The 57,671-nt window shown below is 48.3% G+C and carries 54 protein-coding genes (2 of these 54 only partly in view); 30 read left to right on the top strand and 24 right to left on the bottom strand.

The features are described from left to right. Window positions 1–638, bottom strand: the 5' portion of a protein-coding gene (locus HGH91_RS02965; protein WP_168736959.1) for an SGNH/GDSL hydrolase family protein. 118 nt of this gene lie to the left of the window's left edge; only the first 638 of its 756 coding nucleotides appear in the window; it begins with the start codon at window positions 636–638; its stop codon lies beyond the left edge, outside the window. A 64-nt stretch (window positions 639–702) separates the two neighbouring features. Beyond that, entirely contained in the window at window positions 703–2,061 is a 1,359-nt protein-coding gene (locus tag HGH91_RS02960; RefSeq protein WP_168736958.1) for an acyl-CoA dehydrogenase family protein, read from the bottom strand. 354 nt (window positions 2,062–2,415) lie between these two features. Between HGH91_RS02960 and HGH91_RS02955 the strand changes: the two genes are divergently transcribed. Next, window positions 2,416–2,970: an RNA polymerase sigma-70 factor gene (locus HGH91_RS02955; RefSeq protein ID WP_168736957.1), complete on the top strand. Its 555-nt coding sequence runs from the start codon at window positions 2,416–2,418 to the stop codon at window positions 2,968–2,970. Window positions 2,971–3,026: 56 nt separating this feature from the next. Beyond that, window positions 3,027–4,004 carry a FecR family protein gene (locus tag HGH91_RS02950; RefSeq protein ID WP_168736956.1) on the top strand — a complete coding sequence of 326 codons (978 nt, stop codon included), beginning with the start codon at window positions 3,027–3,029 and terminating at the stop codon, window positions 4,002–4,004. 22 nt (window positions 4,005–4,026) lie between these two features. Here the strand turns inward: HGH91_RS02950 and HGH91_RS02945 are convergent, their stop codons facing one another. Next, window positions 4,027–4,206 (bottom strand): hypothetical protein, encoded by a 180-nt coding sequence (locus tag HGH91_RS02945; RefSeq protein ID WP_168736955.1) that lies wholly within the window; start codon window positions 4,204–4,206, stop codon window positions 4,027–4,029. 18 nt (window positions 4,207–4,224) lie between these two features. Between HGH91_RS02945 and HGH91_RS02940 the strand changes: the two genes are divergently transcribed. Both HGH91_RS02940 and HGH91_RS02935 read left to right on the top strand, forming a co-directional pair. Further along, window positions 4,225–6,642, top strand: a complete 2,418-nt coding sequence (locus HGH91_RS02940; protein ID WP_168736954.1) for a carboxypeptidase-like regulatory domain-containing protein — start codon at window positions 4,225–4,227, stop codon at window positions 6,640–6,642. 2 nt (window positions 6,643–6,644) lie between these two features. Next, window positions 6,645–7,676, top strand: a complete 1,032-nt coding sequence (locus HGH91_RS02935) for a DUF4249 family protein (RefSeq protein ID WP_168736953.1) — start codon at window positions 6,645–6,647, stop codon at window positions 7,674–7,676. Between the two features lie 63 nt (window positions 7,677–7,739). Here the strand turns inward: HGH91_RS02935 and HGH91_RS02930 are convergent, their stop codons facing one another. Both HGH91_RS02930 and HGH91_RS02925 read right to left on the bottom strand, forming a co-directional pair. Beyond that, window positions 7,740–9,596 carry a M1 family metallopeptidase gene (locus HGH91_RS02930; protein ID WP_168736952.1) on the bottom strand — a complete coding sequence of 619 codons (1,857 nt, stop codon included), beginning with the start codon at window positions 9,594–9,596 and terminating at the stop codon, window positions 7,740–7,742. 64 nt (window positions 9,597–9,660) lie between these two features. Beyond that, complete coding sequence (locus tag HGH91_RS02925) at window positions 9,661–10,032, bottom strand: hypothetical protein (protein ID WP_168736951.1); 372 nt, start codon at window positions 10,030–10,032, stop codon at window positions 9,661–9,663. Between the two features lie 313 nt (window positions 10,033–10,345). On the opposite strand from HGH91_RS02925, the gene HGH91_RS02920 reads away from it, so the two are divergent. Together HGH91_RS02920 and HGH91_RS02915 are read left to right on the top strand one after the other, a co-directional pair. After that, window positions 10,346–11,419: a ParM/StbA family protein gene (locus HGH91_RS02920; protein WP_168736950.1), complete on the top strand. Its 1,074-nt coding sequence runs from the start codon at window positions 10,346–10,348 to the stop codon at window positions 11,417–11,419. 75 nt (window positions 11,420–11,494) lie between these two features. After that, window positions 11,495–11,902 (top strand): polymer-forming cytoskeletal protein, encoded by a 408-nt coding sequence (locus tag HGH91_RS02915; protein ID WP_168736949.1) that lies wholly within the window; start codon window positions 11,495–11,497, stop codon window positions 11,900–11,902. A gap of 88 nt (window positions 11,903–11,990) precedes the next feature. On the opposite strand, the gene HGH91_RS02910 is transcribed toward HGH91_RS02915, so the two are convergent. Continuing rightward, window positions 11,991–12,221, bottom strand: a complete 231-nt coding sequence (locus HGH91_RS02910) for a DUF3820 family protein (RefSeq protein ID WP_211092181.1) — start codon at window positions 12,219–12,221, stop codon at window positions 11,991–11,993. Window positions 12,222–12,321: 100 nt separating this feature from the next. Beyond that, a complete protein-coding gene (locus HGH91_RS02905) occupies window positions 12,322–12,966 on the bottom strand; it encodes a DUF4136 domain-containing protein (RefSeq protein WP_168736948.1) in 645 nt (214 codons plus the stop codon). 211 nt (window positions 12,967–13,177) lie between these two features. On the opposite strand from HGH91_RS02905, the gene HGH91_RS02900 reads away from it, so the two are divergent. Next, window positions 13,178–13,567: a hypothetical protein gene (locus tag HGH91_RS02900; RefSeq protein ID WP_168736947.1), complete on the top strand. Its 390-nt coding sequence runs from the start codon at window positions 13,178–13,180 to the stop codon at window positions 13,565–13,567. Between the two features lie 78 nt (window positions 13,568–13,645). Next, window positions 13,646–14,119: an Lrp/AsnC ligand binding domain-containing protein gene (locus HGH91_RS02895; RefSeq protein WP_145666780.1), complete on the top strand. Its 474-nt coding sequence runs from the start codon at window positions 13,646–13,648 to the stop codon at window positions 14,117–14,119. A 75-nt stretch (window positions 14,120–14,194) separates the two neighbouring features. Here the strand turns inward: HGH91_RS02895 and HGH91_RS02890 are convergent, their stop codons facing one another. Next, window positions 14,195–15,385: a class I SAM-dependent RNA methyltransferase gene (locus tag HGH91_RS02890; protein ID WP_168736946.1), complete on the bottom strand. Its 1,191-nt coding sequence runs from the start codon at window positions 15,383–15,385 to the stop codon at window positions 14,195–14,197. 78 nt (window positions 15,386–15,463) lie between these two features. On the opposite strand from HGH91_RS02890, the gene HGH91_RS02885 reads away from it, so the two are divergent. Then, on the top strand, window positions 15,464–16,495 hold the full coding sequence (locus tag HGH91_RS02885; protein ID WP_168736945.1) for a sialidase family protein: 1,032 nt from the start codon (window positions 15,464–15,466) through the stop codon (window positions 16,493–16,495). Window positions 16,496–16,498: 3 nt separating this feature from the next. On the opposite strand, the gene map is transcribed toward HGH91_RS02885, so the two are convergent. From map to HGH91_RS02865, 4 genes are all read right to left on the bottom strand, one after another. Beyond that, window positions 16,499–17,263 (bottom strand): type I methionyl aminopeptidase, encoded by a 765-nt coding sequence (map, locus tag HGH91_RS02880; RefSeq protein WP_168736944.1) that lies wholly within the window; start codon window positions 17,261–17,263, stop codon window positions 16,499–16,501. A gap of 117 nt (window positions 17,264–17,380) precedes the next feature. Next, window positions 17,381–17,917, bottom strand: a complete 537-nt coding sequence (locus tag HGH91_RS02875) for an RNA 2'-phosphotransferase (RefSeq protein WP_211092180.1) — start codon at window positions 17,915–17,917, stop codon at window positions 17,381–17,383. Window positions 17,918–17,919: 2 nt separating this feature from the next. After that, entirely contained in the window at window positions 17,920–18,465 is a 546-nt protein-coding gene (locus tag HGH91_RS02870; protein ID WP_168736943.1) for an NADAR family protein, read from the bottom strand. Further along, window positions 18,455–19,318, bottom strand: a complete 864-nt coding sequence (locus HGH91_RS02865) for a TIGR02452 family protein (RefSeq protein WP_168736942.1) — start codon at window positions 19,316–19,318, stop codon at window positions 18,455–18,457. Before HGH91_RS02865 ends, HGH91_RS02870 begins: the two co-directional genes overlap by 11 nt. A 478-nt stretch (window positions 19,319–19,796) precedes the next feature. Here HGH91_RS02865 and HGH91_RS02860 point away from each other — a divergent pair, with 478 nt between their 5' ends. From HGH91_RS02860 to HGH91_RS02835, 6 genes are all read left to right on the top strand, one after another. Continuing rightward, window positions 19,797–20,222, top strand: coding sequence for an organic hydroperoxide resistance protein (locus HGH91_RS02860; RefSeq protein WP_168736941.1), 426 nt, complete (start codon window positions 19,797–19,799; stop codon window positions 20,220–20,222). 10 nt (window positions 20,223–20,232) lie between these two features. Next, entirely contained in the window at window positions 20,233–20,910 is a 678-nt protein-coding gene (locus HGH91_RS02855) for a type 1 glutamine amidotransferase domain-containing protein (protein WP_168736940.1), read from the top strand. Window positions 20,911–20,934: 24 nt separating this feature from the next. Then, window positions 20,935–21,363 (top strand): MarR family winged helix-turn-helix transcriptional regulator, encoded by a 429-nt coding sequence (locus HGH91_RS02850; RefSeq protein WP_168736939.1) that lies wholly within the window; start codon window positions 20,935–20,937, stop codon window positions 21,361–21,363. A gap of 109 nt (window positions 21,364–21,472) precedes the next feature. Next, window positions 21,473–22,831 carry a Gfo/Idh/MocA family oxidoreductase gene (locus HGH91_RS02845; RefSeq protein WP_168736938.1) on the top strand — a complete coding sequence of 453 codons (1,359 nt, stop codon included), beginning with the start codon at window positions 21,473–21,475 and terminating at the stop codon, window positions 22,829–22,831. A gap of 105 nt (window positions 22,832–22,936) precedes the next feature. After that, on the top strand, window positions 22,937–23,356 hold the full coding sequence (locus HGH91_RS02840) for an SRPBCC family protein (protein ID WP_168736937.1): 420 nt from the start codon (window positions 22,937–22,939) through the stop codon (window positions 23,354–23,356). A gap of 23 nt (window positions 23,357–23,379) precedes the next feature. Continuing rightward, window positions 23,380–23,832, top strand: a complete 453-nt coding sequence (locus HGH91_RS02835) for a MarR family winged helix-turn-helix transcriptional regulator (RefSeq protein ID WP_168736936.1) — start codon at window positions 23,380–23,382, stop codon at window positions 23,830–23,832. 82 nt (window positions 23,833–23,914) lie between these two features. Here HGH91_RS02835 and HGH91_RS02830 read toward each other — a convergent pair whose 3' ends face one another. The 6 genes from HGH91_RS02830 to rhaT form a co-directional block, all read right to left on the bottom strand. After that, window positions 23,915–25,696, bottom strand: a complete 1,782-nt coding sequence (locus HGH91_RS02830; protein ID WP_211092179.1) for an alpha-L-rhamnosidase C-terminal domain-containing protein — start codon at window positions 25,694–25,696, stop codon at window positions 23,915–23,917. A gap of 103 nt (window positions 25,697–25,799) precedes the next feature. After that, window positions 25,800–26,735, bottom strand: coding sequence for an alpha/beta hydrolase (locus HGH91_RS02825; RefSeq protein ID WP_168736935.1), 936 nt, complete (start codon window positions 26,733–26,735; stop codon window positions 25,800–25,802). 35 nt (window positions 26,736–26,770) lie between these two features. After that, window positions 26,771–28,168, bottom strand: coding sequence for an FGGY-family carbohydrate kinase (locus HGH91_RS02820; RefSeq protein WP_168736934.1), 1,398 nt, complete (start codon window positions 28,166–28,168; stop codon window positions 26,771–26,773). Window positions 28,169–28,182: 14 nt separating this feature from the next. Beyond that, window positions 28,183–29,457: a sugar isomerase gene (locus tag HGH91_RS02815; protein ID WP_168736933.1), complete on the bottom strand. Its 1,275-nt coding sequence runs from the start codon at window positions 29,455–29,457 to the stop codon at window positions 28,183–28,185. A gap of 35 nt (window positions 29,458–29,492) precedes the next feature. After that, the gene (locus HGH91_RS02810; protein WP_168736932.1) at window positions 29,493–31,619 is read right to left on the bottom strand and encodes a bifunctional aldolase/short-chain dehydrogenase; all 2,127 of its coding nucleotides are present in this window, start codon (window positions 31,617–31,619) and stop codon (window positions 29,493–29,495) included. Between the two features lie 42 nt (window positions 31,620–31,661). Next, a complete protein-coding gene (rhaT, locus tag HGH91_RS02805) occupies window positions 31,662–32,717 on the bottom strand; it encodes an L-rhamnose/proton symporter RhaT (RefSeq protein WP_168736931.1) in 1,056 nt (351 codons plus the stop codon). Window positions 32,718–32,897: 180 nt separating this feature from the next. Between rhaT and HGH91_RS02800 the strand changes: the two genes are divergently transcribed. Next, a complete protein-coding gene (locus HGH91_RS02800) occupies window positions 32,898–33,929 on the top strand; it encodes a GntR family transcriptional regulator (protein ID WP_168736930.1) in 1,032 nt (343 codons plus the stop codon). 137 nt (window positions 33,930–34,066) lie between these two features. Beyond that, on the top strand, window positions 34,067–36,421 hold the full coding sequence (locus HGH91_RS02795; RefSeq protein ID WP_168736929.1) for an ABC transporter permease: 2,355 nt from the start codon (window positions 34,067–34,069) through the stop codon (window positions 36,419–36,421). 5 nt (window positions 36,422–36,426) lie between these two features. On the opposite strand, the gene HGH91_RS02790 is transcribed toward HGH91_RS02795, so the two are convergent. Together HGH91_RS02790 and HGH91_RS02785 are read right to left on the bottom strand one after the other, a co-directional pair. Continuing rightward, on the bottom strand, window positions 36,427–36,945 hold the full coding sequence (locus tag HGH91_RS02790; protein ID WP_168736928.1) for a 3'-5' exoribonuclease domain-containing protein: 519 nt from the start codon (window positions 36,943–36,945) through the stop codon (window positions 36,427–36,429). Between the two features lie 342 nt (window positions 36,946–37,287). After that, entirely contained in the window at window positions 37,288–38,043 is a 756-nt protein-coding gene (locus tag HGH91_RS02785) for an SGNH/GDSL hydrolase family protein (protein WP_247651639.1), read from the bottom strand. A gap of 243 nt (window positions 38,044–38,286) precedes the next feature. Between HGH91_RS02785 and HGH91_RS02780 the strand changes: the two genes are divergently transcribed. The 9 genes from HGH91_RS02780 (at window position 38,287) to HGH91_RS02740 (ending at window position 51,781) form a co-directional block, all read left to right on the top strand. Next, entirely contained in the window at window positions 38,287–41,409 is a 3,123-nt protein-coding gene (locus HGH91_RS02780; protein WP_168736927.1) for a SusC/RagA family TonB-linked outer membrane protein, read from the top strand. Window positions 41,410–41,433: 24 nt separating this feature from the next. Continuing rightward, window positions 41,434–42,915 (top strand): RagB/SusD family nutrient uptake outer membrane protein, encoded by a 1,482-nt coding sequence (locus tag HGH91_RS02775; RefSeq protein ID WP_168736926.1) that lies wholly within the window; start codon window positions 41,434–41,436, stop codon window positions 42,913–42,915. Window positions 42,916–43,021: 106 nt separating this feature from the next. After that, window positions 43,022–45,724 (top strand): c-type cytochrome, encoded by a 2,703-nt coding sequence (locus HGH91_RS02770; RefSeq protein ID WP_168736925.1) that lies wholly within the window; start codon window positions 43,022–43,024, stop codon window positions 45,722–45,724. A gap of 11 nt (window positions 45,725–45,735) precedes the next feature. Further along, on the top strand, window positions 45,736–46,797 hold the full coding sequence (locus HGH91_RS02765) for an aldose 1-epimerase family protein (RefSeq protein WP_168736924.1): 1,062 nt from the start codon (window positions 45,736–45,738) through the stop codon (window positions 46,795–46,797). A gap of 10 nt (window positions 46,798–46,807) precedes the next feature. Next, entirely contained in the window at window positions 46,808–48,019 is a 1,212-nt protein-coding gene (locus HGH91_RS02760) for a hypothetical protein (RefSeq protein WP_168736923.1), read from the top strand. A gap of 23 nt (window positions 48,020–48,042) precedes the next feature. Next, window positions 48,043–49,083, top strand: coding sequence for a sugar phosphate isomerase/epimerase family protein (locus HGH91_RS02755; RefSeq protein ID WP_168736922.1), 1,041 nt, complete (start codon window positions 48,043–48,045; stop codon window positions 49,081–49,083). A 28-nt stretch (window positions 49,084–49,111) separates the two neighbouring features. Further along, a complete protein-coding gene (locus HGH91_RS02750) occupies window positions 49,112–50,263 on the top strand; it encodes a Gfo/Idh/MocA family protein (RefSeq protein ID WP_168736921.1) in 1,152 nt (383 codons plus the stop codon). A gap of 70 nt (window positions 50,264–50,333) precedes the next feature. Next, window positions 50,334–51,095 carry a DUF1080 domain-containing protein gene (locus HGH91_RS02745; RefSeq protein WP_168736920.1) on the top strand — a complete coding sequence of 254 codons (762 nt, stop codon included), beginning with the start codon at window positions 50,334–50,336 and terminating at the stop codon, window positions 51,093–51,095. A 158-nt stretch (window positions 51,096–51,253) separates the two neighbouring features. Then, window positions 51,254–51,781 (top strand): 5' nucleotidase, NT5C type, encoded by a 528-nt coding sequence (locus HGH91_RS02740; protein ID WP_168736919.1) that lies wholly within the window; start codon window positions 51,254–51,256, stop codon window positions 51,779–51,781. Between the two features lie 3 nt (window positions 51,782–51,784). On the opposite strand, the gene HGH91_RS02735 is transcribed toward HGH91_RS02740, so the two are convergent. Genes HGH91_RS02735 through HGH91_RS02725 form a run of 3 tightly spaced genes read right to left on the bottom strand, consistent with a single transcriptional unit; the run spans window position 51,785 to window position 54,802 of the window. Further along, complete coding sequence (locus tag HGH91_RS02735; protein ID WP_168736918.1) at window positions 51,785–52,465, bottom strand: ABC transporter ATP-binding protein; 681 nt, start codon at window positions 52,463–52,465, stop codon at window positions 51,785–51,787. A 1-nt stretch (window position 52,466) separates the two neighbouring features. Further along, complete coding sequence (locus tag HGH91_RS02730; RefSeq protein WP_168736917.1) at window positions 52,467–53,726, bottom strand: ABC transporter permease; 1,260 nt, start codon at window positions 53,724–53,726, stop codon at window positions 52,467–52,469. Next, entirely contained in the window at window positions 53,723–54,802 is a 1,080-nt protein-coding gene (locus HGH91_RS02725) for an efflux RND transporter periplasmic adaptor subunit (RefSeq protein ID WP_168736916.1), read from the bottom strand. Before HGH91_RS02725 ends, HGH91_RS02730 begins: the two co-directional genes overlap by 4 nt. A gap of 133 nt (window positions 54,803–54,935) precedes the next feature. On the opposite strand from HGH91_RS02725, the gene HGH91_RS02720 reads away from it, so the two are divergent. The 3 genes from HGH91_RS02720 (at window position 54,936) to HGH91_RS02710 (ending at window position 56,604) form a co-directional block, all read left to right on the top strand. Continuing rightward, window positions 54,936–55,484, top strand: a complete 549-nt coding sequence (locus HGH91_RS02720; RefSeq protein ID WP_168736915.1) for a pyridoxamine 5'-phosphate oxidase family protein — start codon at window positions 54,936–54,938, stop codon at window positions 55,482–55,484. Window positions 55,485–55,630: 146 nt separating this feature from the next. Next, complete coding sequence (locus tag HGH91_RS02715) at window positions 55,631–56,134, top strand: GNAT family N-acetyltransferase (RefSeq protein WP_168736914.1); 504 nt, start codon at window positions 55,631–55,633, stop codon at window positions 56,132–56,134. Further along, window positions 56,134–56,604 carry a MarR family winged helix-turn-helix transcriptional regulator gene (locus tag HGH91_RS02710; protein WP_168736913.1) on the top strand — a complete coding sequence of 157 codons (471 nt, stop codon included), beginning with the start codon at window positions 56,134–56,136 and terminating at the stop codon, window positions 56,602–56,604. The genes HGH91_RS02715 and HGH91_RS02710 overlap by 1 nt, the downstream gene beginning before the upstream one ends. A gap of 1 nt (window position 56,605) precedes the next feature. Here the strand turns inward: HGH91_RS02710 and HGH91_RS02705 are convergent, their stop codons facing one another. Then, window positions 56,606–57,217, bottom strand: a complete 612-nt coding sequence (locus HGH91_RS02705; RefSeq protein ID WP_168736912.1) for a hypothetical protein — start codon at window positions 57,215–57,217, stop codon at window positions 56,606–56,608. Window positions 57,218–57,422: 205 nt separating this feature from the next. On the opposite strand from HGH91_RS02705, the gene HGH91_RS02700 reads away from it, so the two are divergent. Further along, a protein-coding gene (locus tag HGH91_RS02700; protein ID WP_168736911.1) for a hypothetical protein crosses the window boundary here: on the top strand, window positions 57,423–57,671 show its 5' portion. 168 nt of this gene lie beyond the right edge of the window; only the first 249 of its 417 coding nucleotides appear in the window; its start codon is at window positions 57,423–57,425; its stop codon lies beyond the right edge, outside the window.

Here is a 57,671-nt window from a genome sequence, read left to right as displayed (position 1 = left end):
GCCTGGTAGGGAATAAAAATGGCCTGATGCTTATCGGCTATTTCCTTCGCTGCAGCGCGGTATTCATCGAAAGCCGGGTACCATTTGTCGTCTACGGCGCTGACGCCTTTCACGGCAAAAGGCTCGCCGATGATCAGTTGTACGTCGGGCAGCTGCTGCCTGGTACGCTCCAGTAGCTTATTGTAATCGTCGCGATAGGTTTGAACTGTACCCTTATAATTATTGTTGAGCGTATGCCAATAATCGTTCACTCCTACGAGGATACTGAGCACATCGGGTTTTATTGCGAAACAGTCGCTATCCCAGCGTTCCGCCAGCTGGAAAACCTTATTTCCGCTGATGCCCTTATTATAAATTTTCAGGTTCTTGTCGGCGTTCTTGCGCAACAGCCCTGATGCTGCCATGAGGGCGTATCCGCTTCCTAATGCAGCGCTGTTGTTGGGTTCATTTTTATCTCTTTTTCGGCCGGCATCTGTGATAGAATCGCCCTGGAAAAGGATGATGCCTTCCTTTTTCAGCCCGATCTTTTTACTTTTTTCAACAGCAACGGCAGCGGTAACAATGTTGGGAATGCTAATAGTAGCCATACTTCCCAGCGAAACATTCCGGAGGAAGTTGCGGCGGTTAAATAAATTCATAATAGCAGTTCATTGAGTGAATAACGTGGTTTGTGGCGTTAAACTATAAAAAAGAATTCATATTTTATACGAATGCACTGGAGCCAGTAATCGCCCTTCCTACGATGAGGGAATTGATTTCCTTAGTACCCTCATAGGAATAAATAGCTTCCGCATCGGCTACAAAGCGGGCCACATTGTATTCCAGGAGAATGCCATTCCCTCCCATCACTTCACGGGCACGGCTTACTACATCACGGGTGCGGAGGGTACAGAACACCTTTGCCAGGGAAGCATGTTCATCCCGTAACTGGCCTGCATCCTGTATTTCAGAGAGACGGTACACCATGGTTTGCATGGCGGTGAGGTTAGACAACATTTCTACCAGGTGTCCCTGTATCAGTTGAAAAGCGGCGATGGGTTTTCCAAACTGTTTACGGGTACGGGTATACGCCAATGCGTTTTCATAGGCGCCGCGGGCGCAGCCCACTGCCTCCCAGGCCACGCCGGCGCGGGTCATTTGCAGTACTTTGGCGGTGTCTTTGAAAGAATTGGCCAGCTGGAGCCGGTCGGTCTCGGCCACCTGGCAATCTTTCAGCGTTATCAGCCCGTTCTGTACAATACGTAGCGCCATTTTATCATGTATTTTCTCTACGCTGAAACCGGGCGTATCTTTTCTCAACAAAAAACCTTTCACCTGGTTATCATCTACATCCCGGGCCCAGATAACGATTACGTCTGCAAAGGTGGCGTTGCCGATCCATTTTTTTTGCCCGTTCAGTACCCAGGTGTCCCCGCTCCGTTTAGCCGTTGTAGTGAGCCCTCCGGCGGCGGCGGAACCAACTTCCGGTTCAGTTAAACCGAAAGCGCCAATGATATTCAGCTGCTGCATGCCCGGCAGCCATTCCTGTTTCTGCGCTTCGGAACCCAGCATATAAATAGATCCCATAGCCAGCCCGCTCTGAACACCGAAGAAGGTAGCGATCGACGCATCTACGCGGGCCATTTCCATGGCAATGATACCCTCCATCAGGAAAGAGCGGTTCGGGCAGCCATAACCATTATAGGTAACACCACAGATATTCAGCTCACGGAATTTGGGAATGATTTCAAAAGGGAATTCGGCCTTCAGCCAGTATTCATTAACGATTGGCTGAATTTCCTTCTCCATGAATGCCCTTACTTTCAGCTGTAATGCCCGGTCTTCTTCATTCAGTCTGCCGGCGAGGTTGTAGAAGTCGCCGTCGATGGGCGGGAGTTCTTTCTTCTTACCGCTGCCGCCAAGTATTTTCATCAGGCCCTGTAACTGCTGATCGTTCATATGGGCTACCGATTCCATTACTTTGGGCAGGTCAACTTTTTCCGACAAGCGGGCCAGCATACCCAGGTCGATATGCTTCAACAGCAGGTAGGCATTTTTCAGTTTGGAGAAGGTTCCGGACATAGTACATGGTTTTGTATAAAAATACAAAATGTGCCGGGGACTAATTTACAAGTCCGTGCAATGGATTGCAAAAAATTTCAAAACAGCATCAGGAGAAGATAATATTATACAGGGAGAAGATAAAAAAGGGCTGCATAAGCGCCTATGCAACCCTGGTTTTAAAACACAACTAAAAAAAATTTCCTACAGACATATAGGCATAGGTGTTAGCTATACAACGCAGATAGAAGTAATTCCCTCTATCTCCGATTAAAAAAAAGTGCATTAAAAATCAGGGGAGCAAATATGTTTGTTTTCGAAAAGATAGTTACTTTCGCAGCGATCATTCACGCATATAAAATATCTGAAGGTTAAATGCTTACATCACCTTCTTACCAGGCTTACAAAGCGTTATTCGATTCACAATATAATGACTTATGTAACTACGCATTTAGTTTTCTGAAAGATGATGCTGCAGCAGAAGATGTAGTACAGGAGACATTTATCAGGCTTTGGGAAAAACATCGTGAGCTGATAAATATACCTAACATAAAGGCATACTTATTCCGGGCTGTCCGCAATAATTCTATTTCTGTACTACGCAGGCAAACCACAGAAGAAGCGGGCAACAAGGGATTTGAATGGATAATGGAGCACGCAGAAGATCCGGATGCCAGGGAGGTAGAAAATTCCAGGCCGTACTACGAACAACTGATATACGAAGCTATTGCCAATCTCCCACCACAATGTAAAGAGGTATTTACTTGTTGCCGGCTCCAGGGGATGACTCATCAGCAAACGGCCACTAAGCTGGGACTTTCCGCCAAAACTGTAGAAAATTATATGGGGCGGGCACTCAAATTACTAAGAAAATACCTGCAGCAATACGGATTACCGGCTGCCATTTTCTTTTTGTTAAAATTATTTTAACCTTTATAGAGGGATCGTCACACCCGAGCGTTATTTAAGTAGAGCACACCGTAACTATGGAGCATTTAGATACTTACCTACATGAACTTATAGCTAAGAAGTTATCCGGTCAATGTACTGAGGCAGAATCTGCAACTTTACAGGAATGGCTGGATAAGTCCCCCGAAAACCGGGCAGAATACGAAATTCTCGCCAAAATCTGGGGTGACAGCCCATCCGCTGCCATACCACCCCGTCAATATAATACTGCAGCTGCCTGGGAAAAGACCAACCAGGTTATTCAATCCAATACATCCAAAGTAAAATACCTGTATACTAAATATGCTGCTGCGGCCGCTATTTTAATTTTGCTCACTGTAGGGGCCTGGTGGCTGGAAAGCCGGTCTGGCTTGAAAAAACATGAGCTGGCCGCCAACGACGGCAGGATAAAAAGCCTGGAGTTACCTGATAAATCTACGGTTACCCTCCGCCAGGGCGCCCGCATCCGTTATATTAATGGCTATCATAATAATCAGCGGATCGTGGAACTGGAAGGAGAAGCTTTTTTTGAAATAGCCAGCGATCCATCCCACCCCTTCCTGGTAAAAACGCCTAACCAATCGGTGGTGGAGGTACTGGGTACTTCCTTTACCGTACAAACCGGGAAGGACAGCACAACGGTGGTAGTAGCATCCGGTAATGTAAAGCTGGGCGTGGAAGGTGATACCGCGTCCCTGGTGCTGGCCAGCGGCCAAAAAGGGACCTGGGGAAATGGACAATTATATGCCCGCAACAACAACAATCCCAACTTTATTGCCTGGAAAACAGGGATTTTGCAATTTAATGATCAGTCACTTCTTGAAATATTGCCACAATTAGCCGATTTTTACGCAAAAGATATCAGGATTGATGAAAAATACAGGGAAACGGCCGCGCAGCAAAAAGCTACGATAACGTTCCAGCATCAGTCCTGTGATGATGTTTTGCATGAATTACAACTATTGCTTGGGTTTAAATACCAACAGGAAGGCGACACTATCGTCATCAGCCAGTAGCTTATTAAACCAGTTTTTATATCTATGTTGTGCCGCTCTGCTGTTGCTGCCCGCCAGTCAATTGCGGGCGCAGACCGGAGGAAGTGATATTCTCGCGCGTCCCTATATCCCGCCATCCAAACAGGGCACCATCCTTTTTTATATACAGGATATCCAGAAAAGTACGGGGGTTAGTGTATCCTATAGTTCCAGCTTTCTTCATCTAAATAAAAAAGTTCAGTTGGCAGGAACCGAACGTACCACTGGCGCGGTATTAACAACCATCCTGCAGGGAACGGGCATACAGGCGGCCGCCCTGAACGGCAAAATATTCCTGCTCAGGGAAAGTTCCCAAACCCAGTACTACACCATCAGCGGCTTCGTAAAAGAAACGAATAGTAATGAGGCCATCATCGGCGCCTCTGTGTACGATCCGGTTACCAAAAAAGGTACGGAAACCAACTCTTATGGCTTTTACAGCCTGCAGGTACCGGATACCTGCCAGGGGGTGGTATTCTCACATATCAGTTACAAGCCCATATTTCAGCACCTGCCCCCTCCCGACGAGGGACAGCTGGACGTTCACCTGGAAACCAGGGGCATGCTGCAAACAGTGGTGGTTAACGGGGAAAAAGAGGAAGTCAACTCCCAGCCCGGGTTTATTAACATGCCCGTGGGCTATGTGTCCAATTTCCCGGCGTTACTGGGCGAAAAAGATGTGCTCAAGTCACTGCAGCTATACCCCGGCGCCAGCAGCTCCCTGGAAAGTAGCAGTAACCTGCTGATCAGGGGTGGCGCAGCAGATCAGAACCTGTACCTGCTCGACGGCGTGCCCCTCTATCATACCGGCCACCTGTTTGGCCTCTTTTCTATTTTCAATGGCGATGCGGTAAAAGACGTATCTCTTTACAAAGATGCTTTCCCGGCACGATATGGCGGGCGCCTGTCTTCCGTGGTAGATATCCGCACCAAGGATGGTAATATGAAAGAGTGGCATGGCAGTGTTACCGCCAGCCCCGTTTCCGCCAGCGCCTTACTGGAAGGACCTATTGTAAAAGATAAAAGCTCTGTATTACTGTCTGTCAGAAGATCCCTGGTAGATGCGTTGTACGGACAAACCTATCTCAAAGACTATGGCAAATATTATCTGTATGATGTCAACTTTAAACTCAACCAGGTCATCAACAATAAAAACCGGTTGTATGTGAGCTTTTATAAGGGACAGGATAAGATGTTTATCCAGAGTACCAACCCGGTGATACAGCTATTTGACGATTACAATTTTGACTGGAGCAATATTACGGCGGCCGTAAAATGGACCCGGGTAGTAAATCCCAGGGTGTTCTCCAATACCACCGCTACCTATAGCCGGTTTTACAACCTCTTTACCCAAAACTCTATTATTCCGCTTACGATCAACGACTCCCTGTTTGTAAAGGGTAAGGGCGTTTCGCGGATCCGGGATATTGCCGTGAGAAATGAAACAGAATATAATGTCAGCAACCGGCAACATATTTCGCTGGGAGGAGGTTATACATATCACAACTTTGCACCTACGGCCTATCATACCAATATTTCGGCAGGAGAAGCCGCAGTGCGGAAGGCGCCCATTTACTATATGTCGGAGGTAACGGCCTATGCAGAAGATGAGCTCAGCTTATTTAATGATAAGCTGATTGTGCGGCCTGGCCTGCATTTCGGGGCATTGATACAATCCTCGTCGTTTTATGCCAGCGCCCAGCCCCGGATCATGGTACGCTGGCAGCTGCCCCAGTCGCAATTCCTGCAGCTATCATTTGCTAAAATGACGCAGTTCGTGCATCAACTGACCACGCCTGTGATTAACCTGCCTACCGACCTGTGGGTACCCAGCACCGACAATATTAAACCAGAGCATGCTTTTTCCTATAGCCTCTCTTACCAACGGCAATGGAGCCATGACTGGCGGTTTAATGTAAACCTATACTATAAGCAACTGAAAGATATCGTTACCACCAACACCGTATTGAATATATTTGACAACTCTGATCTGTGGGAAAAGAAAGTGATTGCGGGTAATGGCTATAATTACGGGAGCGAAATTTTGCTGGAAAAAACACAGGGAAAACTCACCGGCGTATTTTCCTATACCCTTTCCTGGGCATGGCGGCAATTCGACCGCCTGAACGGAGGCAAAATGTTTCCCTACAAAGAAGATCGCCGGCACAATCTTTCCCTGGCGGTTAAATACCGGATCAATGAGAAATGGAACCTTTCCGCATCCTGGAAGTTTGCCAGTGGCGCGCCTTTCACGCTGCCAACGCAAATATTCCCGGACTTCGACTGGGCACGCAATATACAGGGATACCTGGATGAACGCTACTCTCCTTTTTCTACCTTCCAGGTCAACTACCTGCCTTACATAGCGCGATTAAATAACTATCGCCTCAACTCAGTACATCATCTCGACCTGGGCGCCAATCTTTTCCTGGGCAGTAAGCGGCGGTTCAAACATGTGATTTCAGGCGGTATTTACAATATCTACAACCGCAGCAATCCATTTATTGTGAGCTTTGATCAATTTTCTTACTTCGCATATGATAACGTGTACCCGTTACAGTTATATCAATATAGCCTGTTCAGGACGTTACCTTATCTGAGTTATACTTTCAAATTTTAATCATGAGATATCTCTTCTTCATATTACCCATGGCAGCCTGGTTGTTATTGACCGGATGCGAACGGCAGTTACCCCTGCCAGATAACCATGCCGCGCCGCGGGCGGTGGTATACAGTGAGCTGGTAGCCGGAGAGGTACCACAGGTGCTGGTAGGCAAAAGCAAGCCCGTAGCACCGGGTGTAGACAATGGATTTATACTGGTAAACAATGCTAAGGTAACGCTCATGGACAAAGGCGGACAAGTACTGGAGGAGTTGCCTTATGTGCCTGATACCACGCGTCCTATGAGTCTTTACCAGGGCAAGACGAAGCTGCTGGGCGGCAAAACGTATACCATGAAGGTAGAGGTTCCGGGACTACGACCTATTACTGTGCAGCCCCCTCCCACCATTCCTCCTCCGTTTAAGCTGGAGTTACTGGATACGGTGCGGACTTTGCTGAACGGGCGGCCCGTATTACGTTTTCATTTCACCGTTTATCCTTTGCCTGGCGTAAAGCAATACCTGGTAATGGAGGCGCTGAAACAAAGTGTAACGCTGGATACATCCTTTACCTGGCAGGGCGTGAGATACCGGAAAAGCGAAAATGAGGCGCTCTATAACCAGGTAAAAGATAAGCCAGGCATTAATATGAAAAAAGACAGCATCTTCCTGAATGACTTTCTGCGCATTCCCTGCTATACCCAGGATGAAAATGCAGACAATAACCAGGTTGGCGGATTGAATGAAAACTATAACAGCATCTTATTTACACAATCGGGGAAACCACTGACCACTTATTTTTATATCAATGCTACCGCGCTGAGTTCCAGCCCGGCAGAAGCCATTGCACCGGTGGGCCGGGTACAGGTATATGTAAAATCTGTTTCGAAAGAATACTATGATTTTCTGCTGACCTACGAAAAAGTAAAACGCAATCCCGGGTTAAACAGCCTTATTCAGGCCATACAACTCCGCAGTAATACGCAGGGAGGCCTTGGCATAGTGGGAGGCGTGAATCAGAAGCTCTACTCCCTGTATTATGATACGTTGTAAAAGATAGCTTATCAACGGCAAGGGGCCATGGTGTTGAAACCATGGCCCCTTGCCGTTGATGAATTATTTCAGCTCATACACGTTATCTGCTTTATTGATATCCGCTATCCAGGTACTTCCCAGGGTTACTTTTTTTATTTTTTTGGGAGAAGAAAATGTCAACGAAACTGTTTTGTTCCCCTTTTCCCAACAGGCAATGCTCCGGTGCAGCTTCAGGGTACTATTGTCTTCCAGCAGCACTGTCACATCTACCGGCACAGGTTTGGTGCCTTTCGATACTATCTCCACTACACCTTGTTTCCCTTTTTGCAACACTTTACCGATGGCCAGGTCGGGGTATCCATTATCAAAGAACCAGCTTTTCCAAAACCAGTTCATATTTCTGCCAGCGCCAGTGTTCATGCAATTAAAGAAGTCGTACGGCTGCGGATGTTTTCCGTGCCATTGTTCAATATAATAATGCAGTGCTTTCAGGAAAAGGCTATCACCCAGCATATCCTTCACATACAGGTATCCCAGTGCCGGCTTGGGATAGGAATTGGTTACATAAGCTTCCGTAAGTTGATTAGAAGGCGTGATAATGGGCAGATCAGCCGCTTTACCGGCAACGTAGTTATACGGCGCCATCCCATAATCGTCGATAATGGTGCTGTCGATGCAGGGTGAAATGATCCACTCCCCGATGGTAGCCCATCCTTCATCCATCCAGGCATACAGCGTTTCGTTGGTACCCATATAGAAAGGGAACATAGTATGAAATACTTCGTGGTCGGTCAGTTCAATGGCCTGCGCCTTATCGGTGAGCGGATTATCGTTTACCATCATGGGATATTCCATCTGATCGAGTCCATTAAACACCGTTTCATGGTTGTAAGGGAAAGGCCATTGGGGAAAGTAATGGCTCATTTTATCGACCGTTATGCGGGCATAGCGCACTACATCGAAGAAATCGGCGTGATTGGGATTAAACGCCACATCAACGCGGGTACGTCGTTTGGTTTGGTCATCTACCTGAACGCTGGTAGCATTCCAGCAATAGTGGTTACTGAGGGCAAACGCAAAATCAGGCACATTGGTAGCTTCGAAGCGCCAGGTGTTGGTATTGCGTTTAGGGCTGATATTGCCCACGCGGATATCGCTGGTATCTATCACCGCTACAATATCATTGCTCTTTTCGGCGGCAGCAATACGTTGCACATATTTATCAGCATATACTTCGCTGGGATTTTTGAGATCGCCGGTAGCCCACACCTGGTAGGCGCCGGGAACGGTAATGGCTACACGGAAATCGCTGAAGTCGTTATAAAACTCCAGCATGCCCATATAACTGATCATATCCCAGCCATTGATATCATCGTATACGGCTACACGTGGAAAGAAATAGGCAATAAAATAGGCGCCGGTATCGATGGAACCTGTGCGGATATGGGTATTTTCGTTCAGGATATAAGAGAAATCAAGATCAAATTTCACCGACTGCCCGGGATACAGTGCCGGGATATTCACGGGCATGTTAGTCCCTTTGGTGGGCGTTATCACGGGATTATCCTTTCCATTGATCTTCATATTTTTAATCACCACGCCATCCATCAGGTCATCTGCCGACACGGGCATATTTCTCACAGCTCCTTTCTGGAAGAGGTTGGGAAACAATTTAAAATTAGCGGAGTAAAGCGTATCCGGGCTGTTGTTGGTATATTGGATTGTTTCGGTGCCGGCTACCCGGTTGGTAGCTGGGTCGAAGTTGACCTGTATATCGTACCCCGCTTTATTCTGCCAGTATTTACTTCCGGGGGCGCCGCTATGACTGCGGGTTTGCCGGTCGTACGCCTTTTTGAATCCAAGTGGCATGTACAATGGGGTTTGCGCTATCACCTGGCTGGTGGCGGCCAGGAGTAAAAAAATGAAAACTTTCCTCATAAACAATTTAAAGCAGTAGCACCAAATGTAGGGAATAAACAGGAAACTGAGCCGCTGCCCCGGATCAATTTATATGGCCCGGCTGCCCGTGATGGGCAGTATCGGTGGGTAATGCAGGTGCCTGGGTAGAGTCGGCCCGAAGCGGTGCAGCCGTACTGTCCTTTATTGCGCTGGTGCTGTCTTTTCCGTGTCCGCCTTCACCCGGCAACGGAATGGTAGGGGCTGAACTCCTGCGCTTAGACGAGTACCCTGATGCCGTTCCTCGTTGTTGCATATCCTTCATTGTTTTTTTATCAAAGAGGTAACGGGGATGTTTTTCCGGCCGGAGCCCCCGGTCGAACTGCGCCTCTGCCCCTACTGCCGGCGCCTGGTAGATTTTTTGCGAGGAGTGACAGGAAAGTAATAACAAGACGGGCAACCATAGCAGCAGTTTCATATCAGCAGATTTGTGTAGTGGTAACCTTAGCTATCACTGCATTTTAATACAGTATACAGGTATGGGATGGGGACAGCTTAAAAACGTTGAAAAGCCGGGTTTTAGTATCCATTGATGCACGGAATGATACTGTCATCAGTACATACGAAATCTACGGGTATTTTGAAATTCGGAGATGCTGTATTAAATTTATCGTAAATTCACTGGTTGTCACCCCCTTATCCTAATATTTTATATCTTTAATTACTATTTCAATCCCGATGAAAACCCTCCTGCGGGAGAGTCACGGCCACAACGTTATTAACAAAGTACTATGAAAGTATCAACAACCAGCTTCCCAAGCGTTTTTGAGACCGCATTTGGAAACACCGAAAACTCAAGTAAAGACTTACTCAACGGATTAAAAATTAAAAAAGATGAAGCCTGGTACCTGGTAGGCAATCTCGCGAAGAGAGGCGGTATCAATCCGGGCAGGGTGACCAATGCCTCTCCTACGGAAGAAGATTACGAAATATTGTTTAAAGCGGCGTTGTTGAATACTATCGATAAGGTACAGCAGCCAATAGCCCTGACTCTTGGTTTTCCGTTTTCTACCTACAATATCTACAAAAATGCGGCGGAGCAGTTTTTAAGTAAAAGACATTTCCTGATCGACTACGATACCCAAACTTACAATACCAAGGGCTCATTTAAGAAAGCGATGTTTGATATTGAGAAGTATGAAGTCATCCCTGAAATTGTGGGTGGTATTATTGGTTTGAAGAAAACCATTAATGAACCACAGCTCGATAACTTCATCGCAGTGAGTTTTGGGTTTGGTACCATTGAAGGTGGTATGGCCACGGGCGATGGGCTGATTCACCGTACCTGCTTCAGTTCTCACGGTATCCGTTATGCGATCAACAATCTTACCCGTGAGCTCAACCAGAAACATTACCTGGAAATGAAGAATGAGCACCAGGTGGATGATGCCTTTATGAAAGGTTCTATCTTCACCAACCGCAAGCGCATAGATCTGCGCGATATGCGTAAGGGCGTGCTCACACAATATTATAAAGAAGTAGTATCGCCATTGATGCGCAGTTACTTTACCGACCTGGATTTTGAAACCTGTGAGAAAATTTATCTCATGGGCGGCGGCGCCCATTACCGGGAACTGACTGATGCTTTTGTAGAAGAGTTCCGTGACTTTATTCCTGTAGAAGTTGCGCCTGAACCAGAAAAACTCATGAGTATTGGTTATCTTTATAATTCATTAAGAATTTCAGATAACAAACCACAACGGAGTGTGGGCCTGGATCTCGGTAACTCCAGTTCTATTATTTCAACTTTTGAGGACCAGCTACAGCATACTCCTACTATAACACCTAATCCCATCACCCTCTAATTTGTACGTGTGATCAGTGTCAGACATCTATTCCGAAATATAATTGTCCCCGGAGCTTTTCGTATTCCTAAAACCGTGTCCGTCAACGGCAGCATTGACGCTTCTGTTTCGGGCCGAATCGACGGTAATGTGAGGGGCGATGTAAAAACCACCGGTAAGCTGGTGGTAAGTGAAACGGCAAGCATTCGTGGCCATATATATGCTACCGACCTGGTAGTACAAGGAAAAGTGTATGGCGATGTTTACATCAGCAACAAAGCACATATCAGCAATAAAGCCCTGGTAAAGGGCGACGTAAATGCCATGGTGCTGGAAATAGAAGAAGGTGCTGTGGTAGAAGGCGCCATCCGCAAAAATGTAATGCCGGCTCCTAAAGCTGTTTCTGAGCTGCCTGCAGAGGCAGCCGTGGCGCAAACTGTCACTGCTCCTGCTGATGCAGCCGGACCAGTAGAAGAGGAAGAACAAAATACCAGTTGGTTCTGATATCTCTCCAATCATATTTTATTAAAAACGGCTGTTTCTCATTGGAAACAGCCGTTTTGCTTATATCGTAAGTCTGTAGACGTCTACCCTATCTTTTGTTCTTCAACGGGTCCAACAAAGCGGAAAGCCCGTTCATTTTAATAACCAGCATTGTTTCCAGCAGCATGCCCAGTTTGCCCTGGGGAAAGCCCTTTCGCTGAAACCATTCCAGGTAGCTAACGGGGAGGTCGCAAAGCACTACGTCTTTATATTTCCCGAAAGGCATCTTCATCACGACAAGTTGTTTCAGCAGCTCCGGGTTGGGTGTGGTCATTTCCATACAGGCCAGTTTATCATTAATGCGACAAATGTAAATTATAAATCCGTTTTCACCAGCTTCCGTTGCGCGCAATCATACCTGCTACGATAATAGTCGCTGATTATCTTTTCAGCAACCCGGCATTCTCCAGGGCAGTAGATACCTGTGTGGCATACGATTTCGCGAAAGATTCGAGGCTATTGGGATTGTATGTTTCAGACTGGCCAGACCATACCAGCTTGCCGTCCTGGGTTAGATCATACAGGTTGCTTTCCAGGAAATAGGTTTTATCGGTAGTATAATATCCGGGAGAATAAGCGCTGCCCCACATATAACCATAATAGCCCCAGAAACGGCCATAGTAGCCAAATGCAGGATAAGGTGCATAGCCCATAGAACCCGGTACATATCTTCTTTCAGACTCTTTATTCACCAATGATACCGTAAGTACGGAAGTATAGCCAGCGGCTCTCATTCGTTCTCCGGCGGCTGTTTTATCGGCTTCACGGGTAGGATCAAATTTAGGCGGAAAAATGTCGGCGCCCCGTCCGGCCACGATTCCGCGTTTCTGCAGCGCTTCTGCCAACCTTGATTCAACCATTTGCTGGGCAGCCATGTTGGAAGTGAGCGCTGCTACCACCATGTTATGAAACCCGGAAGAGGGCGCCTCCGGCGCTTTCCAGGTACCGGTCATATGCACCGTAGTACCACAGGCTCCTAACAGTAATATTGCAGCAAGCATCGCTGACAAAAGGATTGATTTCATAGCTGTAATGTTTTAGTGGAACCTAATGGGTTACATAATGACAACACTTACCGGCCTGAAAAGTTTAACCGGCCGGTGAATGCATATGTTCCGGGAGCTTTCATCTTTTACCGGCGATAATCCTGCTTTTGCCGTAAAATGGTGGTAGCCCGCCAGTAGCGTATTTCCTGGCTTTTATGTGTGGGATACATTTGTATAAAAATCGCTGCAAATGCTGGCCACTGCTACCTTCCAGGTTCTTCTCCATCTGCTCACAACGGGTTTCCCGATGTTGTTGCTACACCTCATTTATCATCATGCGACCAGTGCGCCTAGCTTATTTCCTTTTAACCAGGTCCGGCATATGGGTTTACAGGAGCGGCTGGCGGATATCGTAATAGCAGCTGTATTGTTGTTGCTCCCACTGCCGGCGATACTGGCGCATAGCCGGTTATGGCAGTATACCTGTTATTGTTTGCGAAGCTTTACGCTGGTAGAAGAATGGCATACCTGGAGGGAGCTGTATCAATGGAATTCTGAAAAAGCCTGGATGGCCACTGCCACTTTAACTGTAAAAGGTAGCTGTAGGCCGGCTTTCCTGCTTACGCCCGGGAGCCAATAAATTTCCGCCCAGATGATTTTTGCGATTATTTCAAAAAAATACCTATTTTTAGAAAAAAATCTAAATCGCGTTGCAAAAATGAGTCACCCGTTAAATATTGACAAATTAGACCTGCAAATCATTTCAGAAATGTCAACCGATGCCAGTATTTCCTACGCTGAATTAGGAAAGAAGCTCTTTGTATCTGGCGGTACTATTCATGTGCGCATTAAGAAGTTACATGAAATGGGGGTCATTAAAGGAACGCGTTTACAGGTAAACCTGCGTGCTATTGGCTATGATGTATTGGCCTTTATAGGTATTTACCTGGAGAAAAGTTCGCTGTATGAAACCGTAGCCAAACAGCTATTAAAGATTCCGCAGATCGTAAGGCTGAACTATACTACCGGCTCCTACAGTATGTTTGCGGAAATCATCTGCAAGGACAGCGGTGAATTGCGCAAAATTTTACAGGATGATCTCCAGCACATCAAGGGGATAGAGCGTACAGAAACCATTATATCCCTGGAAGAAAGTTTTTCCAGGCCTATTAATGTGAGTGAAGCTATTTAAGACGGAAACATTTGTAGATATGCGCTGCCGTAAAAGGCAGCGCTTTTTTATATTGCATTTATATAGTAAGGATTACTAATCATTCTTATCTTCCACCAGCTTCCTGGCATCACGGGTACCGGCGTATAGTTCATATTCCAGCAGGCGGCAGTCGATTTTACTATTATAAAATTCGATTCTTCTTTTGGCTTTCAGGCCTATTTTCTTGGCCAGTTCCAGGTTGCCGGTAAACACGTAGCCGTGGTAACCGCCACAACGTTGTTTCATGAAATCGCCGATGCGGCCATAGGTTTCTTCCAGGGCTTCGATTTCGCCGAGGCGCAGGCCATATTCCGGGTTCATGTATACGACGCCGGCCGCATTGGCAGGCACTTCTGTAGCAGCAAAATCGCACACCCTGAATTCAATCATATCTTGCACACCAGCGGCTTTTGCATTCTTGCGTGCATTCACAATAGCCATATCGCTAAGATCGGTGGCAATAATGCGTAAGCCGGGCACTTCTACAATTTGTTTTTCCAGGACGCCCCGCTCTTCCAGGTATACGTCTTCGTTATAGCCTTGCAGGTGCATAAAAGCATAGTTGTCGCGGAACAGACCGGGACGGCTATTAGTGGCTATCAGTGCGGCTTCTATGGCCACGGTACCGGAGCCACACATCGGGTTGATGAAGGGGCTCTTGCGATCCCATTTCGTAGCAAGGATAGTGGATGCTGCAAGGGCTTCCAACATAGGCGCGCGCCCGGGGATTTTGCGGTAACCATGGCGGGCCAGTGAATCGCCGCTGGTATCTACAAACACTTCCGCCTTTTCATTTTTCCAGAACAGGTGAATTACGGCACCACTCAGCTCTGCGCCGGTAGACGGGCGTTTCCCTGTTTTAGCGCGCAGACGGTCTACCACCGCGTCTTTTACACGGAGATTGGCAAACATGCTGTTATTGATGGTATCATTCTGTACGTTGCTGGTGATAGAAAAATAACCATCTGCCGGAAGAATCGTTTCCCAGGGATAGCTGTGCAACGCCTGGTAGATATCGTCTGCATCGGTGGCCTCAAATTGTTTCAGGCTATAAAGTACCTGGCTGCCGCAGCGCAGCTGCAGGTTTAAACGGATACACTCATTGACAGAAGCCTGTAACCGCACGCCGGTCACAAATGTTTCGTCTATCGTAAATCCCAGTTCTTTTACTTCCTGTTCCAGGAAGGGTGTCAGGCGTTTGTTACAGGTAACCGTAACCGTTCCCGTGGTAGTGTATAATGACATAAGGCGGCAAATTTACCAATCTTTATGATAATCGCCGTTCATTCCTTAATTTAACCGCCTCATTAGATCCTGTATAATATGCGATATTGTTTTACGCTGTTGTTGCTGGCGGTATTTAATTTCCCGGCACAAGCGCAGCTGAAAGCCACATTAGTGCGTAATAAGCTGATTATGGAAAAGCCAGTCACTCCTTCCAGTCATGCGTCTACTATCACCGCCCTTCCCGGCGGGCAGTTACTGGCGGCCTGGTTTGGCGGTAAGGAAGAAGGCAGTAAAGATGTGGTGATATGGGCTTCTCTGTATAAAAACAACCAATGGCAGCGGCCCGTACAGCTGGCAGATGGTATTATCAGTGATACACTACGGTACCCTTGCTGGAACCCGGTGCTGTTCCGTACCCGGGCGGGGCTGCTTTGCCTGTTTTACAAGATAGGCCCGAATCCGCGGGAATGGTGGGGCATGGCCCGTTACAGCCATGACAACGGCGTTAGCTGGTCATCTCCGGAAAAACTACCCGACGGTATATTGGGACCTATTAAAAATAAATGTATACAGCTACCTGATGGGCATTTGCTGCATCCCTCCAGTACAGAGAGTGTGAAAGGCAATGTATGGATATCGCATATGGAAATCAGCGATAGCACGGGGCATCAGTGGCAGAAAATAAACATCAACTGCGACACTTTCGGCGTCATACAACCTACCCTGCTGTCTTATAAAGACGGGAAGATACAGGCGCTGTTCCGTAGCAGGCAAAATGTGGTGGCCAGCAGCTGGTCGGCCGATAACGGGGCTTCCTGGAGTGCGGTGAGTGGCCTGTCTCTCCTCAATCCCAACTCAGGCATTGATGCAGTAACCACGCCTGATGGATGGCAGGTGTTGGTATATAATCCCGCTAAATCCGGGAAAGATTGGTCTAATGGCCGTAACGAGTTGAGAGTAGCCGTGTCGAAAGATGGGCTGCAATGGAAAGATGTATATACGCTGGAGAAACATGCAGGTGGCGAATATAGCTATCCTGCTATTATCGCCACCGCAGGTGGTTTGGTGCATATTACATATACGAGCGACCGTAAGAATATCCGGGTAGTGACTTTATCGCTGCAATAGGGATTAGTTCCAGATTTCGTTGGCGGCAGTCAATATAATAGGCGCCTGATCGGTTATCACAATAGTATGTTCGTGCTGAGCTACAAATCCGCCTTTGTTGCCGATGAGCGTCCAACCATCGTTGCTTTGATTGGCAAAAGAGGATTTGGTAGAAATAAATGTTTCAATAGCGACCACCCCATTTCTTTTAAACCGGGTTTTATTGAAACCAACATAACAATTGAGGATATCGTCTGGCGCTTCGTGGAGACTGCGGCCTACGCCGTGTCCGGCCAGGTTTCTGATTACCGTGAAACCGGATTTTCCCGCTTCAGTTTCAATAAACTTTCCCAGGTCGGCTACGCGGGAGCCTGTTTTGATGCGGTGAATAGCCTTATAGAGAATAGATTTTGACGCATCTACCAAGGCCTGGTGATGATGAATATCTTCTCCCAATACAAAAGAGCCGCCGTTGTCGGACCAGTAACCATCCAGCTCTGCAGATACATCTATATTTACCAGGTCGCCTTCCTGCAATACTTTTCTTTCGGAAGGAATACCATGTGCAATTTCATTATTGACGCTGATGCAGGTCCAGCCAGGAAAGCCATAAGTAAGTCTGGGTGCGGATTTTGCTCCTAAAGCATTTAATATCTCTCCACCAAAATCATCGATTTCCCGGGCAGTCATACCCGGTTTGGCATAGTTCCTCATTTCTTTCAGGGTAACGGCTACTGCGTTGCTGACCCTTTTCATGCCATTGAGTTCTGCTTCGGAATTGATCGACATGTTTTTTATTTAAAAGTACTGATTAATTAAATAACAAAGTCTCTCCTGTAACAAGAGAGACTTTGCCAAGACAATTTCAATATATCGCTAAATCCCTGGCATGGTGACGAAGCGGCATTATTGAATGTATTTCGGTGGTACTTCATCCGTGAGCCATACCCCATTGGCCGACAGGTAAAATACCCAACCATCGCGATGCATTTGCCCACTGTGTATAGTGAGGATAAGCGGCATACCTCTCCTGCTGCCTACTTTCTGGGCCGTGCCCAGGTCATCCGACAAGTGCACATGTTGACGGCTGATTTTCTGTATACCGGTGCTCCTGATCTGCTGCACGAATTTACCGACTGTGCCATGATAGAGGTATTCCGGTGGGGCAGCAGGAGGCAGATCCAGCGAGATATTCAGCGAAAGTGAATGTCCCTGGCTGGCCCTGATCCTGGTTTTATCTTCGTTGAATGCGAAGCGTTGTTTATCATTTTCAGCCACCATCGATTCCAGTTCGGTGCGTGAGAAATGGAATCCATGTGCTTTACATTGTTGCAGTAAGGTAACTACGTCGGCCCAACCGTGGGCATCAAGTGGTAGTTGTACTTTGTCCGGGTTATGCCGGAGAATAAGGCTCAGCAATTTGCTGATAGCTTTTGGTGTCATGTTTATTTCAATTGATCCCTTACCGTCATGAGCGCGTAACCTAGCAGGTTTTCACCGCGCCACAGGGTGGGATTTTCCGCATGTTCGTGGGTTTCCGCCATGCCTATTCCCCAGATACGATCCATGGGGCTGGCTTCTACCAATATACGTTCCTGCGTGTTAAGTAAAAATTTTTTCAGTGCGGGGTCCTGTGAAAACTTATGATAGTTGCCGGTGGCCACAATATCAAATTTGTGGGCGTTCCAGGTAGCCTGGTCAAAATTTTTCACTTGCTGCCCCAATTTTTTGACCTCCGCGGGTGCAGTAGCCTGCAATATCTTTTCCATTGTAACGGGATCGTTAAAGAGACGGGCTTTACCCGCCATCATCCAATGTTCCGCCGTTTTATAGGTAATACCGGCTACGGCAAAATTGCTTTTCCACCACTGTCCAAGGCAGGAGGCGGTAATTTGTCCGTTTGGTGCCACGAGTGGCTTCCAGAAGAAGACAAACTTTAATCGCTCTTTCGCTTCGTACCTGGCTAACAGCCATTCGTTATTATACAGCATGGTGTTGAAATTCGTTGTTAAATGCGTTACGGTTATGTTGTTTTTCCGAAGTATCATACACGGCAAATACAATGTTTGTAAAGGCGTGTTGGAATACTTCGTTGTGGCAAATATGATGTGCCAACCAACGGGCGATATCTGCCGGGTTGTTCCTGAAAACGCCACAGCCCCAGGCACCCAATACCAGGGTGGTTTGTTTGTTGGCTACCGCCACGGACAATAATTTTTCGATCCTTGCCAGCATCACGGCTTCCATATCTTTCAGGCGACCAGGCTCATTGTTGCTGATGGCGCCCGCATTCACAGCCGGGGCGGTGATGATCGATACAAGATAGGCGTCGTCCAGCAATTCATCGCGATCGTTCCTGAACACCGGTACCAGCGGGGAATAGATCATGTTATCGGTGTACAGACAGGTATGGGTTAGCCTGTTGGCCGTATACATTTGCGGTTTGGATTTGAGGCTGGCGTACAGGCCGCTGGCCCTGGACAAGGCTTCTTCCTGTGCTTGCGCGCCACCAAGAAAACCTCCGCCGGGATTCTTCGCCGATGCAAAGTTCAGGCAGCATACGTCGGTGATGCCTTCCTTTACTACCAGTCGATATGCGGCGGCAAAAGTGGTTTCACCGGTAACGGCTATACGAAGTGGTCCTGCCGGGTGCCCTTTCAACTGCTGATCTCTTTGTATAAATACGGTTTCAAAATCTCCGGGTTTATAATGTATCGTGTTGGCCACGCTGTGTTGCAGCGCTGCGCTGATATCAATGGTGTGGTTATGTTGATTCTGATAACAGCCCTTTTCCATTATCTCCAGCGTTTCGTAAGCTGTGGCTGTTCTTTTGCTCTTGTTCATGTTGTTTTAGTTTTTCAGCAGGGTTGTTGGAATAATGGTGGGGTTAACATAATTCCATAGTACAGCTGAGGGTGCAATTATTTGTTTACGTCATTATGACGCAAAGTAAAAGAATATTTATGATTTCACCATAATTTTTTTTTGGGGGAGGGTAACCGGGAAGTGTATTTTTCTCGCCAAGGGCGCAAAGAAACAAAGCAGCAGAGATTGAAGCGGATTTTAAGCCCGCAAAGCGGGTAGATTATGTAATGTTCTTCTATGTTACATAATCTACCCGCTTTGCGGGCTTAAAATTCGCTCTCTTCCTGTTATAAATTCTTTGCTCCTTTGTTTCTTTGCGCCTTGGCGAGAAAAAATATACTTTTTGGTCCGATCCAACTCTCCCGGGCATTTATTTGTTAATTATAACAGGCAGCCATAAAATTAATTTGGAATTAAATTGTGTACAATTTAATTTTACACAATAAATTAAAATTTTATGGCCACATTTGAAAGTATATACACAGCACACGCCACCGTAACAGGCGGCAGGAATGGACATGTAACCTCTTCCGACGGGGTATTGGACCTGGGTATCCGCATGCCTAAGGAAATGGGTGGCAGCGGCGGCGCTTACACTAATCCCGAGCAATTATTTGCCGCCGGTTATGCCGCTTGTTTCGATAGTGCGCTTAACCTGGTGATCAGAACAGAAAAGGTGCGTACCGGTACTACCCAGGTAACTGCGGCAGTTAGTTTAGGAAAGAATGAAGGGGGAAGTTATGGCCTGGCTGTAAAACTGCAAGTAGCCATTCCGGATACAGACCGTGAGCTGGCTCAGTCGTTGATGGAAAAGGCGCACCAGGTATGCCCTTACTCCCAGGCTACCCATGGTAATATAAACGTTGAATTAGCTTTGATATAAACCAGATCATATGCAGGTACTTATTGTATTGACCTCGCACAGCGAGTTAGGCAATACCGGTCATAAAACCGGTTTCTGGATAGAGGAGTTTGCCGCCCCCTACTACGTGCTGGCAGATGCGGGGGTAGAAATCACCCTGGCTTCTCCGAAAGGTGGTCAACCGCCGATAGATCCGAAGAGTGAGCTGGCCGAATTTCAAACCGCTGCCACCGAGCGTTTTAAGCGGGACCCTGCCTTGCAGGAAAAGCTGGCGCATACTGTGAAGCTGAATGAAGTGGATGCCGCCGATTATGACGCCGTATTCTATCCTGGTGGTCACGGCCCATTATGGGACCTGGCCAATGATCCCAGCTCTATTTCGCTGATAGAAACCTTCTATCGTCAAAATAAGCCAGTGGCCTTTGTTTGCCATGCTCCCGGAGCGCTGGTAAAGGTAAAAGGCCCGAATGGCGAGCCGTTGGTAAAAGGCAAGGAAGTGACCGGCTTCAGTAATGCAGAAGAAGATGCCGTACAACTCACCACCATAGTGCCGTTCCTGTTGGAAGATGAATTGAAAAAGTTAGGTGGATTTTACAGCAATGGCCCCAACTGGCACCCTTATGCCCTGAAAGACGGCTTATTAATCACCGGGCAAAACCCGGCATCGTCTGAAGAAGTGGCTAAAATATTAATTGAAACATTAGCGTAGCTTTGTGTTGTTAAATCAAGTCAATTGAAACAACTGAAATTATCCAATCAGCTTTGCTTTTCATTTTACGCATTATCAAGGCTGGTAACCTCGCATTACCAGCCTTTTTTAAATGCGATAGACCTTACGTATCCCCAATACCTGGTGATGTTGTCGCTATGGGAACATGAAACGTTATCGATGAAAGCGTTGGGAAAATTGCTGATGCTGGATTCCGGGACACTCACCCCGTTGTTAAAGCGACTGGAAAGCAAAAAGCTGATTAAACGGGCGCGCAGCAAAACGGATGAGCGTATCGTGAATATTCAGTTAACCGCCGCCGGAACGGAGCTGAAAGCCCGGGCAGCAGATATCCCTGAAAAAATCAGTTGCAGTATGGGATTTACCCCGGAAGAATATCAGACCCTGAAGCCTATGATCAGCGACATCCTGCAACGGAACCAGGAAGCCTAATCTTTTTTTTGCATAGCTGGCATTTTTTCGCATAATCTATTATCTTTCTTACGGAACCTTATTTTGTACGCGAAAGAATGCTTTACCCACTTTTAATTATTTCCACGCTATGCACCATTTTAACATCAATCGCCGTCGTTTTTTAAAAGGAGCCACGGCTACCCTCGCACTTTCTGCCATAGGCGCCAGCGCACTCGATTTCATTTATCCTGATAAGCCTTTGCGGGTGGCCCTGATTGGCACCGGTTGGTATGGTAAAAGCGACCTATTCCGCCTGATACAGGTAGCGCCAGTGAAAGTGATTGCATTATGCGACGTTGACAAAAACATGCTGCAGGCGGCTGCCGATATGGTACGCCAGCGTCAGGCCTCCCATGAAACGCCACGCCTCTATACCGACTACCGCAAGCTGTTGTCTGAAAATGAACTGGACATTGTACTGATAGGAACGCCTGATCACTGGCATGCCATGCAAACCATTGCTGCGCTGGAAGCCGGGGCCAATGTATATGTACAGAAACCGATCAGCGTAGACGTGATCGAAGGCGAAGCCATGGTAGCCGCTGCCCGCAAATACGGCAAGGTGGTACAGGTAGGTACCCAACGGAAAAGCACGCCCCACCTGATTGATGCAAAAAAGAATATCGTAGATGCCGGCCTGCTGGGGAAAGTATCCCATGTAGAAATGTGCTGTTACTATCATATGCGCAACAACGGTAACCCGCCGGTGCAGGCGGTGCCTGACTATTTTGACTATGAGATGTGGACAGGTCCTGCGCCCCTGCGGCCTTACGACGGCCTCCCTCACATCCGCTGGTGGCGTACTTTTATGGAATACGGCAATGGCATTATGGGCGATATGTGTATTCATATGTTTGACACCGTACGCTGGATGCTGCAGCTGGGCTGGCCTAAGCGTATCAGTTCTACCGGTGGCATATATGTACAGAAAGAAGGAAAATCAAACATCGCCGATACCCAGTCAGCCATCTTTGAATATGAAGGGTTAAACTGCGTATGGCAGCACCGCACCTGGGGCACGCCGGCTGATCCAAAATACCCGTGGGCATTTAAATTATATGGAGAAAAAGGAACGCTGGCCGCCAGCACCCTATCTTACGATTTCATACCTGCCGACAATGGTACGCCTATTCATAAAGACGTAGTCTATGAAAAGGAAAAATACCCGGAAGACCTGACCGAACCAGCCATTGAATTAAATGCGGCTCCTGCCACACGCCTGCATATGCTCAACTTCCTGGGCGCCATTAAAAATGGCGGACGCCCCGTGGCAGATATCGAAGAAGGGCATATTTCCACGGCCAGCTGTATTCTCGCCAATATATCCATGCAACTGGGACGCCCGGTCGTATACAACCCGCAGCAACGGATTATTACCGGCGATCCGGCCGCCACGGCCTTGTTACAGCGCCCCTACCGGTCCCCCTGGCAACACCCCTTAGTCTAAAAAAACAGCCATAAAATTATCATGATAAAATATGTTTTATTATTATAAGTATACTTATTATATTTGCACTTATAAATAATTACTCACGTCAAAAACATTACTATCATGTGGTCACAATCTCATACTATCGTTACCAAAGCCGCTACCAAAGAACAAATGTGGAAACTTTTTGCCGACGTTAACAACTGGCATACCTGGGATGACGGCATCGAATATGCCCGGCTGGATGGAAAATTTGAGAAGGGCAACCATTTCCTGCTCAAACCCAGGAACGGTCCAAAAGTGAAAATTGAGTTGTTTGACATCGTTCCCAATAAGAAATTTGTAGACCTCACCCGCTTTCCGCTGGCTAAAATGTACGGTGAGCATACCTTTGAAGAAACGCCGGAGGGTCTGAAGATCACCACTACCATGACGGTATCCGGCGCCCTGGGATTTTTATGGAAGAAGATAGTAGCACAAGATATTGTGAACGGTTTACCTACCGATATGGAAAATCAAATCCAGGTAGCGAGCAAACTATAATTACTTTTGCAAAAAAATGGGCGATGAAGAAAGAAGACAATCCTTTTAGCGTAGCGGAGGCGGAAGAGAGTCCGGGGTTTCTACTGTGGCAGGTAACCAGCTTATGGCAGCGGGAAATCCGCAAGGCACTGGAGAAGTATGACCTTACGCATTCGCAGTTTGTACTGCTGGCCAGTACGATGTGGCTTACCCGGCAAAATGAGCCAGTGACGCAGATCCTGCTCTCTGCTCATTCCAAGATAGATCCGATGACCACGTCCACGGTGCTGCGTACCCTGCAAGCCAAAGGCTTGCTGGAGAGAAGGGAGCATGCCACAGATACCAGGGCTAAAACCGTAGCGTTGACGGCCAACGGCGAAAAGATCACCCGGCAGGCTATTAAAGTGGTAGAGCAGTTTGATGCCGATTTCTTTGCGCCCCTGGGTAATAAGATCAGCGAGTTTAACAAAAAGCTGCGGTTGCTGCTGCAACAGTAATTTCAAAGTATACGTTGATGTTAGTAACCGGAAGTAAAGCGGTTCCGGGTATCCCGGAGCCGCTGAAAGACCCAATTCCCTGCTATTCGCGAATAATTTTCACCTGGGCAGGCGCTTTAATATCTGACTGAATTTTTCCATTTGCCAGGCGTGTATGCTTTACCGTTACCACGCCGTAGGGTGTTGGAAAAGTACCTTCTGCAAACGTAAGATCTCCCAGGTGAGGCGCCACCCTGATCACCCGGCAACCGGGTTCCACTACAGAAATGCCCAATACATGCTCCGTTAACCAGGGCGTAGGCCCGGAAGCCCAGCCATGGCATAAACTATGACGGAATCCCTTGTAGCAGTAAGCGCCATAATCGCCGTGAATATCTTTCTGACCGGGCTGCACCAGGGTATCGATGCGCGCAGCCCCGGGCAGCCAGTCCATATTAAAATCTTCCCAGAAAGTGGTAGCGCCCAACTTAAGCATAGCGCCCCAGTAAGTGCGGATATCGTTTAGCCCTCCCTGGTAGTCGCCCGCTTTGGCTTTTGCCTGGAGCATATAATAGCCGTAAAACGTGGAGTAATCTTTTACGCCTCCTACGGATAAAATCTCCCGGTTAATTTTTTCTGCTGGCACCAAATCTGCCAATGCCAGTAAAGCGGCTGCCTGCTTGGAGCCATTGGCATCCGGCACATTTTTTTTCAGGCGTGCCACGGCCGCTTCGCATTGCTGTACCGTAGCCTCATCTTTCAACACTTTGCTAAGATCAGCCCCGGCTTTGAGCGTCATGATCATCATGGCTTGCAAACCCGCGTGTATGCCAGGCTTATTTTCGCTGGAGGGCCAGTCGAGGAACCTCGTGCCATCGTTCAGGTCTTCACTGTTGCTGGCATCAATCTTCTTGCATAAATGATCCAGCAGCCCTTTCAGGTACGCGGCCTGTTGCTGCAGGTACGTCCTGTTGCCAGTATGCTGATACCAGTCGCGCTGGATTAGCACCCACCACATGGAATAAGATACCATTCCGTTCATGTATTGCGGTATGGGCGTAATATCCCTCGACAAATCGAGGCTGTGGGGCACCACTTCATTATATCCAAATACTGCGCTGATGGTAGATATTTCGGGGTGCATATCGCCTATCCATACCAGGCGGTCGCGCTTAATGCCGTCCCACAGGTAGTCCTGCATATTGAGGTGCACCGTATAGGCGCCGGTCAGCCATATTTTGTTGAGCAGCTCGTCGCTGCATTTGAATGAACCCAGGTAAGGCAGATCGCGGTATACGAAGATGGCCCGCACCTCTTTGAGTTGCAGTGCTGCATTGTCATCGAGCAAATCTATGCGTACAAAGCGAAAGCCGGTATTGCCTACTTCGAGTTTTCCCAACCAGGGCACGTCTACCACCATGTCCCGTACCGCATGATCGTTGGTGGCATTTTTCGATGGTTCTATGTCACTCATCGCTTCACTGACCGATTCGCCGAAGCGCACCCGTAGTTTTACAGGTTTCCCGCTTTTATACATGCCGGTTACCAGCTGCAGGCCGCCATGGAGTTCCGTTCCAAAATCAAACAGGATGGCCGGATGGGCGGTGGCGCTACTTTTCAGCACGCACATATTTTGGTTGGCCAGGTCGGCCTGACCATTGCCCGGCAAGAGGAAACGGGCGGCATTGGCAATGCTGGCACCACTGGCATTTGGTGTTTGCCAGGTAATTTTTTCCGGAGACAGATAACGCCGTACGGTAGCAGTGTTTTGTACCGAAGCCATGCGGCTACTGTCGAATACCGGCGGCAATTGCGCGCTGGCAGTACTTACCAGTCCCAGCAGGCCAATAGTTATCATTGTTCTTTTATAGAGAAAGTAATTCATAGTGGAATACGTTTATACGTTACCGTGATAACAACACCGAATAGTTATCCATACCGGTGATTGCACCGGTACACCAGGTTATTTCCCAAAATAGAAAAGAGATTTAGTATAACTGTCCTGTACCTCCCTGTAGCAGGGGATTACCGGGATTGAGCATACCGGTACGACCCAGCCATTTCATGATGATCTGCATCCAGCCTTCCACAGGCAGCTTCAGTACAAACCCGTGATCGCCTTCGGGATAGATATGCATTTCAGCGGGAACATGCTGGTGGCGCAAGGCCTGGTAAAAAGTGAGGGTATTGTCTACGTCCACCACTTTATCATCGCCGGTATGAAACAGCAGGGTTGGCGGCGTATGCCGGGTTACCTGCCGGTCGTTGGAGTAGTATTTAATATTGGTTTCATCAGGGTGCTCACCCAGCAGGTATTTACGTGATCCGGCATGGGTAAGGTCTTTTTCCATACTGATCACCGGGTATACCAGTACCATAAAATCGGGGCGAAGGTTAAGCCCGGCGTTGGCGGCTAATACCGGCCGGTCGAAATGGGTGCCTAATGTGGAGGCGAGATGACCGCCGGCAGAAAAGCCCATCACACCTACCCTGGCGGTATCGATATTCCATTCCGCCGCACGTGCCCTGATTATTTTTATGGCTTCCTGGGCATCCTGCAAGGGGCCACTGCTTTTATCCTGCATGATTTTATCGGAGGGCAGGCGGTATTTGAGTACAAAAGCCGCGATACCTTGTTTTGCAAAATACTCCGCGATGTTTATGCCTTCTTTCTGTAGCACTACTACATGATAACCACCGCCGGGTATGATCAGCACGGCCGCGCCGGTGGCGTTGTCCTTTGCAGGCAGATAGCTGGTCAGCGTGGGTATGCTGGTCAAAAAACGGTTATTGTCTTTATCCTTCGTTTCTTCATCCGGGCTGGCAATACCTCCCGGAGGAAGGCTTTGATATAAAGGGAACGTCGTTTGTGCGTTGGCGATAGCCGCCAGCAGGCAGCAGCAAAAAGTTAACAGGGCGCGCATAATTGTTGATATTGAGCGTAGTGATAATCAAATCTTCATAAAGATACATCGTGCGTCAGTGAATAGTACTTCAGTTCTATCAAATCGTTGGGCAGTGGCTTACTGTTCCAGGCGCCATGTATAGCCAGCGCGGCTCCCATGGCGGTGGCCTGCGCCATTGATGCAGCAAAGATTTCTATCTCCGGAAAAAAAGCTGCCAGCAGGTTCATGTAAATCGCATTTTTACTGAAACCACCGTCAACGAATATACGTTTTACTTTGTCGCCACTCAATACCCTTTTTGTAGCCATATATTGCTGATAGGCGATATCCAGCATTAACTGGTGATAGGCTTCGATATCGGAGGTGAAGGTATCCAAGTCCCGCTGCTCAAATTCAGAGGACTGCAATACTTTTTTCTCTGCTGTTTGTATTGGTGTTTCCTGTTGATTACGTGCCTTCAACCGGCGAATGATATCGCTGTCGAAGTCGATGTTGCGGTACCTGCCGGTATGCTGATTGAAATGCGCCGCAATGCGTTTTACCTGTTGCTCGTGCTCATAGCCGGCAAAGAGGCGGGAAGCTTTAACGGGCTTGCCCTGGAAGGTCATATAGCAAAGGCAATCAGCCTCGAGTTCTGCTGCGGTAAGCGGCGTATCGTTAAAGGGATTGAGACTGATACACCAGGTGCCGGTGGAAATTAATACAAATGGTTCCTGGAAGTTGACCAGGTAAGGAATCAGTGCGGCGGAGCTATCGTGCAAGCCGGTACCCACCAGGTAATTACTGCCTGGAAAGGCCGCCGGTATCACTTCCCCGGAAGAAAAAAGAGGCGCCAGCTTATCCAGCACCCCTTCTTCTGTTACCCACGTATGATAATTATTTCGCTGAAAATCCCAGAGGTTGGTGTGACAGCCAATACTGGTAATGTCTGCACAGGCCACACCGGTTAAGAGATAGCTCATATATTGCGGCAAATGCAATGCATACTTCACCTGCCGGTAAATATCCGGTTGTTCGTACTTGAGCCGGTATAGCTGCATGCCGGAATTAAGGCTTCCCAATACCGGGGAGGCCGACTGCACCGAAAATGCAGTGGCTCCCCCATATTGGTGATAAAATTGTTCACTGAGCGCGGCAGGATACGCTTTCAGGTAATTGTACAGCGGAGTAAGTGGGCGCCCTTCTTCATCTATGTATACCAGGCTGGCGCCATAGGTAGAAAAATTAATGGCTTTAATCTGCCATTCTTTTTTCCGGAACACTTCTCTCAGTGAGTCAAACACGGAGAGGCGAAGGCTTTCCAGGTTCTCACAGGGCGCGCCATCTTCATCCACGGTTTCCGTGAAACGGGCTGTCCGCTCAAAAACGATCCGATACTGTTCATCAAAGAGGAACAGCTTTTTGTTGGTTTTACCAACGTCAAAAATTGCTATAACGGGAATTTCGCTCATGATACCATTTAAAGTTACAAACCGGTGGCCATCGTTTTCGCGCCTCTCTCAAGGATCAGCGCTTCTCTTACCTTTTCAGTACGATAGAGTGCCAGCGGGTTCAGCGCGCCTCCTGCCTGCAGACGGGCAGCAGCTACCAGCGCCCGTACATCCGTACGGAAAGCCTGTTGCAATACCTCCTGTGCGGTAACCACATCGTTTTGCTGTTGCGCTGCCAGCAGTTTTTTACGGTCCACCAGCAAGGCCTGTGCGTAGCTGATCATGATGGCTTCTACCGACTGTAGCAGGTCTTCCAGTGGATCTTTCACATTATGGGAAGCATCGATCATCCATCCCAGGTCGGTAGCGTGGTTCATGCCCCGGGCATCCATGCCTTCCACCAGTTCGTTGAAGATGAGAAACAGCTGGTAAGGCTTAATGCTGCCTACCGTCAGATCATCATCTCCATACTTGGAATCGTTGAAATGAAAACCGCCGAGCTTTCCTTCCATCAGCAACAGCGCTACAATTTGTTCAATATTGGCATTCGGTAGGTGATGGCCCAAATCTACCAGGGAATAGGCTTTCGGACCCAGTTTGCTGGAAAAGAGATACGATTGTCCCCAGTCGCCCACCGTGGTAGAATAGAAGTTGGGCTCTGCCGCCTTGTATTCTACAAACATTTTCCAATTATCGGGCAGGGCAGCGTAAATTTCCCGGAGCCCTTCCAGTGTACGCTGGAATGCCTGCCGGAAATTGAGCTGGCCGGGAAAGCAGGAGCCATCCGACAACCATACAGTGAGAGAGTTGGACCCTACGGCTATCCCCTGCCGGACGACTTCAATATTATGGTCAATGGCCTGCTGCCGTACCGCTTTATCAACATGTTGCAGGGAACCGAATTTATAGCTATGTGTTTGCCCGGGTTGATCCTGGAAGGTGTTGGAGTTCACGGCATCGAAGCGGAGCCCGTTTTGGGCCGCTACGGCCTTAATCTGCGCAGGATTATCGGCCATGTCCCAGGGAATATGCAGGGAGATAGCGCCGCTGGATTGGTTCAGCTGGTGCAATAATCCCACATCTTCAATTTTCTCTTCCAGGCTGCGGGGCTCGCCACCACCGGGGAAGCGGCCAAACCGGGTGCCGCCGGTACCCAGCGCCCAGCTGGGAATACCTACCTGGAAAGCTACCAGCTGTTGAATGATGTCCTGTACGTGGTCAATTTCCCCCGAAAGATACTCAAATGTACGCTGATGGGCCGCCATCAACGCCTGGTTATGATCATCTATTTTATAGGACGCTATACGCATTATTGTTATTTTAAGGAACTTATAAAATACAGCTTTTATCTTACAAAAGCCATGGCTACACCTCCATCTACGTTGAGTACATTACCGGTGGCCTTGTTGAGCAATCCGCCTACAAAAGCATAGCAGGCGTTGGCAATATCTTCCGGCACAATAATTTCGTTGAGGAGTGTGCGTTTGGCATAGAACGCAGGCAGTTCTTCCACTTTCACCCCATAGGCTTTAGCCCTGCCTTCCGCCCAGGCGCCAGCCCATATTTTACTATCGGAAATAACCGCATCCGGGTTTACAACGTTCACGCGTATACGATCTTTTCCCAGTTCGGCGGCATTGAGCCGGCTCAGGTGCAGCTGGGCCGCCTTAGCGGAGCCATATGCCGCATTGTTAGGACCGGAAACCAACGCGTTTTTACTGACAATATTCAACACATCGCCGCCAGTACCTTGTTTACGCATAATATCTACGCCGGTTTGGGTAACGAGGAATTGTCCTTTTACCAGTACATCGTAGAGAAGATCCCAATCTTTCTCCGTATGATCTTCCAATGGTTTGGAAATCGACAGACCGGCGCAATTGACGATGATATCCACGCCGCCAAAGGCCAGTACAGCGGTGTTATAGGTTTTATGTACAGAAGCAGCATCCGTGACATCCAGCAGGTCGGCCGCAAATACATCTTTGCCATAGAGCCGGTTGAACTCTTCCCGGGCGCTTTCCAATCGCTGCGCATCGTTGTCGTTGATCACTACTACAGCCCCTTCTTCGGCAAACTTTTTAGCGATGGCTTTACCAATACCGCCGGCGCTGCCGGTTACCAGGGCTACTCTGCCGGTGAGTGCTTTGGGTTTAGGCATGCGTTGCAATTTAGCTTCCTCCAGCAACCAGTACTCGATGTTGAATGCTTCCTGGCGTGGCAGCGAAGTATATTCCGATACCGCTTCGGCCCCTTTCATGACGTTGATAGCATTGATATAGAATTCGGCTGCTACCCGGGCGGTTTGTTTATCCTTTGCAAAGGTAAACATACCTACGCCGGGGTACAGGATCACCACCGGGTTGGGGTCGCGCATAACGGGACTATTCGGATGTTTACAGGTATTGTAATAGTCGGTATACATTTGCCGGTAGGCATCAAACAGCGGCTCCAGTGCTGCTTTTACAGCAGGTACATCGCTGAGGTCGGCCCCGGGCGCCAGGTTGAGTACCAGCGGACTAATCTTCGTACGAAGGAAGTGGTCGGGGCAGCTGGTGCCGAGAGGCGCCAGCCGGTGCAGGTCGTTGGAATTAATGAATTCCAATACCCGGCCGTCGTCGGTAAAGTGTCCTACCATTTTCTGTTGAGAAGAGCAATAGCCCCTCAATACAGGCGCTAATGCAGCTGCCTGGGAGCGGCGTTGCGCATCTTCCAGGGAGGCGATCGCCTGCCCGCCAAAAACGGGTTTATGACGTCCCATGTTGGCCTCCAGGTATTCTGCGCAACGCTCTATTACTTCCAGGGTATTGATATAGCTTTCGTAGGCGGTATCTCCCCAGGTAAAGAGTCCGTGAGAGCCCAGCATAATCCCGCGTATGCCGGGGTTTTCATCCAGACATTGCTTCAATTGTAAGCCCAGGTCGAAGCCCGGCTTTTGCCAGGGTACCCAGCCAATGGTACCGTTGAACAACTCCTGTGTGATGCGTTTTCCATCTTTCGCGGCAGCGATAGCGATGGCCGCATCGGGATGCAGGTGATCAATATGTTTGAATGGAAGGAAACCATGCAGCGGGGTATCAATAGATGGCGCTTTGGAGCTGAGATCGTAGATGCAATGGTTAAACAGTTCCACCATTTCATCTTCATGCGCAATGCCTTTATAAATATGTTGCAGGCTGTGGAGCCGGTCTACGTATAATGCGGCGAGCCCGCTCCTGCGGAGTGTGCCCAGGTCGCCACCGGAACCTTTTACCCACATCACTTCTACCGGTTCGCCGGTGAGCGGATCTTTGGCCATTGCTTTACAGGAAGTATTTCCTCCTCCATAGTTGGTGAGTCGCAGATCCGCGCCGAGCAAATTGGAACGATAGATCAGCAAGGCAACTTCATCACCCGCCATGGTGGCGGCTGTTGCTTCATCCCATAAATAACTTACATGCCTGAATTGCGTAGTGGTTCCATTTATAGACATACTATATAATTTTAACGTTTTTAATTGCGGTAATACTGCGGGCTAATAATCAAGTGAATTGCCATATCCTACGAGTACAACAGACAGGATGATGGTGAATATACCAAGTGAAATAGTGACAAACGTTTTTCTGCTGGCGTTCTTCCATTCTTTCAGCACAAATCCCCACATGCCGGAGATCAGGATAATAAAGGCCATGTGCAATATCCACGAGCTGGCGTCGTTGCCCAGCTTGCTTTCGCCCATGCCGTAGAAGAAGAACTGCAAAAACCAGGTAGTACCAGCAATGGCGGCGAATAAATAGTTCTTTACCAACGGGGTTTCCTTATTGGTATAGTCACCGAAGGAGCGGTTGCGGCTATTGAGGATCATACACCAGATAAAATTGGTAGTTAACCCACCTAACATAATAATAACAAAGATAACATTGTTCTTAAACAGGGGATTAGCGTTGTTGGCTACCGCAGCCTTTCCCATACTGTTGCCGGCGCTGATAGCGAAGCTCATACAGGCGCTCAGGATGCCGGAAATAATGGCTACCACCAACCCTTTACGGAGATTGAACTCTTGTATACTGGCTGTTTTCTGTTCTTCCGACAGCTCCTTTTCCTTCATCATCCCTGCCCGGCCGCAGATGGCAATACCTACCAGGCATACTGCTACGCCCGATAACACATAAATGCCCCTGCTGGTATGGAACATGGCGCTCAGGGTATTGGAATCGCTGGTAAACAACTGCCGGTAAATGGGAGGAATGAGCGCTCCAAACGCAGAGCAAAAACCCAGTGCTACCGCCATCCCCAGCGACATGCCCAGGTAGCGCATCGACAGCCCGAAAGTTAAACCGCCGATACCCCATAAAACGCCCAGGAACCAGGTCCAGAAAAGCACGGGACCTTCAGTGCCGCCAATGATATCGAGGAAACCCGGTACTGTTAGCCAGGCGGCGAACAACGGCACTACCAGCCAGGAAAAAATGCCTCCCACTATCCAATAACTCTCCCAGCTCCACCCCTTCACTTTCTTGTAAGGGATATAAAAACTGCCGGATGCAAAACCACCTATAAAGTGGAATAAAACTCCCAATAAAGCCTGCATAATGATGTACTAATTTGTAACGTGGAAACTAATATTTCATAAAAATAAAGCTTGTATATTTTTAAACTGTCATGTACTGTCATGCTTCCCGCACCGGCTACCATTTATAGAATTAAATCACTATCATTGTCCCGAAAAGCTGATCACTGATTCCACGGAAAGATTAATAACTGACAGATCATGAAGCAACATCCGATTTTTAAATACCTGTTTATAGATGACTTCTCCGCCACTCCTAAATACTATCAGCTGGCTAATTCCATTATCAAAGCCATTGTAGATCAGAAAGTACAACAGGATGATATACTGCCTTCTATCAACGAGGTTAGCTATGCCTTCGAGATATCGCGGGATACCGCTGAAAAGGCCTATAAATACCTGAAGAGCCTGGGCATCCTGGGGTCGGTACCTGGTAAGGGGTATTATGTACAACAAACCAACCTGGATCAACAATATAAAATATTACTGCTGTTCAACAAACTGAGTGAGCACAAAAAGATCATCTATGATTCTTTTGCGGATAAGTTAGGCGAACAGGCCAATATCGACTTCTATATTTACAACAGCGACTTCAGTTTGTTTAAAAAATTGCTGTCGCAGAACATCAATGAATATACCCATATCGTAATACTCCCCCACTTCAGGGAACGTTGGGAGCATGTAGACGAGGTGATTAATACCATCCCTAAAGAGAAACTGATATTACTCGATAAAAAGCTGAAAGGCGTTACTGGCGAATATGGCGCTGTGTATGAGAACTTCCAGGAAGACATCTATGGAGCGCTGGAACAGGCCAGGGATAAGCTGCAGCAGTATCACACCCTGAAAATTATTTACCCGGAAAATACCTACTACCCGGAAGAAATTTATGAAGGGTTTGTACAGTTTTGCCAGAACTATGCTTTTAACAGTAAAAAAGTAAATGACATTTCGGAAGAAGATATACAGCCGGGCGACGTATACATCAATCTCCGCGAGAATGACCTTGTCTCGCTCATTGAACGGATTCTTTCCCTGAACCTGCAGATAGGGAAAGATGTGGGGATGATTTCCTATAACGAAACACCGTTGAAGAAATATATCCTGAATGGTATTACCACTATTTCCACTGATTTCCGGTGTATGGGAGAAATGGCTGCACAACTGATACAGGATCACTCAAGGGCGCAGATCGAGGTACCGTTTTATGTTACCATGCGGGCATCGCTGTAATGTCCGGAATCGGACATCCTATATTGCAATTACGGACACATTCCAATAATTACAATACATAACTCAGCTAAAAATATAGTCCCGGAATCCTGGTCTTAAAATAGTGGTGGAATGGGCCTATACATAAAACCCACTACATGTTCCGTAGCTACCTGAAAACCGCCGCCAGAGCTATCAGCCATAATCTACGTTATACGTTCCTGAATGCCTTTGGCCTGGCATTGAGTATAGCGGCCTGCCTGATTATATTCCTGATTGTGAGGAACGAGCTTAGTTACGACAGCTTCCACCAGAAAGCAGACCGCACTTACCGGGTAACCTTCAACGAGCTGGATTATAATCCCAGCGTGTCTATGGCTGTAACGCCGGCTATGCAGAATGACTTTCCGGAGTTGCCGCTGGTATCGCAATATTGGTATCGGGAAAAAGGGTTGATGAAGGTGGGTAACACCCGGTATAATCAGAAAGGCTATGCCTTTGCCGATGGGGCTTTCTTCCGGGTATTTGACTTCAGCTGGTTGTCCGGTGATCCACGTAATGCTCTCTCAGGGCCTAATGAAGTAGTACTGACCAGGACTATTGCACAGAAATATTTCGGAGATAAAGATCCGGTTGGGCAGCTCATTAACCTCGATAATAAGTTTGATCTGAAGGTTACTGGCGTGATTAAAGACGTACCCCCGAATTCCAGCCTGGCATTTTCGATGCTGGTATCGTTTGAAACTGTAAAGAAGCTCGTGTTAACCGACAACGCATTCTTCCGCATTATGGGGGGCAATACCTTTGTGGTGCTGCCTGAAAACTACACTATTGAACAGTTACAACGCAGGATGCCTGATTTCATTACTAAAAACTGGGGGGCTGATATCAGTAAGACCACGAAGTTGATACTACAGCCATTAAAAGATATCCATTTCGACCAACGCTATATTTCCAGCCCTGGTAACACCACTACCAGCAAAACCACGTATTGGGGATTGGCGGCTATTGCCTTGTTTATAATCATCACCGCCTGTATCAATTTCATCAATATGGCTACGGTACAAGCCATCCGCCGGGCCCGGGAAACCGGTGTGCGCAAGGTGCTGGGCGCTTATCGCGGGCAGCTGGTATTGCAGTTCCTGTCGGAAACGGCGGTACTTGTGCTGATATCGGTAATACTGGGTTTTGTATCGGCGTTGCTGCTCCTCCCCCTGGTTGCCACCTGGATGGATTTAAGCATACCGGTATCCCAGCTGTTGCAACCGGTGGTACTGGGGGTGCTGGCAGCTATAACGGTAACGGTTATACTATTAGCGGGGCTGTATCCCGCCTTTGTACAAGCTGCCTTCAATCCTACCAATGCCTTAAAAGCCAATACCAATATCAGCTTCAAAGGTTTAGGACTTCGTAAAGTGCTAGTATCCGCCCAATTTGGCATTTCCCAGGTACTCATTGCCGGAACACTGATTGTGGGCTACCAGATGGATTTCCTGAAAAACAAAGACCTGGGCTTCAATAAAGAAGCAGTTATTTCCATCCCCTTACCGGATGAAACAAAATGGGAGGTGGTACGTGAACAACTGGCGGCGAATCCCGGCATCAAACAACTAAGCTTCGGCTCCGGCGACCCGGTGGCCAACAATGCCTTTGCTCCCTTTACCTGTCCTGATGCCGGTATCACCAAAAATGATGTTACAGAAATTAAATTCATCGACGAGCAATATCTTCCCATGTTTGATATGAAAATACTGGCAGGAGAAAATGTTCACAGGCAGCGGGAAAGTGATACCGTGCGACAAGTGATCGTGAATGAAACCCTGATGCATAAAATACATATACAAGACCCACAACAGGCTATAGGAAAGCGTTTCAACTTAAATGGCCATACCTGTCTCATCACCGGCGTAGTACATGATTTCCAGAGTGAATCGCGGTACAAGCAACGAAGGCCCTGTGTGCTGATCAATGAACCGGGAGAATTCAGCGCTATCAATGCCAGGATTCAGCCTACAGATATGGGCCAAACCATTGCGGCCATCGATAAAGTGTGGTCGGCTATTTTTACAGATAACCAGTTTGCCTACCGTTTTCTCGATGACCGGATAGCCGACATGTACAAGCAGGAACAAAAAATATATACCGCCTTCCGGATTTTCTCTTTCCTGGCTATCCTGATTGGGTGCTTTGGCCTTTATGGACTGGTAGCTTATGCGGCGGTACAACGTACCAAAGAAATGAGTATCCGAAAAGTATTAGGCGCTACGGTATGGAGTATTGTGGGCTTATTTGCAAAAGAATTTATCGTACTGATCATCGTTGCCTTCTGTATCGCCGGCCCTCTTACTTATTATATCATGCAACACTGGCTGGAGAACTTTGCCTACCAGGTGCATATCGGCGGCGGTATTTTCCTGGTAGCCATTATTTTATCGATCGTTATTGCCGCTATCACCATTGCTTACCAGGCGATTAAAGCCGGGCTGGTCAGCCCGGCCAAAAACCTGCGATAAGGCGGTTACCACTTTATTTTAAGCCCTAATTCTTTTTTCATGGTCAGCAGGGCTTCTGCGTTTCCCCGGGCATCATCTACGGGATGATGTGTATGCGCGGTTTTACGCAGATGTTTGAAGGTTTTAAACGTATCCTTCATCAGGCCCTTGTACATGCTGCCGAGATTCTGGGAGCTATGTCCGAAGGGATTTTCACCCAGGAAATGATGAAAGTACCAACAGATAAACATCCAGTCGAAACCGTTGTTATCGCTGATAAAAATGGGGCGGTCGTTACTGACCTCCTTTATCCAATCCCGGAAATGCGTCATCACGGTTACCGGGTCGCCGAAGGTCAGGGTTTCTTCGCGGGTAATGTTGGATACGGCCAATGCTTCGGGAATAAACTTGTCAGATATAGGTTTTAGTTGTCCGTAAAAGGTTTCGTCCAGCGTATCATTTACCAGTACGGCACCGAATGAAATCATGGAGTAGTCGCCAGGGATAGGCCCATCGCATTCTACATCCACCATAATAAAAGCCATGTTACTTAAATTTTAGTTTTGGGTTTAACGATTCATTATTCATCTCACAAAAATATAAAATATAATATTACGGCGGGGGCCGTAATAGAAAAAGGCATCCCGGCGATGCCAGGATGCCTTTAACGCCAAAGCGTTAACAGTGCTCAAATGGAGCCCCCTTTGGTTAAACTAAATCAACCGCAGGTGTCCATGAATATACTGTAGATAACATGAATACCTCCTTTTCTTTGGTGAGTAATGAAGTTAGCGGAAAATGTCCGGATTAAAAAACACGTTGAGAAAATTTTAACAAATTATCGCGGTGGCGTAATTTTCCTTTGCCATACTAACCAAACCCGGCATCTATTTCTTTTTGAGCGCAGTAGCAATTGCCTTTTCCACCAGCGGTTCCATCACCAGGTAACCCGCTTTATTCGGATGTACCCCATCGTAGGTCAACTCTGCTTTCAGGCCCTTTTTATCATCTTCCATAGCGGAAAAATAATCGAGATATACGCAGCTATTTTTAGCGGCATATTCTTTCAGACGCTGGTTGAGATCTGCTATTTTCCCCACGGCATCGATGCCCATTCCCTTACGCCATGGATATTCATATACTGGCAATACCGTTGACAGCACCACTTTAATACCGTTGGCCTTTGCCAGTTCAGTCATAGATACGATGTTGCCAAAGATAGTTTCCACCGGCGTATAGCCTGTGTTGCCGGCGATATCGTTGGTACCTGCTAAAATTACCACCACTTTGGGTTTCAGGTTAATCACATCAGGCCGGAAGCGGACCAACATTTGTGAGGTGGTTTGACCACTGATACCGCGGTTGATATAGGGTTTCCCTTCAAAGAACTCCGGGTGGGCATTCTTCCAGCCAATCGTGATGGAGTTACCCATGAATACGATCCGCTGTTCTCCTGCCTTTGGCGGCGCCACTTTAGTATTTTCTTCCTGGAAACATTTCAGGCAGGCCCAATCCTGCTTCATCAGCTCTTCAAACTGTTTTCTTTGTTTGGCCGTGTCTATTGTTTGTTGCTGGGCAAAAGTGTTAGTACTTAACAGGGCAAATAATGCCACTAGTGGTAAACGCAATTTTTTCATTCTCATGGATCGGATTTTATAAGCGATATACTTCCGGTTTGCAATGCTTAACATCGGATAAGTGAAGCGAAAATTAAATCTTTTTTTGTGCTTTTCATACCCTATTCATCCGAAAGCCCCTAAAAATGGGGGATTGATACAGGACAGTACAGGACAGTACAGGACACAACAGGACAGGAATGTATTATTCTTCGACTAAATTGGATTCCGTAAATCATTGCCGTTTCATCACCACAAATTCCACTTGTTATGATTAAAGCACTCAGTCTTTATCGTAAACGACCACTTATTCTCGTACCTTTTGGCACCACGTTCTCGTTATTTATGTTTTGCTGTGCGTACAACAGTTATGCCCAGAAAAGCAATATCAGCGGACAGGTCACCGATGTAGGTACCAATTCCCCGCTTCCCAGCGTAACTATTGGCGTAAAAGGAAGCAGTCAGGGAACTTTCAGCGATGCCAATGGCCGATACACCATTGCCGCTGCCAGCACAGATTCGCTCGTATTCAGTATCATCGGGTACCTCTCCAAAACGGTAGCGGTGGGAAGCCGCACTAAAATCAGCCTCCAACTGGAGCCCAGCAACAAAGTGCTCAACCAGGTAGTGGTAGTTGGTTATGGTACCCAACAGAAAAAGGACGTTACCGGATCCGTAGGCATCGTGTCTATGAAAAACGTAAAAGACATGCCGGTAGCAGGTCCTGACCAGGCTTTATCCGGACAGATTGCCGGTATACAGGTCAGTACCTCCAATGGTATTCCCGGTGGTGGCCCGCAGGTACAGGTACGCGGTATCGGTGCGGTGGGCGCCGGTAGCCAGCCATTGTACGTAGTGGATGGCTACCCGCTGGCTTCCTCTTCCGACCAGGTATCGGACCCTATGAATGCGATTAATCCCCAGGACATCGAGTCCATGGCGGTATTGAAAGATGCATCTGCTACTGCTATCTACGGTTCCAGGGGAGCGAATGGCGTGGTATTGATCACCACTAAAAGAGGCAGCTCCGGTATCCCAACGGTGCAGCTTTCCGCCAACTACGGCTCCCAACGGATTCCCCAGAAGGGACGTCCCAACCTGATGAACGGACAAGAGTTCGCGCAATTCAGGAAAGAATCTATCGAAGATAATATACGCTTTACCGAACACCGCGAACCTACCGATGCCGACATTCCGGAAATTTATCGCCATCCCGAACTGATTGGTGAAGGCACCAACTGGTTTGATGCCATTACACGCGTAGCGCCTATGCAAGACATCAACCTGAGCGTAAGCGGCGGTACCGATAAAATAAGAACCTATGTATCTGCCGGTTACTTCAACCAGGACGGTGTGATCATTAATTCCGGCTACCAGCGCTATTCTGTCAGAGCCAATGTAGACGCCAGCCTCTCCGACCGTTTTAAGATTGGGTTTAATGTGGCGCCCTCCTACACTACCCGCAAAGGCGGCACCAACGGCGAAGGCCGCGACGGCGTATTCGGCATTGCCAGTCCCATAGAACCTATCTATAATAAAGACGGCAGCTATAACGCCTTCATACAAAGTCCGGGTACCTTCGGTTTACCCAACCCCGTAATGATGCTCAATGAAGTTGTAAACCGGTCTAAAAGCACCCGCATACTGTTCAACACGTATGGCGAATATGAAATTATAAAGAACCTGAAATTTAAATCCACCTTCAACGTCGACTACCAGGAAGGTAGTGCAGAGTACTTCCGGCCTTCCACCATTGGCAACACCAACGCGGCGCCTCCCAGCATCCCCAGTGGTAACTACTCCAGTGGTAACTACCTGAACTGGCTGAATGAAAACACACTTACTTACCAGTACAATACCAGCAATGGACATGCCTTTACCGGTCTGTTGGGATATACCGTACAATCACAGAAAGAAAATTATGCCGGCTTTAACGGCGCCAACTACCCGGATGATGATATCAAAACATTAAACGCCGCCGCTACCATTACCGGCGGGACCGACAAAACAGAATGGGCCCTGCTGTCGTATCTTGCGAGGGTTAACTATGCCTACAAGGATAAATACCTGGTGACAGCTACTGTCAGATCAGATGGTTCTTCCCGGTTCGGCGCCAACAACCGCTGGGGTACCTTTCCTTCTGTAGCCCTCGGCTGGCGCTTATCACAGGAAGAATTCATGAAGTCGTCACGCCTGATCAGCGATCTGAAAGTAAGGGCCTCTTATGGATTTACCGGTAACTTTAATATTGGCAACTACTCTTACATGAGCAACATCGGCACCAGCGACTATGTGCTGGGTGGAGCACTGGCCGGCGGTCGCGTGATGAATTCCCTCGGCAACCCGAACCTGGGCTGGGAAAAAATGAAAGAATTAAATATAGGCGTTGACGTTGGTTTACTGAAAGACCGCCTATACCTCACCATCGATGCCTATAAAAGAAATACCCAGGAACTGTTGCTGAATGTGGAAATCCCGCAGTCCAGCGGCTTTGGCAACGTAACAGAAAACAAAGGCGATATGGAAAACAGGGGTCTGGAAATTGGCATCAGCTCCCGGAACATAGAAACCAAATCGCTTACCTGGAGCACCAACTTCAACATCGCCTTTAACCGCAACAAAGTGCTGGCACTGGGTAAAGACAATGCACCTATCTACTCCGGCAACAGCAGCGAGGGCAATCCTACCAACGTCAGCATGGTAGGCAAACCGCTGGCCATGCTGTATGGATATGTATTTGACGGCATTTATCAAAACCAGGCCGAAGTAGATAAAGGCCCTGCCTTCCCCGGCGCTATCCCGGGTAATATCCGGTTTAAAGACATCAACGGCAACGGGGTGATTAATCCACGGGAAGATTTCGCTATCATCGGCAATCCATATCCCGACTTTAACTGGGGTATGACCAACACCTTCTCCTATAAAAAATGGGACCTGCGGGTACTGATAGTGGGCTCTATGGGCGCCGACCGCCTGCATGCCACCAACGATTACAATGGTAATATAGATGGCGTATTCAACGTGAGAAAAGATGTAGCTAACCGCTGGAGATCAGAATCCAATCCCGGCAACGGCAAAGTGCCCACCACCAATGGTTCCGGACGTGGCCGCGTAATGTACCGCGATGTAAGCTCCCTGACCGTAGAAAAGAACAACTACGCCTGGATAAAAAACATTACGCTGGGATACAGCTTCCCAAAATTCGGATTTGTGCAAAGCGCCCGCTTGTATGTGAGTGTGCAAAATGCCATCCTGTTTACGAAATACAGCGGCAATCCGGAAGTGACCAACTACCTGGGTAAGGGCGGAAGTGGCGCGCTGGTACCGGGTATAGACTATTCCAACTACCCGGTTCCAAGAATTTACTCACTCGGCGCCAACCTCTCTTTTTAATTCAGCCTCTAAAAGCATAGCAACATGAAAACTAAAATATCTTTAATCGCGCTCCTGGCGATTGCCATGAATGGCTGCAACAGCATGCTCGATGTGAAGCCAAACTCTTTCTCCAGCGGCTCCAACTATTATACTTCAGAGGCACAGGTATTACGTGCAGTAAATGGCTGTTATGGCGTGCTGCAGGACCTGTACAAGAGCGATTACTGGGCCATGGCAGAAATGCGGTCAGACAATACCAACTATCAATACGATGAAAGCGATCGTGGTGCGCAGCAAAGGGAAGAGATAGACGAATTCCTGATCACCGCCAGCAATAACTATGTGAATAACACCTGGGCACAATTATACAGAAACATACAGCAATCCAACGTAATCATTAGTCGTATTGATAACGTAAAATTTGCCAATGACGCAACTAAACAACAGTACCTCGGCGAAGCCAAATTCCTCCGGGCGCTCTATTACTTTCACCTGGTACGTCTTTTCGGAGCAGTGCCCTTGCTGGTGAAAGAAGTAGCCAGCCCGGAAGAGGCTTCCACTCCCAAGCGGGCCAGCGTAGAAGAAGTATATACGCAGATCATGGCCGATGCTACCGATGCTGCCGCAGGACTGCCGGCCAGCTATGCCTCCAGCGAAACCGGGAGAGCAACCAAGGGCGCTGCCCTGACGCTGTTAGGCGATGTATATCTCACCAGGAAAGAGTATGCTAAAGCAGTAACCACCCTGCAACAGGTGCTTACTTTGAATTATTCGCTGGTAGATAATTATGCAGATAATTTTGATCCTGCTAAAAAGAATAACTCAGAATCCATTTTTGCGGTGCAGTATAATGCGGGACTGGAAACAGAAAGCAGCAACTTCATTTTCACTTTCGGGCCACGCAACGGGAAGAAAGATCTCACCGGCTTTAACGGTAACCTGGGCGGCAACAACATTCCTACGCCCAGCATCGTAAATGCCTATGAGGCCAAAGACAAAAGAAAGGATGCTTCCATCTATATGTACGACAGTCCCACCAACGCTGCATTTGCTGAGTCAGTGGCTTTCGGCGGTAAGTTGCCGCTGATCAAAAAATTTTATCACCCGCCTTATGCATTAGATGGGCGTTCCAACGAAAACTGGCCAGTGTACCGCTATTCACAGGTATTGCTGATGCTGGCAGAAGCAGTGAATGAAACCGGCAGCGGCGATCCGTTGCAGTATATCAATCCCGTACGCAAACGCGTCGGGCTGGACCCGCTTCCTGCCCTGAGCCAGGCGGCCTTCCGCGATACCGTTTTCCACGAACAACGGGTAGAGCTGGCGTTTGAAGATCAACGCTGGTACCAGCTGCTGCGCACCGGCAAAGCCATTGCTGTAATGACCGCGCATGGTGTTGAAGAAAAGAAACGGTTGTCCAGGCTGAGCCCTGCTTCCTATAACATACAGCCGTTCCAGTTACTGTATCCGATTCCTGAAAGAGAAGTACGACTGAATAAATTTGATCAGAATCAGGGTTGGTAAAAAAAACTAGAAAAAGGCAGAAACGTTTACTATATTACTACAGCTATAGTCAACGGAAGACCCATACAGGCAGTATCAACTCAGGAACATATTCAAGTATATATTTATGACCACGTTACGCAAAAGACCATTCAGGCTACTGGCGCTTATTTCCACCGTTGTGATAACAGCTGTGGCCTGCAATAACGGCAACGACTCAACGTCAAAAAACAAGGAAACCGGCAACCGGAAAATCGATGCATTGAAATTACCTGATAATTTTAAAGCAGAACGGCTGTATAGCCCGGGCGATAACAAGCAGGGATCCTGGGTATCCATGACCTTCGACGACAAGGGCCGTATGATCGTATCGGATCAATACGGCTACCTGTACCGGCTGCAGTTGCCCGCCGTGGGAGAAGATTCGGCCAAACTGAAAATTGAAAAGCTCATTATCGGCGGCGACACCTCTACCCAAAAGGTAGCGATGGGGTATGCACAGGGCCTGCTATACGCTTTCAACAGCCTGTACGTAATGGTGAACCACAACAGTGACGACCGCTTCAATAAAGGCAGCGGTTTGTATCGCCTGCAGGATACCGATGGCGACGACCAGTTCGACAAGATCACACTCCTGAAAGCACTGGAAGGAGAAGGAGAACATGGTCCGCACAGCATTGTCCTTTCTCCCGATAAAAAATCCATTTATGTGATCGCCGGTAATTTCACCAAAATCCCGGAGATGAATAATTATAAGGTGCCCCCTTCCTGGAATATCGACAACGTACTTCCTTTTATCAAGGATCCTAACGGTCACGATAATACGGTAAATACGCATGGAGGATGGATTGCGCATCTCGACTCCACCGGCACCAACTGGGAGCTGATCAGCTCCGGTTACCGCAACCCTTTCGATCTTACGTTCAATGATAATGGGGATATGTTCACCTATGATTCTGATATGGAATGGGATTTTGGAACACCCTGGTATCGACCGACCCGTATTTGCCACGTTACCAGTGGTAGCGAATACGGCTGGCGTCCGGGTACTGAAAAGTGGTCGCCTGCCTACCCGGATAACCTGCCTCCATTGCTGAATATCGGCCAGGGCTCTCCTACCAACCTGATTTACGGTGGTAAAGCACGTTTCCCGGAGAAGTACCGCAAATCGTTGTTTGCGTTTGACTGGAGCTTCGGCATCATCTATGCTATCCAGCTGCAGCCCGATGGCGCCTCCTATAAAGCCAGTGCAGAAGAATTCCTGTCCGGTTCCCCGCTACCACTCACCGATGGCGCTATTGGCCCGGATGGCGCGCTGTACTTCCTTACCGGTGGACGCAAGCTGGAATCAGACCTGTATCGCGTATACTACAAAGACAACAAAGAAAGCAATGATCCGTTGCCAGTAGCTGCCCCTACCGCCGGCGCCAACATACGTAAACAGCTGGAAGCCTTCCATGGCGGCCCCAAAGACGGTGCAGTAGATTTTGCCTGGCCTTACCTGAAAGACAACGATCGCTTTATTCGTTTTGCCGCCAGGATTGCCATAGAAAATCAACCCGTTAGTCAGTGGCAAAATAAAGTACTGCAGGAAAAAGATCCGGAAACCCTTATCCAGGGAAGCATTGCGCTGGCCCGCCAGGGTAAGGAAGATGTAAAGAAAATACTGCTGCCACAACTGATGTCGATCAACTATGCGCAGTTGTCGCCCTCCCAGCAGATTGACTTACTCCGGGCATTTGAGCTTATTTTCGTGCGCATGGGTAAACCTGGTGCGGCGCTAGCCGGACAGGTAGCCGCCTACCTCGATCCGCAGTATCCCGCCGGCAACAATGACCTGAACCGCTCGCTGAGCAAGGTGCTGGTGTACCTGGATGCACCTAAATCAGTAGAAAAAACTATGGCATTGCTGGCAGTAGCGAAAGATGATACCGCTGCGCAAAAAACCGCCATGCAATCGGCCGACCTGATCCTGCGTAACCCGCAGTATGGGCTCGACATTGCCGGCATGCTTTCTAAAATGCCTCCCTTACAACAAACCTGGTATGCTACCGTATTAAGCCAGGCTAAAAACGGCTGGACACCTGCCTTACGCGAACAATACTTCCAGTGGTTCTACCACGCCTTCACGTTTAAAGGAGGCCATAGCTTCATTGGATTTATCAATAATGCCAGGAAAAATGCGCTGGACAACCTTCCGAAAAGTGAGTATGCGCACTTCAACCAGGTATCCGGCGATTCACTGGTCAACAGCAATGGCAACCTGGCCCAGGGCTTCCCGCAGCCTAAAGGACCGGGCAGACGCTGGACCGTAGAAGAAGCCGTGAAAGTGGTCGACAGCGGCTTAACGAATCGCAACTTCGAACAGGGCCGTGCCATGTTTGCCACCGCCTTGTGCAGCTCCTGCCATGGCATGCGTGGAGAAGGTGGTGTAGCCGGTCCGGACCTGACCCAGCTTGGCACCCGCTTTTCTACCAAGGATATTCTCGAAGCGATCATCGATCCAAGCAAAACCATTTCCGATCAATATGCTGCTACCGTATTTTCCCTGAAAAATGGCGGTTCTGTATTAGGGCGGCTGGTGAGCCAGGATAAAGACAACTACGTTATTTCCCAGAATCCTTTTGCGCCACAGGAAGTACGGGAACTGCCGAAGAAAGAGGTGGCCGGCACCAAAGCATCTGCCGTATCGGTGATGTTGCCGGGGTTAATTAACCGCCTGAATGAAGAGGAATTGAGGGATCTCATTGCCTACCTCAAAGCAGGTGGCAATAAATCTGATTCTATCTTTCTAGTCACAAAACACCCGGTAGCACTTTCGAAAAAATAAATCATGCGCGGATGACCTCATCACCTCAACCATGGCTTCATAAAATATCCCACCATTTACAGTTGGGTGGTATTGAAACGGCGGTATTGGACAATGGTCCCGGCAGGGGCACCCGTATCGCCTGGATCAATACCGGTACCGGCTTGCGTTATAAAGTGGTGCTGGACCGGGCCATGGATATAGCAGATGCCTTTTACCAACAGCATAGCCTCGCCTGGCTGAGCCATGGCGGGGTGATACCGCCGCAAAGATTAACAGACAAAGGTTTGGACTGGCTCCAAACCTTTGGTGGTGGATTGATGACCACCTGTGGCCTGATGCATGTAGGCGGACCAGAAAACGATGAATATGGCGAACGTGGTCTGCATGGTCCTATCAGCAATACGCCGGCGGAAATCATTTCCATTATACAACCCGACCCGGTAGCCGGTAATTTCGATATGAGCATTACCGGTATTATAGCACAGGTACAGGCATTAGGTCCCCAGTTATGGCTGAAGCGAACGATTTCCGGTACATTGGGCGTTGCGGGCATCCGCATACAGGACGAAGTGATTAATCGCGGGAATACTACCGCACCGCATATGTTATTGTATCACTTCAACTTTGGCTGGCCGCTGGTAGATGAAGGCGCCGATATCCTGTGGAAGGGCAGCTGGACTTCCAGGGCAGGTAATCCTGATCACATTTTCAATAACACGCATAATTATAAAAAAGGGATGGCGCCATTGGAGAGTCACGCTGGTGGCGGAGAAGAAGCTGCTATCATCGACCCGGAAGCAGATGCTCAGGGCTGGTGTACCTGCGGCGTACATAATGCCCGCCTGCCATTGGCGATATCCCTCCGTTTCAAAAAAGCACAGTTGCCCGTGCTTACCAACTGGCAGCACTGGGGTAAGGGCGAATATGTGATGGGGCTGGAACCTGGCACCCATCCTCCTACCGGCCAGGCCAAAGCCCGCCGGGAAGGGATCCTGTTATTTCTCGAACCCGGCGAAAGCCGGCGGTATGAACTGGAACTGGATGTATGGCATACCGAAGCAACGATAAAACAATTTCTCACTGATCTTTAAATCACGACACATGATTGAAGCAAAGGAAAAAATAAGTTTCGCTGAAAAAGCGCTTGAACAGGGACAAGGTATTCTTCGCTTAGCGCCTACCTGGGTGCCCCGGTCGTTTTGTGTACCCGGCCGCCGGATTAAATTGCACCCCGACGACTATTACGTGCTGGGAGGCGAACGTGGCGGCATCGATGAGCGTTGGCTGTCATCTACCACCCCCGCCAAGAACGGCCCGTTAACCGGCGAAAATGAAGGTTTAAGCATGGTGGTGTGGCAGGATGGTCAAAATACCCGGCAGTTTCTCCTGAAAGATGCCATCAGCGAGTTAAAAGATCTGCTGATCGGAAAACGGTTATGGAATGAATATGGCGCCTGGCCTATGTATTCCAAGTTCTTCGATAATATGGGACCACTGCCCCATCACATCCATCACAACGATGAAAAAGCAGCACTGATAGGCCAGGCCGGCAAACCCGAAGCCTACTATTTTCCGCCGCAACTGAATAATCACGGGGGCGACTTCCCATATACATTCATGGGTATTGCTCCCGGCACCAGCCGGGAACAGATCAAGGAATGCCTGATGAACTTCACCAAAGGCGATAACAAAATCACCAACTACTCACAGGCGTATCGCCTGGAACCTGGTACCGGCTGGGATGTGCCGCCGGGACTATTACATGCGCCCGGTAGTTTATGTACCTACGAACCACAAAAAGCGTCCGACGTATTTGCCATGTACCAGTCGCTCGTCAGTGAAGCAATTGTGCCCGAAGTATTACTTTGGAACGGCACCCCGCAGGAAAGCATAGGCGACTATGATGCACTCATGGACGTGATTGACTGGGAACTGAATGTAGATCCCAATCAATTCCAAAACCGTTTTATGCCACCCAAACTGGCAGCTAACGGGGAAGGTTATACGGAAAACTGGGTATGTTACAAATCAGCTGCTTTCAGCGCCAAAGAGCTGACCATAGCGCCTGGCGCCACCGTAGTGATCAAAGACAACGCGGCCTACGGCATGATCATGATGCAGGGACATGGCAAGATGGGCGTATGGGATATTGAAACCCCTTCCCTGATCCGCTATGGACAACTGACCCATGATGAGTATTTCATCAGCGAGGCAGCAGCGATGGCCGGGGTGAAAATTGTGAATACCTCCGCCACCGATCCTATTGTAATGCTGAAACATTTTGGTCCGGGTAATCCTGACCTGGTGCTGTAACTCACCCATTAAACACCCACGTGATGAAAAATAACAACTTTCCAAAGCTCCACAATGCCACCTGGCCGGGCATTGTAGGCAAAGGAGATCGATCTGAACCCATCATCTCATTTGATACACTGCTGGAAATGACGGCTGCCGCGGAAGTAGACGGTATCAAATTCGATGGCATCGACATCGGTTTATTTGATCCGCATGTACCGGTGGATAGCAGTGATGATGACCTGAAGCGACTGCGCGACAAAGTAGCGGCTTATGGATTGGATATAGGTAGCCTGGTAGCGCCTATCTGGCCTCCCAGCGGGGGATCTGCCATGGGCAGCAAAGAAGACCGGGCCCGTTTTGTGGAGCAGGTCCGTAAAGCCTGCCGCGTTGGTCAACGCCTGCGGGAACTGGGTATCCGTCCGCATGGCATCGTACGCATCGATTCCGCCACTTCTCCGGAGAGCTGGGCCAAAGACCCTGCTGCCAACACTCAATTGATTGCTTCCACGTTCCGGGAAGCCTGTGATGTAGCGGCGGATTATGGCGAAAGGTTGGCAGCAGAAGGCGAAATCTGCTGGGGTGGTATGCATAGCTGGAGAGCCATGGCAGATACTTTAGCAGCCGTAAATCGCCCTAATATTGGCTTCCAGGCAGACATGTCGCATACCTTCCTATATTTACTGGGATATAATAGTCCGGAAGACAGGATCCTGCCTGCGGATTTCGACTGGAAAGACCGGGAAGCGCTGACTGCCGGCCTCCGGCAATTGACCCAGGCATTACGCCCGTGGACCGTTGACTTCCATGTAGCACAAAATGACGGTACTGTTCATGGCGCCGGTTCCCACGATAAAACCGGCCGGCATTGCCTAGCCACTGATCCTAACGGCAAGCTGAACATCCCGGTGGATGCCGGCAACTGGCTGCGCGATGAACAGGGACAGCTGACCAAAGCCTTTCGTCATATCTGCTGGGATGGCTGCATGTTTCCCAATGCCGTAATGACCCAGGCAAAAACCTGGAATGATATACTGGCGGCCATGATCGCTGTAAGAGCGCAACATGGCTGGCAGGAATAGCTTTTCAATCACCTAACGAGAGATAACTATGACAACAAAGAAAGCACTGAGGATAGGATTAATAGGATGCGGTTTTATGGGCCGGACACATTCCAACGGTTACCTGCGGGTTAAAAACTTCTTCCCGGAACTGGCTTACCAGCCGGTACTGAAAGCCGTGTGTTCCCGCACCGAAAGCAAGGCCAGGGCCTTCGCCGAACAATGGGGGTATGAGTCGGTGGAAACAGACTGGAAAGCGCTCATTGCCCGGGACGATATCGATGCAGTGGATATCTGTACGCCCAATGACAAGCATGCAGAAATTGCCATTGCCGCAGCAGCTGCCGGTAAAATGATCCTTTGTGAGAAGCCGTTGGCTCGTACCCTCCGGGAATCGGCCGATATGGTAGCCGCGATAGAAAAAGCGAAAGTTCCCAACACCGTATGGTACAACTATCGCCGGTTGCCCGCGGTAACACTGGCTAAACAGATCATCGACTCGGGCAAGCTGGGCCGCATCTTTCACTACCGCGCCAACTTTTTACAGGATTGGACGATCAACGCCAATCTTCCCCAGGGAGGCGAAGGGCTCTGGCGCATGGACGCAGATGTAGCCGGTTCGGGCGTACTGGGCGACCTGCTCTCCCATTGCATCGATACTGCCTTATGGCTCAATGGTAGTATCACTACGGTGTCGGCCGTGACAGAAACCTTCGTCAAAGAACGCATGCACCAGCTTACCGGTAAGGTGGAAAAAGTAAATATCGATGACGCGTGTTCCTTCATGTGCCGCTTCAGTAACGGTTCTTTAGGACTATTTGAATCAACACGTTACGCACGCGGACATAAAGCTTTATATACGTTTGAAATCAATGGCGAACATGCTTCCATCCGCTGGGACCTGCATGACCTGAACCGCCTGGAATTCTTCGATAACGCCGACGCCTCTACGCTGAAAGGATGGAGGTCTATCCATGTAACAGATGGAGATCAGCCCTATATGAATAAATGGTGGGTGCCCGGACTTGGTATCGGCTACGAACATTCTTTTGTTCACCAGGTAGCCGACTTCCTCAAAAGCCTGGAAGATGGCAGCTCCTGCCCGCCGACCTTCCGCGAAGCATTTGAAACACAGAAAGTCTGCCAGGCCGTACAGGACTCCGCCGCTACCGGTACGTGGAAAGACACCCATGCGGCGTGACTAACGGTGCCGGACAAACGAAATATATCTCCAAAGGATATACGAAAAACAAACTCTTAAAATATCAACTATGCTGAAAAGATACAGCACATTGTTTATGCCATTGGCCGCGGTAGTGCTGCTATGCTCCGCCAGCAGCTGTCAAACCGGCAACAGCATGGGCAACGACAGCGGTTTTGTTTCCATCTTCGATGGCAAAACATTACAAGGCTGGGACGGCGACTCCATCCACTGGCGCGCAGAAAACGGCTGCCTGGTAGGAGAAGTAACTCCGCAAACCCTGCTCAAAACCAATACTTTCCTGGTATGGAAAGGTGGACAACCGGCTAACTTTGAACTCACCGGCGAGTTCCGGATTACCGGCGGCGGCAACAGCGGTATCAACTACCGCAGCGTATGGGTCGATAATGTGCCTCACGCCCTCAAAGGCTACCAGGCAGATATAGACGGAGCTAACCGGTATACCGGGCAAAACTATGAAGAACGGGGACGCACTACCCTGGCCTATCGCGGGCAGATAACCACGATCCCCAGGCCTACCGCTTCTTTAGCCGATGGCATAAAAAATAATGCCTGGACCGCCGCTATTGTGACCGGCTCCCTGGGTAGCAGCGATTCGCTGCAAACCCTTATCAAACATGAAGATTGGAACAGCTGTCACCTTGTTATAAAAGGCAATCGCCTCCAACATTACATCAACGGCGTGTTAATGAGCGATGTGACCGACAACGATAAAGTAAACGGCAAAACCAAAGGATTGCTGGGCGTACAGGTGCATGTAGGCCCGCCGATGAAAGTAGAATACCGGAAAATTATGTTGAAGCGATTGTAGAGGAGCGGAAAGCTAAAAGCAGAAAGCAAAAAGCTATTGTGCAGAAGAACTTAGCGAGTATTTAATGTTCGCTTCGATTATTCCCGACAATAGCTTTTTGCTTTCTGCTTTTAGCTTTCTGCTCCTTTTATTATATTAGCTCCATAAATCTGGAAACGATGCAGCTATCTATTGCCATAGACATGGACGAAACCATTGCCGATCCTATTAAAAAAGCCAGGGAATGGTATTACAGGGATTACGGAAGAACATTCACGCCTGAAGAATTACACGGCAAAACATTCACCGAAGCAGTACCACCTGAACACAAAGACAAGATCAAGGAATACCTGAATACCCCAGGCTTCTTCCGCGACCTGGATGTATTCCCTGATGCGAAGGAAGTATTGAAAGAACTCAACCAGAAATACAAGCTCTATATCGTATCCGCTGCCATGGAGTTTCCCGATTCCTTACGGGACAAATACGATTGGCTACAGGAACATTTCCCTTTCCTCACCTGGAAACAATTCTGTCTTTGTGGCGATAAGTCTATCGTACAAACGGATATCATGATCGATGACCTGATCCGTAACTTTACTTACTTTAAGGGGAAACCTTACCTCTATCATGGGCACCACAATGTGCATGTAGAAGGCTATGAGCGGATACTGAATTGGGAAGATGCTGCTAAAAAGCTATTGTAGCAATTAATGCCGGATCACGCGTCCGTCTTCCATTTCGATAATGCGGTTGGTATTTTCAGCAAACTCCGGATCGTGTGTAACGATCAACAGCGTTTGATGATAGTGGGTAGCCAGTTCTTTAAAGATATCGAATACAATCTGCCCGTTTTTCTTATCCAGGTTACCAGTAGGTTCATCTCCCATGATGATCGCCGGATCGTTGATCAGGGCACGGGCTATCGCTACCCGCTGTTTTTGTCCGCCAGATAACTGGTTGGCGCCCTTCAGTGCCAGGTCGTCGATATACAGCATTTTAAGCCGTTCCATGGCCCGGTGCTCTATTTCTTCGGCGGAATATTTATTAAGCTTAAGTCCTGGCAACATCACATTCTTCAGTACGCTGAATTCATTGAGCAGGTAGTGAAACTGGAATACGAAACCGATTTTCTCATTGCGTATACGCGCCAGCTGCTTCTCTTTCTGACCTGTTACGCGCTCCTGTTCTATCCATAATTCTCCCTCATAATCCGTATCCATCGTTGAAAGTACATACAGCAGCGTGGATTTGCCACAGCCTGACTTACCCACTACCGATACAAATTCTCCCTTATTCACGGACAAGCTAAGGTCGTTCAGCACCGGTACAGTTACCGGGTCATGAAAGTACTTTTTGATATGTGTTGCCTGTAAAATAACTTCGCTCATCTTATTTACCTCTTATAATCACCACCGGATCTACCCTGCTGGCTTTTCTTGCGGGAAAGAACCCTGCCAGGTAGGTAGTAACCAGTGAAAATACCGTTGCTATTACATAAAATACCGGGTTATAATTCACCGGAAACGTTGAGATGGTGGGCAATGCGGCCGTTTTAAACGGAATATGATTGATCACCACCGACAGGATATAGCCCAGTATCAGTCCTACAGATCCCCCTGCCAGTCCTATGCTCAGGGCAATCACGATAAAGATCCGGTTTACATCGGTGCCGGAAAAGCCTGTCGCCTTCATGATAGCAATCGCATCCATCTTTTCGTAGATCATCATGTTCAGGATGTTGTAAATCCCAAAGCCCGCTACAATCAACAGCGTAATACCTACCGAATAAGAAATCAGGGTACGGATAAAGCTCCCGGTTTCAAACTGCGAGTTAGCGGTTTGGATATCTTCGGTATCGGCCTGGAACAGGCCGCCATACTCCCTGGCCACGGCCGGCGCCCCATTCAGGTCATGCAGTTTTATCTGTATATCGGTAAGATAATTATTGGGTTTGCCTAATAGTTTCTGGGCAGTATTGATAGAGGTATAGCACTGTACTTTGTCAAAGTCCTGTAGCCCCGACTGAAAATAACCCACTACTTTCAAGGGCATCATCTCTCCCTGGGAAGTAGTTACCTGTACTACATCTCCCAATTCTGCCAGTAGTTTTTCCGCTACCCCTTTTCCCAAAATGATGCTGTTGGGTACATTCTTCAGGTCGAGGGCATTTCCGGCTACGATATAGTCGTTGAAGTGAAACAAGCTGCTCTCCGCCTGTACATCAATACCATTCACTACGCCGGTGATGTCGATGGTACCGGCATTAAAAAAAACGGGGGCTATAATTTTGGGCGCTACGCCCAGTACGCGGCCGTCGTGATGCAACAGGTCGAGGATGGCGGCGCTGTTGTATATTTCCAGGCGTCCGCTGGCGGATTTAACGGAGTGAATAAAGTTATGAGCAGCTTTGTTTCCCGGTACCAATGTCACCGGCTGATGTTTGGCAGGTTTGATGTCGTTGTAGATACGCACATGCGACGTTCGGTTGAGGATCAGGCTATCCAGCAGGCCATTGAGCCCGGTCATGAAACTGAGCAGCGCAATAAACATGGTGATGCTGAAGGTAACGCCTATGGCAGCCACCAGTGTTTGCCTCCAGCGGGCTTTCAGCAATGAAATGGCGATATTGACAATTAACCTGTAGTTCATGGCACCGGCTTAATGATTACATCGTTGGCGGTGAGCCCACTCACAATTTCTACCTGCTGGTAATCTTTCACGCCTGTTACCACTTTCTTCCTTTCTTTATTTTCCAGCATTACTTCATCCTCTGCCAGTAAATAATTTCGGGGGATGGTTAACGCATGTTCTTTCGTTTGTATTTCGATATTGGCCTCGAGGGTGAGATTGGGATATACTACCGGCGGCGCGGTGGTGAAGTGGGCGTCTACGGTAAAAGACCTGGATTTTTCGTTCATCATCGGGTAGATCTTTTCTACCACGGCCTCAAACACCCGTCCACGGTAGCTATCCAGTGTTACATATACTTTTTGTCCCAGGCGGATGCGGGCAATATCGTATTCATCGGCTTGTAATTCCAGGTAATAATTCCCGGCATCTCCAATCACGGCAATGGGGCTTTGGGTAGTTACCATCTCCCCATTTTTTGGGGCGATGCTGTACACCTTTCCATCAATATCGCTTTTGATGGTATAATCATCGTTCTGGGTATGGCTGATCTCCAGGTTTTTGCCCGACTGTTTCGCTGCAAAATTAAGTTGCTTTTGCAGGTCGTTGTATTTGAATACAGCTACATCATAAGCTGTCAGGGAATTTTTATAGGCCAGTTCCGCCTGTTCCAGTTGCTGCTGGCTGCCAATACGTTGTTCCCATAACCTGCGCTGGCGGCTTTGGGTGAGGGAATCGTTGTTGAGCTTTATCCGGGCCAGGTCTATATTTACGCGGAGTTCATTTAATTTATCGGCGTTGGCTTTTATCGAATTGTAGTCGGCTGCGATGGCAGCGTTTTCAGTGTTGAGCTTTGCGGTTTCATTGCGGATGATGATGATGGGGTCGCCTTTCCTGACGGTATCTCCTTCCGTGACAGGAATGCGGATGATCAGTCCATTTACCCTGGAGAACACCTGGTACTGGTGCCGGGCTTTGATGATGCCAGAAGCGTATACCGATTCCGTGATTTTTCCTACTGTTGGTTGCGTCTTTTCCCATTTGCCTTTACAGGAAGCCAGGAGGAAAAGCACCGTCAATAATTGAATCATCCTCATGTAACATATTTTTCCTGCCGGAAAATAACGGGCAGTGCTTCATTTGTACTTTGTACGGTATCAAATGTACGGCTTTCCGGGCGATGGCGGGGGCTAAAAATTTGTATCTTTAATGATCTTAACCTCCACTGCTATGGGAAAATTTTTTGATGATATCAAGCCGCAGCACCAGGCATTCATTTCAGCCCAGAAGATGTTTTTTGTAGCCACTGCGCCACTCAGCCAGGAAGGGCATGTAAATCAATCCCCTAAAGGGCTGGACAGCTTCCGGGTGTTGTCGCCTTCCCGGGTGGCCTACCTGGATATTGTAGGCAGCGGCAATGAAACTTCCGCTCACCTGGTTGAAAATGGCCGCATCACTTTTATGTTCTGTGCCTTTGACGGTCCTCCTAATATACTGCGTTTATACGGCCACGGCTATACGGTATTGCCTGGCGACCCGGAATGGCCGGAACTGTCGGCTCACTTTTCCCTGCTGCCAGCTACCCGGCAAATCATTGTGGCCGACATTTATAAAGTGCAAACCTCCTGTGGTTTCGGGGTACCGCTGTATACGTACACAGGGGAAAGGGACCATGCTGCTAAATGGGCGGCCAGCAAAGGCCCCGAGGGACTGGAACTTTATAAAGCTGAAAAGAACCGCATCAGTCTCGATGGGTTACCCACCGCATTAGGAAAATAGGGAAATACTTTCCCTTAAACGATGAAATAGGTATCCATTGATACCCCTGTTCTCCCCTGCCTGATTACCGATTATTTTATGGGTGGTTAAAATAAATTTTGATATATGTAGTCAGCTACGTAGTTTTATACTATAATTACGAAAACATGAGTACAGTACCAATCATCAAGATGATCGATAATCATTTCAGTCAACAGGCCATTGATCTTATCCTGCCTATCCAGCAGCAGGAGTTTAATATCCCCGTTACCCTGGAAGATCAGCCGGACTTACTGGATATTGACACCTGCTATCATCGTACCGGCGGCGGATTCTGGGGAGCTATGCAGGGTGAAGCATTGATAGGTACCATTGCACTTATCGCGATTGGTCACCAGGCCGGGGCAATCCGCAAGATGTTTGTTAAAAAGGAATTCCGGGGGAAAGAATTGGGCATTGCTCAACGTTTACTGGAAGGCTTGATGGTATATAGCCGGCAACAGGACATCCGGGACCTTTACCTGGGCACTGTCAATAAACTGGAAGCCGCCATGCGCTTCTATGAGCGCAATCATTTCAAGAGGATTCCTAAAACGGATTTGCCTTCGTACTTTCCGGTGATGCCTGCGGATAACGTATTCTATCACTTACACCTGGATAAAGAAAGTTAATGAGCAATTTAATAGAAGCATCCGGCATATTGGCGATTGCCACACGGTTACAGCGACTCAGCGACCAGCTGCGCAAAGAGGGGCAACTGATTTATAAGGCCCATGGGATTGATTTTGAGCCGAAGTGGTTTCCGGTGGTGTATACCCTACACCAAAAGCCGGTATTGAGCGTAGTAGAAATAGCAGCAGAAATAGGCTATTCTCATCCATCTACTATCAGCTTACTAAAAGAACTGGAAAAGCAAAAGCTGGTCCGCTCTAAAAAAGACAAGACCGATGAGCGGAAACGGCTCATCCTGCTTACAGAAAAGGGGAAAGAGCTGGTGATCCAAATGCAGCCGGTGTGGGGAAAGATGTCGGCCGCCCTGGCATCCCTCACAGACACTCCTAATAACCTCATGAAGGCCATCGAAGAAGTAGAAGCCAATATAAAAGTGCGGAGTTTTTTTGAAAGGGAACAGCAACAGTAGGCTATTCCAATAATCCCTTTACCAGGGCTTTCCACTGGAGCTTTGAAATGCCGATAGCGCCGGTAGCACCTACCACGGCATTCCTTATCCGGTCGCCCAGGTCGGCGCTCTGGGTGTTAGGCACCTCATTACGACCATATACCGCCGCTGTAACGGAAGGACCATTCCTCATCAATACAAAAGAACTGCTGGCCTCTTTACGCAGGAAATGTGCGATCCCGGCGCTTTTTTGTATAGGATGTTCAGAAGGCCTGGCACGGATAAAGAATACTTCCTGGTGCTCATTCAACATAATATGTTCCTTCTGCTCAATTTTCACCCAGTCAAACCCCTTCCCTGCGTGGGTACCCGGCCCCGGGATATCGATGCGTATATACATGCCTGTTTCCGCCGGCCCTGATGCAGGCTTTCCGGCCAGGTCGGTGAGCTGAAAGCCCGACGACATGCTACCACTCAGCGATTCCCAGTTATTAACGTCTGCCAGGCGGAGCACTGCGTTTTTAAAAAAGGCTGAGGCTGCCTCTTCATTCAATAAATCTTTGGTTTCGGAGGTAGTAGTGGCTTCTCCCACATACTGCGCCGGTAGAAACGGCGCCGCAATATTATCTCCCATGATCAACTTTTTATGGATAAAACAATGCTACATCCCACCTTCACAATTTCCATTCCTTCTTATACCGGCGATCTTTGTATTTTTGCGCTATAAACACGACAAAACAACAGGATAGAGAGCACGTATACCACTATGAATATCATCCATCCAACAGAAGAATCAAGTTTCACGGGCATCACATTTTATGACACTAAAGATACAACTTATGAATAGTATTTATACCCTCCTACTTCTCTCCATCATCCATATCAGTTGCAGCAATGTCCCTCCCAGCCAGAGCAATGGCAGAATAATCGGCAAATGGCTGCCAGTAAAATCTGTCATGAGCGGCAGCGAAAACGGGAAGAAAATGTTCGAGAAAACCGACAGCAGTTTCAGCGAGATGGACGTCATGGATTTTAAAGAGGACGGCCACCTGGAAGATGGGGGCCAACGGTACGACTCCTATATCCTT

Source organism: Chitinophaga eiseniae (assembly GCF_012641265.1).
GTDB classification, from domain to species: Bacteria; Bacteroidota; Bacteroidia; order Chitinophagales; family Chitinophagaceae; genus Chitinophaga; species Chitinophaga eiseniae_A.
The sequence above is the reverse complement of the archived record's forward strand: the minus strand, read 5'-3'. Positions and strand labels throughout refer to the sequence as shown.

Bases quoted from the DNA above. Each gene is read 5' to 3' on its own strand.
- HGH91_RS02925 (WP_168736951.1), bottom strand. From the start codon at position 10,032: ATGAAACTGCTGCTATGGTTGCCCGTCTTGTTATTACTTTCCTGTCAC.
- HGH91_RS02950 (WP_168736956.1), top strand. From the start codon at position 3,027: ATGGAGCATTTAGATACTTACCTACATGAACTTATAGCTAAGAAGTTA.
- HGH91_RS02860 (WP_168736941.1), top strand. From the start codon at position 19,797: ATGGCCACATTTGAAAGTATATACACAGCACACGCCACCGTAACAGGC.
- map (WP_168736944.1), bottom strand. From the start codon at position 17,263: ATGTCGATCAATTCCGAAGCAGAACTCAATGGCATGAAAAGGGTCAGC.
- HGH91_RS02905 (WP_168736948.1), bottom strand. From the start codon at position 12,966: ATGAAATCAATCCTTTTGTCAGCGATGCTTGCTGCAATATTACTGTTA.
- HGH91_RS02885 (WP_168736945.1), top strand. From the start codon at position 15,464: ATGCGATATTGTTTTACGCTGTTGTTGCTGGCGGTATTTAATTTCCCG.
- HGH91_RS02945 (WP_168736955.1), bottom strand. From the start codon at position 4,206: ATGAAGAAAGCTGGAACTATAGGATACACTAACCCCCGTACTTTTCTG.
- HGH91_RS02755 (WP_168736922.1), top strand. From the start codon at position 48,043: ATGAAAAATAACAACTTTCCAAAGCTCCACAATGCCACCTGGCCGGGC.
- HGH91_RS02930 (WP_168736952.1), bottom strand. From the start codon at position 9,596: ATGAGGAAAGTTTTCATTTTTTTACTCCTGGCCGCCACCAGCCAGGTG.
- HGH91_RS02790 (WP_168736928.1), bottom strand. From the start codon at position 36,945: ATGGCTTTTATTATGGTGGATGTAGAATGCGATGGGCCTATCCCTGGC.
- HGH91_RS02910 (WP_211092181.1), bottom strand. From the start codon at position 12,221: ATGGAAATGACCACACCCAACCCGGAGCTGCTGAAACAACTTGTCGTG.
- HGH91_RS02900 (WP_168736947.1), top strand. From the start codon at position 13,178: ATGCTGGCCACTGCTACCTTCCAGGTTCTTCTCCATCTGCTCACAACG.
- HGH91_RS02765 (WP_168736924.1), top strand. From the start codon at position 45,736: ATGACCTCATCACCTCAACCATGGCTTCATAAAATATCCCACCATTTA.
- HGH91_RS02775 (WP_168736926.1), top strand. From the start codon at position 41,434: ATGAAAACTAAAATATCTTTAATCGCGCTCCTGGCGATTGCCATGAAT.
- HGH91_RS02890 (WP_168736946.1), bottom strand. From the start codon at position 15,385: ATGTCATTATACACTACCACGGGAACGGTTACGGTTACCTGTAACAAA.
- HGH91_RS02760 (WP_168736923.1), top strand. From the start codon at position 46,808: ATGATTGAAGCAAAGGAAAAAATAAGTTTCGCTGAAAAAGCGCTTGAA.
- HGH91_RS02735 (WP_168736918.1), bottom strand. From the start codon at position 52,465: ATGAGCGAAGTTATTTTACAGGCAACACATATCAAAAAGTACTTTCAT.
- HGH91_RS02960 (WP_168736958.1), bottom strand. From the start codon at position 2,061: ATGTCCGGAACCTTCTCCAAACTGAAAAATGCCTACCTGCTGTTGAAG.
- HGH91_RS02835 (WP_168736936.1), top strand. From the start codon at position 23,380: ATGAAGAAAGAAGACAATCCTTTTAGCGTAGCGGAGGCGGAAGAGAGT.
- HGH91_RS02795 (WP_168736929.1), top strand. From the start codon at position 34,067: ATGTTCCGTAGCTACCTGAAAACCGCCGCCAGAGCTATCAGCCATAAT.
- HGH91_RS02845 (WP_168736938.1), top strand. From the start codon at position 21,473: ATGCACCATTTTAACATCAATCGCCGTCGTTTTTTAAAAGGAGCCACG.
- HGH91_RS02750 (WP_168736921.1), top strand. From the start codon at position 49,112: ATGACAACAAAGAAAGCACTGAGGATAGGATTAATAGGATGCGGTTTT.
- HGH91_RS02920 (WP_168736950.1), top strand. From the start codon at position 10,346: ATGAAAGTATCAACAACCAGCTTCCCAAGCGTTTTTGAGACCGCATTT.
- HGH91_RS02830 (WP_211092179.1), bottom strand. From the start codon at position 25,696: ATGAATTACTTTCTCTATAAAAGAACAATGATAACTATTGGCCTGCTG.
- HGH91_RS02840 (WP_168736937.1), top strand. From the start codon at position 22,937: ATGTGGTCACAATCTCATACTATCGTTACCAAAGCCGCTACCAAAGAA.
- HGH91_RS02800 (WP_168736930.1), top strand. From the start codon at position 32,898: ATGAAGCAACATCCGATTTTTAAATACCTGTTTATAGATGACTTCTCC.
- HGH91_RS02740 (WP_168736919.1), top strand. From the start codon at position 51,254: ATGCAGCTATCTATTGCCATAGACATGGACGAAACCATTGCCGATCCT.
- HGH91_RS02935 (WP_168736953.1), top strand. From the start codon at position 6,645: ATGAGATATCTCTTCTTCATATTACCCATGGCAGCCTGGTTGTTATTG.
- HGH91_RS02815 (WP_168736933.1), bottom strand. From the start codon at position 29,457: ATGCGTATAGCGTCCTATAAAATAGATGATCATAACCAGGCGTTGATG.
- HGH91_RS02785 (WP_247651639.1), bottom strand. From the start codon at position 38,043: ATGAGAATGAAAAAATTGCGTTTACCACTAGTGGCATTATTTGCCCTG.
- HGH91_RS02895 (WP_145666780.1), top strand. From the start codon at position 13,646: ATGAGTCACCCGTTAAATATTGACAAATTAGACCTGCAAATCATTTCA.
- HGH91_RS02745 (WP_168736920.1), top strand. From the start codon at position 50,334: ATGCTGAAAAGATACAGCACATTGTTTATGCCATTGGCCGCGGTAGTG.
- HGH91_RS02725 (WP_168736916.1), bottom strand. From the start codon at position 54,802: ATGAGGATGATTCAATTATTGACGGTGCTTTTCCTCCTGGCTTCCTGT.
- HGH91_RS02855 (WP_168736940.1), top strand. From the start codon at position 20,233: ATGCAGGTACTTATTGTATTGACCTCGCACAGCGAGTTAGGCAATACC.
- HGH91_RS02705 (WP_168736912.1), bottom strand. From the start codon at position 57,217: ATGGGAGATAATATTGCGGCGCCGTTTCTACCGGCGCAGTATGTGGGA.
- HGH91_RS02730 (WP_168736917.1), bottom strand. From the start codon at position 53,726: ATGAACTACAGGTTAATTGTCAATATCGCCATTTCATTGCTGAAAGCC.
- HGH91_RS02720 (WP_168736915.1), top strand. From the start codon at position 54,936: ATGGGAAAATTTTTTGATGATATCAAGCCGCAGCACCAGGCATTCATT.
- HGH91_RS02875 (WP_211092180.1), bottom strand. From the start codon at position 17,917: ATGACACCAAAAGCTATCAGCAAATTGCTGAGCCTTATTCTCCGGCAT.
- HGH91_RS02865 (WP_168736942.1), bottom strand. From the start codon at position 19,318: ATGAACAAGAGCAAAAGAACAGCCACAGCTTACGAAACGCTGGAGATA.
- HGH91_RS02710 (WP_168736913.1), top strand. From the start codon at position 56,134: ATGAGCAATTTAATAGAAGCATCCGGCATATTGGCGATTGCCACACGG.
- rhaT (WP_168736931.1), bottom strand. From the start codon at position 32,717: ATGCAGGCTTTATTGGGAGTTTTATTCCACTTTATAGGTGGTTTTGCA.
- HGH91_RS02770 (WP_168736925.1), top strand. From the start codon at position 43,022: ATGACCACGTTACGCAAAAGACCATTCAGGCTACTGGCGCTTATTTCC.
- HGH91_RS02955 (WP_168736957.1), top strand. From the start codon at position 2,416: ATGCTTACATCACCTTCTTACCAGGCTTACAAAGCGTTATTCGATTCA.
- HGH91_RS02825 (WP_168736935.1), bottom strand. From the start codon at position 26,735: ATGCGCGCCCTGTTAACTTTTTGCTGCTGCCTGCTGGCGGCTATCGCC.
- HGH91_RS02870 (WP_168736943.1), bottom strand. From the start codon at position 18,465: ATGCTGTATAATAACGAATGGCTGTTAGCCAGGTACGAAGCGAAAGAG.
- HGH91_RS02780 (WP_168736927.1), top strand. From the start codon at position 38,287: ATGATTAAAGCACTCAGTCTTTATCGTAAACGACCACTTATTCTCGTA.
- HGH91_RS02820 (WP_168736934.1), bottom strand. From the start codon at position 28,168: ATGAGCGAAATTCCCGTTATAGCAATTTTTGACGTTGGTAAAACCAAC.
- HGH91_RS02810 (WP_168736932.1), bottom strand. From the start codon at position 31,619: ATGTCTATAAATGGAACCACTACGCAATTCAGGCATGTAAGTTATTTA.
- HGH91_RS02715 (WP_168736914.1), top strand. From the start codon at position 55,631: ATGAGTACAGTACCAATCATCAAGATGATCGATAATCATTTCAGTCAA.